The sequence below is a fragment of the Martelella sp. HB161492 genome (genome assembly GCF_013184775.1).
In the GTDB taxonomy this organism is placed as follows: domain Bacteria; phylum Pseudomonadota; class Alphaproteobacteria; order Rhizobiales; family Rhizobiaceae; genus Martelella.
In genome coordinates this window covers 173,015-230,685 of sequence record NZ_JAATVV010000006.1, presented here as the reverse complement: position 1 = coordinate 230,685, position 57,671 = coordinate 173,015, and the positions used below count along the sequence as shown (strand labels likewise).

The following is a 57,671-nucleotide window of genomic DNA, read 5'->3' as shown; positions in this document are numbered from 1 at the left end:
CGATTCCTCAAGCACACCTTCATGGCCGTATCCTGCATTGTTGAACAATATGTCGACCATGCCGAATTCTGCCTCGGCCTTGGCGACAATCTCGGGGATCCGGTCGAACGCGGTAACGTCGCACAGAACGGTCCTGACCTGCGGAAGACGCGTCTGAAGTGAGGCCCTGGACGCTTCCGAGCGAACAGTGCCGATAACCGTGTGCCCGGCTTCCACGGCGGCTTGCGCGGTGGCAAAGCCGAACCCCGAATTGGCGCCGGTGATGAAGAAGATTTTGCTTTTCATGGTTCAATCCTGACTTGCTTGCTTGTCTGGATTGACAGATAGTATGCATGAAATGCCGCAGATAGGTTGGATTATATGAATTTGTTGCCTAATCCTATGATGGAGCGTGTAGTGTCGGCTTCGTTGCTGGAACTGGCCGGACATCTCGCCCCCCAGCCGGGCTACAATGCCACCGGCCTGCCTTGTTTGCGGTTGCTGCGATCGGAAGCGGTTCTGGAAGACGTGCCGGTGCTCTATCGGCCTGGTGCGGTTTTCGTTCTGCAGGGATCCAAGCAGGGGCTTCTGGAAAAGACGGTCTATCGCTATGATCCGCAGCATTATCTTGCGGTCTCGGTTCCTGTTCCGTTTCGCATGACATCCAATGCCAGTCCGCAGGTGCCGCTGCTGGCGATCTATCTGGATTTCGATCTGCGCCTTGCCGCCGAAATCGCGGCGGAACTCGATGTGCATCGCAGCGCGCGCCCGATACAGGCGAAAAGCCTTGTTTCGAGCCCTATGGAGCCGGCGATCGCAGAGGTGCTGCTGCGTATCTTGCGGGCGCTCTGCTCGCCGGAAGAACTATCCATTCTTGGAGATGGACTGGTGCGCGAATTGCATTACCGCATTCTTGTCGGCCCGCAGGGACGCGCGCTTTCGGCAGCGCTGCTGCAAAATGGTGCCGCAGGCAAGATCATAAAGAGCCTCGCGCGAATCCGCGATGATTATAGCAAACCAGTGTCGGTGAGCGGGCTGGCAGTCGAGGCCGGCATGAGTGTTCCTTCCTACCACGCCCATTTCAAAGCGCTGACAGGCAGCACACCAATCCAGTACATCAAGGCCACGAGGCTCCACGAAGCCCGGCTCATGATCGCGCGGGGGCATGCGCCCATTTCCGCGATTGCCGCCGCGGTCGGATATGTCAGCGCCGCACAGTTCAGCCGCGACTTCAAGCGCCATTTCCGGCGCAGCGCAACGGAGGAGGTCAAATGGATGCATGAGCATCTGGGCGAGATTTTCTGATGCGCAGGGCAGGGCGGTTGTGCCGGAGCGCCGGAGAGCGTGTGCCGCACGGAGCACGGCACACAGATGTCTTGTCAGGGGGTGACGATATTGAACCAGAAGTTGAAGCTGTCGAGCGAGGATACGACGTCTTTCAACTTGGCCTGATCCCCATCGATCTTGATATCGCCTTTTTCAACCGCACCATCGACCGTCACGGTCTGGAGCAGGATGTTGTTGAGCGTCTCGCGTGACAGCGTGACGGTCACATCTGGATTGTCGGCGGCGGCATCCTCGGTGTGATTAAGGACGCCATTTTCCAGTTCAACGAGGTACTTCTGGCCCTGGTCGAAGTCGAAATTGATGACCACATGGGCATCGCCGACCTTTTCGCTGTTCAGGCGGACGCCCAGATAATCGAAAAGCAGATCCAGTGACATGGCACGGACAGTATCGGGGCTGGCCGTGTCCGGTGTCGGAAGCTTCTGAACGCCATCGCGGAGTTCCTGGGCGCCCGTCAGATAGAAATTGCGCCAGGGACCGGATTCTGCCTGATAGCCAAGCTGTTCCAATGCATCGGCTTCCAGATTGCGAGCATCCTGATTTTCAGGATCGGCGAACACGACATGATAGAGTACCTGAGCGACCCAACGATATTCGCCCTTGTCATAGGAGGCCTTGGCCTTCTCGATGACGGCATCGGCGCCTCCCATATAGTCAACGTAGTTCTTGCTTGCCGCGACCGGCGGCAATGCGTGCAGCGTGGCGGGATTGCCATCGAACCAGCCGAGATAAAGCACATAGGTTGCCGCCACATCATGATAGACCGAGCCGTAATAGCCGCGGTTGGCCCAGACATTGGCGAGGCTGTCCGGCAGTTTGAAAGCCTCGGCGATCTCCCGCATTGTCATGCCCTGATTGACCATGCGAAGCGTTTCATCGTTGATGTAGCGATACAGATCGCGCTGGCTCTTCAGCAGGGCTGTCACATTCTCATTGCCCCATGTCGGCCAGTGGTGCTGGGCGAACAGGACTTCGACCTTGTCTCCCCACAACACAAGGGCTTCATTGAGATATTTGGACCAGGGCAATGGCTCGCGGATCTTTGCCCCGCGCAGAGAATAGGTGTTGTGCAGGGTATGGGTCGCATCTTCGGCCGATTCCATCGCCTTCATCTCTTCGATGAACCACATCATTTCCGAAGGGGCCTCGGAGCCGGGTGCCATGAGGAAGTCATATGTCAACCCGTCGATCACTTCCTTCTGTCCGGTCTTGGTGATGATGTCTGTCGGAGCAATCAGCGTCACGGTACCGGCCGACGTCGTGGTCCCAAGCCCAGCCCCCACCTGACCTTTGGGATCGGACTTGAGGAGGTTGCCGTACATATAGCTGGCGCGACGGCTCATGGCGGTGCCTGCCATGACATTTTCGGCAACCGCGGCTTCGAGGAAGCCATCCGGCGCGTAGATTTTGGTCTTGCCTGAGGTCACATCATCTTCACTGATCACGCCGCGCACACCGCCATAGTGATCAACATGGCTATGGGTATAGATAACGGCCTTGACCGGTTTCTGGCCCCGGTTCTTGTAGTAGAGATCCATGCCGACCTTCGCCGTTTCGGCCGAAACGAGCGGATCGATGACGGTGATGCCTTCATCCCCTTCAACGATTGTCATGTTGGAGAGATCAAGGTTACGGATCTGGTAGAGGCCATCCGTGACCTCGAAGAGGCCCGATATATTGATGAGCTGAGACTGTCGCCAAAGGCTCGGATTGACGGTGTCGGGTGCTGCATCCCCTTCCTTGATGAAGCCGTACTGATCAGGGTTCCAGATCGGATTGCCGCTCTCACCGGTGATCATTGCGGTGGGAAGCGGAGCGATGAAGCCCTTATGGGCGGCATCGAAATCGGATGTGTCATCGAATGGAAGCTCAGTCAGCAGCGCGGAATTTGCCGCCTTGGTGACATCGGTCGCGTCCTTCCTGGCATCCTCCTGTGCCAGTGCCGGGAGTGCCAGGCTTGCCGCCGTGACGCCGATCAGAGCCAGAGCGCAGTGCGTCCTTTTGGGCGCAGCAGGACGCTCTGTCTTATTGAATCTGTGCATCGTTCTTTTCGAAAATCGATTCCGATTTTCGAGCCGGTGCGCCAGCCTGGGGGCTCGAGTAAATAGCATTGTTTCCCTCCTTCGCTATTTCTCTGTTGAAGCTTTTGTCGCAAACGAAATAAATTCTGTTGGGATCGGCACGCTGAAAAAATCCATGCCGAATTGATCGCCAATCACGTTTGCATATTCATGCATCGTGTCGATTTAATATTATGTATTATGGAATTTGTATTTTGGTTTTAGCGTACAACAAGTTGTGAATATTGTCATTCATGATAGCGTTAACGGATTTTAAATTAATCGCTACTTTTGTCATATTTCCGTTGTAAAGGCTGAGGCGGATCGAGATCATGTGCCGTCGGAAAGCTCTCTTCATTCCTGGGCGCTGAAGTCCGACGGCCACCTTTCCCCTTCGTGGTCATCGCCAGATTGGTGCGCCGCGACGTGCAACTGTTCCTTCAGCCGGCGGTTACCTTCTGCAGTTTCTGATTTCCCTGCTAACGTAGTGATACGCGTAATATCAACGTTTTCATGCCGCCAGCGATCGGTATTGAGGGGCCGTATTGAGTAATTCAATTCATGCGTACAAATTCAGCCGATATCGCTCTTAGCAATCATCCATTTACATGGTAGCAATGAAAGCGATTGCCGAACTCATCATTTGAGGGGATCTGAATGAAAACTTCGGCCGCAGACGTTTTACCTGCATCTGTTAGGGCAGCGCTGGATATTGTCTCGCGTCAGGGATGGTATTCTGAATGCACGGAGCCGGCGCGGATGCTGATCAGCTCCATAGCACGGCTGCGCCGCTATTCCGCCGGCGAGGCGATCTATCAGGTCGGAGATTTGCCGGATGGTGTTTATGGCCTTGTTGAAGGGGGGATCGACGTGTCTATCCCACGTGCGGACGGGCTGGATTTCACCTTTCATCGTGCTGAGGCCGGATTTTGGATCGGGGACCTTGCGCTTATGACAAATGCACGGCGGCTGGTTTCAGTCTATGCGGCAGGCGACGTCTCGATGCTGCATTTGCGCGCGTCGGAGCTGCGAAGGCTTCTGAAGACATATCCCGATCTGATCCAGGAATTCTACCGGCTGACCTATCAGAATTTTGCGACCACCTTCTTGCTGCTGTCCAATCTCGCGATGGGCTCTTCCGAGGGGCGTGTCGCACTGCGGCTGTTGCTGCAGCTCGAACAGGCTCCTGATCCGGGCGGGACCGTCAATATCTCGCAGTCCAAGCTGGCGGAACTGGTTGCCCTGTCGGAACCGACCTTGCAGCGGGCGCTCCGCAGGCTCAGAGATATGGGCTGCATCGAGCAGCGATATAATGAAATCAGGGTGAAAGATCGCGTCGCCTTGCTTGCCGTGTGCGGCGAAAGCGAAGCGCGGGGCGTGCGTATCAGACAGAACAAGAAGGATGGTGCAAGCGAACCCATCTGAGTGAAGCATCTCGGCGAAAATGCCTCTCTTCGTTCCTCCGGCCAGCCGCTCCGCAGCCGCAATGCCCGCCCATTCGCCGCCGCCGGGCGCTGTTGCGTCAAATCCGCACGCGCCCGGTGCGCTTGTCAGTCGCTTCCAGATCGGCCTCAGGCAATCGGCAGGACCTGCGCCTGTTGCGGCGTCCCATGACCCCTGCCGGCGTCATGCGGTGGTAAAGGCACGCACGAACTCCGAGGCGGGTCTTGCACGGATATCGGCCGGGCGGCCGATCTGCTCGATCCGCCCCATCGACATGACCACCAGGAGATCGGCGAGTTCCATGGCCTCTTCCTGATCATGGGTGACGAAAATGGTCGTCAGCCCGGTTGCGTCATGAATATCGCGAAGGCCCCGGCGCAGTTCCTTGCGCACCTTGGCATCAAGCGCACCGAAGGGTTCATCCAGCAACAGCATGCGCGGTTCGATGGCGAGCGCCCGGGCAAGGGCCACCCGCTGGCGCTGTCCGCCCGAAAGCTGTATCGGATAACGCGCGCCGATATCCGGCAGCTGGATCAATGCCAGCAACCGGTTCACCCGGCGCGCAATTTCGGCCTCGCCCGGTCTTTCCCGGCGCTTCCTTGCCCTCAGACCATAGGCGATGTTTTCAAAGACGGTCATGTGCCGGAACAGGGCATAGTGCTGAAACACGAAGCCAGCCCGGCGCATCTGCACGCTCAGTCCCGTCGCATCCTCTCCGTCAAACAGCACCCGCCCCGAGGTCTGGACCTCCAGACCGCCAAGAATTCTGAGCAGGGTTGTCTTGCCGGAGCCGGATGGCCCGAGCAGCGCCACAAGCGCACCGGAGGGGATTGAAAGCGACACCGGATGAAGCGCCCGGGTCGTGGCGAATTCCTTGGCAAGCTCATCAATCTCGATATTCATGAAAACCTCCTCAGGGCCGGCGCGTTGCGGCCAGCTCGCCGGCATAACGATGTTCAAGCATGGATTTCAGCGCCAGGGTGACGAGCGCCAGAAGCGCCAGAAGCGCCGAAAGCGAAAAGGCGGCGGCGGTGAGATACTCATTGTAGAGCATCTCGATCATGATCGGCATGGTTGCCGTCTCGCCGCGAATCTTTCCCGAAATCACCGCGACTGCACCAAATTCACCCATGGCGCGGGCGTTGGAAAGCAGCACGCCGTAGAGCAGTGCCCAGCGGATATTCGGCAGCGTCACCGTGCGCAGGACGCGCCAGCCGGACGCACCAAGTGTCAGGGCCGCCTCCTCTTCCGACGTCCCCTGCTCCTGCATGACCGGAATAAGCTCGCGGGCAATGAAGGGGAAGGTGACGAAAAGGGAGGCCAGAAGGATGCCGGGAAAGGCAAAGACGATCGCGATGTCATGATCATGAAGCCAGGCGCCGAACAGGCCGTGGCTGCCATAGACCAGAATGAGCGCCAGCCCCGCCACGACCGGAGAAACCGAGAAAGGCAGATCAATCAGCGTGATCAGCATGGATTTTCCGCGAAAGTCGAACTTGGCGATGGACCAGGCTGCCGCGAGGCCGAAGACGATGTTCAGGGGTATGGCGATGGCGGCAATCGTCAGCGTCAGCCGGATCGCGCTCAGCGCATCCGGTGTCATGATGGCGGCGACGGCAACAGCCAGGCCCTGGGACAGGGCCGAGGCAAAGATCACGGCAAGCGGTGCGAGGAGCATGATGATGACAAACAGCACCACGATGCAGATCAGCATGATGCGGGTGGCAGCTCTCTCGCCCGTCACCGGTCCCGACCCGACAGCGGCGTTGATATCAGCCATTGCCGATCCTCCGTCTGTTCCACACCTGCAGCGCATTGAGCGACAGGAGAATGGCGAAGGCGATGATCAGCATGGCAATGCCGATTGCGGTCGCCGCATCATAGTTGAACTCTTCCAGCCGGATGACGATCAGGAGCGGCGCGATCTCCGTCCGGTTGGGCAGGTTGCCGGCGATGAAGATGACCGATCCATATTCGCCGACAGAGCGCGCCATAGCGAGGGAAAAGCCCGTCAGAAGTGCCGGCATCAACACCGGCAAGACCACGCGCCGCAGCGTATAGGCCCGGCTGGCACCGAGTGTTGCGCTCGCCTCTTCCCATTCCCTGTCGATCTCCTCGATCATCGGCTGCACGCTTCTGACAACAAAAGGCAGCCCGACAAAGACGAGTGCAATCCAGATCCCGACTTCGGTATAGGCGATGCGGATGCCGAGCCGGCCAGCCACCGCCCCGAACACGCCGGTCGGGGCATAAAGACTTGTCAGGGCAATGCCGGCGACGGCCGTCGGCAGGGCAAATGGCAGATCGACCGCGGCATCAATCAGGCGCCGCCCCCAGAACCGGTAGCGAACCAGAACCCAGGCCAGAGCGAGGCCGAAAACCAGATTGAAGAGCGAGGCGATCAGCGCGGCGCGAAAGGACAGGGTCAGCGCCGACCAGACCCGCTTTGTGTTGATCATCGACCAGAGATCGGCAGGACCGATCATCACGCCGCGTCCCAGAAGGGCCGAGAGCGGCAGGAGCACGATGACGGACAGAAAGCTCAGCGTGATGGCGAGGCTGAGCGTGAAGCCGGGCAGCGGCGATGGCGTTCGAAACGGGATCGAGCGCATCACTAGCCCCCATAGATCTGGTCGAATACACCACCATCGGCGAAAAAGACCGGCTGCACTGCGTCCCAGCCGCCGAAATCATCAATGGATACGCGTTCGACATCGGGGAACCGGGCCACGTCTTCTGCAGCCGCCGCAGACACATCCCAGGCGCGGTAGTAGTTCTTGAGCGCCAGCGCCTGCGCCTCGGGACTGTAGAGATGCTGCAGATAGGCCTCTGCTGCCTCATGCTGGCTTTGCGAATGGATGTTGCCATCAACCAGCGCGACCGGCGGCTCGGCCAGGATCGAAAGGGAGGGAACCACAATCTCGAAGGCGTCGCCCCCCTGCTCCGCCTTCGCCAGGAAGGCCTCGTTTTCCCAGGCGATCAGCACATCGCCAATGCCGCGCTGGGCGAAGGTATTGGTGGCGCCGCGCGCACCGGTATCGAGCACGGGAACATTGGCGAAAAGCTTTTGCATATAGGCGCGGGCCTTGCCCTCGTCACCGTCATTCTGCCGCAGCGCAAAGGCCCATGCGGCCATGAAATTCCAGCGTGCGCCGCCCGAAGTCTTCGGGTTCGGCGTGATCACCTGAACATCGCTGCGAATGAGATCCGGCCAGTCGTGGATGTTCTTGGGATTGCCGGCCCGCACCAGAAACACGATGGTCGAGGTATAGGGCGCGGAATTATGCGGCAGGCGGGACTGCCAGTCTTCAGGGATCTTGCCGCTCTTTTCGGCGATTGCGGAAATATCGGCTGAAAGGGCAAGCGTGACGACCGTTGCATCCAATCCATCGATCACCGCCCGTGCCTGCCCGCCGGAGCCGCCATGGGACTGGCGAATGGTCACCGCCTCATGGCCCTGACCTTGCCACCACGCGCTGAAGAGTTCGTCATACTGACGATAGAATTCGCGCGTCGGGTCGTAAGAGACATTCAGAATTTCGTCCCCCGCTCTGGCAACGGGGACAAGGGCCAGAACGGCGCCGAAAAATGCCGCCGCGGCCGGCAGCATCCGTTTCCAGCGCTGCTTCCTTTCGGGCAGAGCGCCCGTCTTCCGCGCCGGCAGTTCTGCCCTGTCGCTCCGGTGCGGCGCCGGCGCTGGCGGCGCATTTTCGCAGGGCAGGTTGAGAACAAGAATATGCGTATCGACAATGACAGTCCGGTACATCGACATTTCCCCTAAATTCCGTTGAAGTGGCATAAGAGTTCAGTCATCGACGTTCAGCCCGCAGCAGCAGAGCTGCATCCCCTCTTCGCTGCAGGGCCGGCGTTCAGGAATTAATACGATTATTACGACAGAGTTAGTCGTGTTTAACAAGCGGAAAATTCAAAATTCCGTTTCGAGAATAAAATTCCTAATTCATCAATGATTTATCGGGCGAAAATCGCTCCAGGGCCTGGGCATCGGCCTGCAGATCGGCAAGCGTAAGGGACTCGATCATCAAGATATAGGCGGCATAAAAGCCGCCAAAAACGGCGCGCACGCGACAGGTCTCTTCATCATTGCAGTCCTCGCAGCGCTGATAGGCGTTGCGCGACAGGCAGGGCAACGGCGCCAGCGGCCCGTCGATCAGACGGAGAATGGCGGCCAGCGAGACCGTCTTTGGCTCCTTGATCAGCTCATAGCCGCCATGGCGGCCCCTTCGACTGCCGAGAAAACCGGCGCGCTTGAGATCGAGCAGGATATGCTCGAGAAACCGCTTCGGCGTTTCCGCACGCTCGGCGATTTCCTCGATGCGCAAGGCATCGCCCTTCCCGGCCTTCTCATCGGCCAGCACCATCAGGGCCTTCAAGGCATATTTTGTCTTGAGCGTGATCATCGTTCCTAACTGTCAAAAAAACACCATCCTGTCGACGGCAAACTTTCAGATCGTGGCGTGAAATGCCTGCGGTTTCAGGGTGATGCGGCGCGGCCGAACCGGCGCAGCCAGCGGTTTCAGGCCGCAAAGCCAGCAGAAGACAGATGTTCTCGCCAGACTGGGACATTGCATGAAACTGTCAGGATTATTGCAGGGCCGACAACGCTTGTCGAAACATCGCGTCGGGTTCAGCCTTCGGGATCGGCGGCAACGCGAAATCCGCAATTGGATGTTGAACTGTCAGCATCATTGCGATTGCGTGAATGAACCTGATACCGGTCGCAATAGCTTTCATGGCAGAGGAATGAGCCGCCGCGCTGGATCTTCTGATGACCATCTTCCGGCCCTGTCGGGTCGATCTCCGGCATCAGGCCCGGCGCGCTGCGTGGGCCATAGCTGTCATGAACCCATTCCCAGACATTGCCGGTCATATTGTACAGGCCGTAGGCGTTTGGGGCGTAGGCGCTGGCGGGTGCCGTTCCGACATAGCCATCTTCCGCGGTGTTGGTGATCGGGAATTCGCCCTGCCAGGTGTTCATCGCAAAGCCGCCTTCGGGCACCAGCGTGTTGCCCCAGGGGAATTTCCGGTTTTTCAGCCCGCCGCGCGCCGCGCGTTCCCACTCCGCCTCCCGCGGCAGGCGAAGGCCGGCCCAGGTGACATAGGCCAGGCAGTCATACCAGCTCAGATGAACGGCCGGATGATCATGACGGTCCCGCCAGTCCGTACCCGGTCCTTCGGGCTGACACCAAGACGCTCCCTCGACGCGCCGCCACCACGACAGTCCGGGCGGATGAACCGGATACCGGTTCCGGTCGGCCAGGAGCAGGTGAAAGACGTAGCTCCAGCCTTCCACTTCGGCAACGGTTTCATAGCCGGTCTCGGCGATGAAACGGGCATAGTCGGCATTGGTGACGGTCAGCGGCGACATCAGGAAAGAAGAAAGCTTGACCTTGCGGCGCGGCGCATCGAGATCGTCGGGAAAACGCGACTTCCGTGTGCCCATCTCGAAGATCCCGCCGGGAATGTCAATCAATCCGGCCCGCAGCGCGCTGCGGGTGTCGGGGCTGGCGTGCGGCACGTCGCGAGCGGCGGCGAGATAGGGATCGCCAGCCGGCGCTGGACCGGCACGGCTTGCGCCGCAACAGGCTTTCGACTTGCCGTCTTCCATGGCCCCTCCCCGGTCCTTCTCGCATGTCATCGTCGCATGGTCATAGCAGTTCGTCGGGCCCGCCGACAGAAAAACAAGTGCACGCCGGTATAATCGAATTTGATCAGTCTTCCCGGATATGATGCTGGTACCGGTCAAACAATGCCAGAAGCAGGCTGATGCCGCCCTATCCGGCCTGGCAGCCCATGGGCGGGCCGATCGAGTGATAAAATTGTTGCATAGAGCAGCAATGCCTTTCGAAATCTCATCCGCGATCTTTTCGCTATGTTGGGGCGTCTGGATGGGAGGCGTTTATGACACGGCCGAATATTGTGCTGATCACAACCGATCAGCAGCATTTCAACGCGCTTGGCGTGAAGGACCCGAAGCTTAAGACCCCCAATCTCGACCGGCTCTGCCGGGAGGGGCTGCGGTTCGAGCGGGCCTATTGTCCGGCGCCAGTCTGCACGCCATCGCGGGCCAGCATCATCACCGGACAATATCCCTCCCATCACGGTGCCTGGACCATTGGTGTGAAACTGCCCGAAGACGTGCCGACCGTCGGCGCTCACCTGATCGCCGCCGGCTATGCGACCGCGCTGATCGGCAAGGCGCATTTCCAGCCGCTTGCCACACGAGACGGCTCCGGATCGCTCGAATGCCAGCCGGTGTTGCGCGATCTTGATTTCTGGCGCGGTTTCAATCGCACCTGGTATGGCTTTGAACATGTCGAGCTTGCCCGCAACCATGCCGATGAAAGCCATGCAGGCCAGCATTATGCGATCTGGATGGAAGAGAAGGGACTGACCGACTGGCGCGACTATTTTCAGCCATTGCCGGGTGAGACCGCCGCAAAGGCGCCGCGCCTCGGGGCGAAGGGCGGCTATACCCGGCAGGACCGGTCCTGGGCGCTCCCGGCCGAGATGCATTACACGAGATGGACGGGTGAGCGCAGCATCGCCTATCTCGAGAGCCGGGCCGCGGCCGAAAAACCCTTTTTCCTGTGGGCCAGCTTCCACGATCCGCATCCCCCCTACACGGTCAGCGAGCCCTGGGCGTCGATGTACCGGCCGGAGGATATGGAGGTCGATCGGGTGACGCCGGGCGAGCATGAGAAGAACCCGCCGCATTTTCGCAAGACGCAGCAGCCGGAGCCTGATTTTTCAGACTGGCACGATCCCTATCAGGCCCATGGCTGCGAGAGCCATCTCTACCCGGTTGAAGAGCTGCAGAAGGACAAGGCGACCTATTTCGGCATGATGAGTTTTCTCGATGCCGAGATCGGCCGCATCCTCGACAGGCTGGACACGCTCGGCCTTTCTGAAAACACGCTCATCGTCTTCACCACGGATCACGGCCATTTCCTCGGCCAGCATGGCCTGGTCGCCAAGGGCCCCTTTCACTATGAAGACATGCTGCGCATTCCGATGATCGTGCGCATGCCCGGCCGGGTCGCCGCCGGCATGGTCTCAGAGGATCTGCAGAGCCTTGTCGATCTTGCACCCAGCTTCCTTGAGGCCGCCGGCATTGCCATTCCCGGTGAAATGCAGGGGGTTTCGCAATGGCAGAACTGGCAGGGCGGCCCGGCGGCCCGCGATTTCATTCTCTGCGAGAACCGCCATAATCCGGTCATGCCGCATGTCGAAACCTATGTCGGCAAGCGATACAAGATCACCGTCTATCGCGAAGGTGATTTTGGTGAATTGTTCGATCTTGAGGATGATCCCGGCGAAATCAACAATCTCTGGAATGCGCCGGGCGCTGAGGATCTGAAAGCCCGGATGCTGCAGGCGATGATCCAGGGGATCATGGCATCCGAACCGACCCGGATGCCGCGCATTGCCGGCGCCTGACCGCCCGATACACTATTCGCCCATCGCCTCGAAATATTCGCCGCAGAGCTGCATCAGCCCTTGCAGGGGCGGATAGTGGCTGATCGCCTTGCGATAGACGGCACCTGTCGCTGAATTGCGCCGGCCGATCTCGATCGGAACCGTCAGGATGGGCCGGCCAGGAATGCTGAGCGCTGCAGCATCCGGAAGGATACAGAGATAATCACCGTCCTGAAGCAGCCGGAAGATCGCCAGAAGGGAGCTGGAGCGCACCCGGATCTGCGGCAGTCTGCCAGTGCGCTCCATCACCGCATGCAGGGTTTCCGCCTCATAGATCGGATCGGCTGAATAGATGATCCAGGGATAGTCGTGCACAGCCTCGTAGTCGTTGGTGCCGAGCCGTTGGATCGGGTGATCGGCCCGCGCAACCAACCGGTCGCAGATCTTGGAAAAGGCATGGAATTCGAGGGTGGGATTTTCCCGTTCGGCCTGGTAGAGCCCGCCAAATGTGACATCGATATTGCCGTCGATCAGCTCCTGCGTGGCGCTGGCGGTGCTTGGCGCCATTTCCACCGTCAGATTGGGAAAGCGCTTGTGCAGCTTTGCAATGACCGATGGCAGGACCACGGAGGACCAGAGCGGCCCGGCATGGATCCGCAGCCGGCCTTCCGCACCCGGATCATTGCCGGCCAGCTCAGCTTCGGCCAGCTCCCAGTCACGCGAAAGCCTGGCGATCGTGGTCAGGAGCCTGGCGCCGAAAGGCGTGGGCCGGACACCGCGGGCATGGCGTTCGAGCAGCTTGCCGCCATAATGGTCCTCAAGCTGCGCCAGAGAGCGCGACAGCGCCGGCTGCGTGACGTTCAGAACCTCGGAGGCCTTGCGAACACTGCCCGCTTCGGCAATCGCGCGAAAGCGGAAAAGCAAGCTCATGCGATCCAGCATAGTAATAGAATTCCATTATCGCTCGGGTGAAGAATGGCATTTGTTTTTGATAACTTCAATTGATATCCATCAATTCGAAATCGATACCTGATCTGATTTCGGTCGCTATCTGCCGGAGGAGGCCTGCAGACAGCGGCATGCGGCCGGGCCCGCCGAGACGCATCCTCGCAGGACGCGTCATCAAGGATCCTCAGCCGCAGGGAACCAGCGGGGTCGGTTCTGAACTGGCCGGGAAACCGGTCAATTTGCGCCAAGGGAGGAGACTATGACGCAAAGTCCGATTTCATCACTGAAACGTCGGCAATTTCTTGCAGGAACGGCAGCATTGGGTGCATTTGCGCTGAGCGGTGCGGGCCGCGCTTTCGCCCAGCAGTTCGACATCCCCGCACCCATCGGCCCGATCACGGCTGACGGGCCGTTCCGCTGGCTCGACAGCGGCGATCAGAAAGCGACCTTCTACAAGGCATTCTTCCCCGAATATGCCAAGGCGCGCGGGATTGAGGTCGTTTATGACGGCCTGCCATGGAATGAGATCAACCAGGTTCTGCCGCTCGGCATCCGCAACAGCACCGCGCAGGATGTGTTCTGCCTGCCGCTCAACATGCCGCCGGCCTATGCGGTGACCGAAGGCTGGGTTCAGGCCTATGACGATCTCATTCCCGATATTGACAGCTTCAAGCAGGGCTTCCCGCCGGGCGCGTTCCTGGAAGGGCTCAATGTCTTCAATGGCAAGACCTATGGCCTGCCCTATACCTCGGCCCGGGTCAGCTCGGCCTTCACGCTCTACAACCGGAAATTCCTGACCGATGCCGGCTATGATCCAGAAGCCAAGCCGCTGACATGGGACGATTTCCGTGATGCCGCCAAGAAGGTGACCGACATGAATGCCGGTCGTGCCTTCGGCTTCATCATCGGCGGCAATCAGGTCAACCGCTGGTGGGATACGGTGCGCACGCTTGCCCAGACCAACGGGCTGGCCTGCGGGGATACATCGATCGGCAATGGCATTGATTTCCGCAGCGGCGAGGTTGTTTTCGATGCCGATGAGATTGTTGGCGCCATCGAGCTTCTCCTGGCGCTGAAGGCGGATGGCTCGATATTCCCGGGGGTGATGAGCCTCAACGCGCCGCAGGCTCGGGCAATGATGCCGCAGGGCGCTGCCGGCATGATCCTGCAGGGGCCGTGGAACATCCCGCAATGGGAACGCGAAAATCCTGATTTCGATTTCGGTATCGCACCGACTCCGGGTCAGGGCGGCTTCACCATTGTCGGCTCGCTGGCATCCGCCTCAAACACAATGTTCATCAATTCCAAATCGAAGAACGCGTCCGTGGCGGCAGATCTCTTCCATTATCTGGGAACCGAGGAAGGCCAGACCGCCTGGGGCAATGTGGTCGGTTCATCCGATCCGCCGGTCTTCCCGCAAGCCGTCGCGAATTCGACCATGTCGGACCGCTCCAAGGCGACGCTGCAGATGTTTGAAAAGACGATCCGTATCTCGCCCAACCCCTTTGCGCGCAATCCGGATCTGGCCGAGGTCGCCAAGGTCTATCAGGAGCCCGTGCCCAATGCGCCGCAGACTATTCAGGGCCTGTTCACCGGCCAGTCGAGCGATGTCAAGGGCGCGCTGACCAAGCTGGTATCGGCGACCAATATGGCGCTCGATGCCGCTTTCAAGACAGCGAAGGACAATGGCGCAAATGTCTCTCGCGACGATCTCGTCTTCGCGAACTGGGATCCGACGAAGGATTATGTCGCGTCGGATTATGAAGCGCTGTGAGGCATTTTCGGTAGAAAAGGACCCGCCGGTCGGGGCGGGTCCGCTTTCAGGAACAATACTCAATGACCGATTTACCCGCGCCCGCCGCCAGCCTGCCGCGCCGTCTTGGCGCATGGATATGGGACAGCCGAACGGATTATCTGTTCCTGATCCCGGGCATGTTGATATTCGGGGCCTTCATCCTCTATCCGATCTTTGCGTCGGAATATTTCTCGCTGCTGAACTGGTCGGGCTTTGATGCCAATGCCAGGTTCGTCGGTCTTGCCAATTATGCCGAGCTGCTGCAGGACCGGTTTTTCTGGAATGCCTTCGGGCGCTCCTTCCTGTTCACGCTCAGCACCGTACCGGCGCAGATGGTCATATCGCTGATCATCGCAATCATCCTGAACAACAGGCTTCTGAAGCTTTCGGCGCTGTTTCGAACGATGATCTTCCTGCCGGTGGTCACCCCGGTTGCGGTGATCGGCATCGTCATGACGATCATGCTGTCGCCCTTCAACGGGCCGATCAACATGGCGCTGCTCAATTTCAGGATCTTTGCGCGGCCGCTCGATTTTCTCGGCGATCCCAACCTGGTCTTGTGGACGCTGGCGGCGATCTATGTCTGGAAATGGGTCGGGGTCACCATGGTCTACTGGCTGGCGGCACTGCAGACGGTTCCGGCCGAACTTTACGAGGCCTGTAAGCTGGACGGCGTCAAGGGATGGCAGGTGACGCTTTATGTCGTCATGCCAATGATCATGCCCTTTGCCATCGTCATTGCGCTGATTTCCGCGATCAGCGCCCTCAATGTCTTCCCGCTGATCCAGTCCATGACCCAGGGCGGCCCCTATTTCGCATCCGAGGTGATGGAGGTCTATATCTTCCGCTTTGCCTTCGCCACGGCCGGCGCCGTGCCGCGGCTTGGCTATGCCAGCGCCGCCGGCGTCTTCTTCGGCCTGGCGATCATGTCGCTCACCATTCTTCAGATCGTCGCCCTGCGCCATCTGCGCAACAGGGAGAGCGCCAATGCCGCATGATGCCAGGCTCACAATCCGCCAGCCGGGGCTTTCGCCGCGCATGCGCCGGGTGATTGTCTCGGTCATTCTCGCCGCCATATGCGTCTTCTGGATCTATCCGCTTTTGTGGATGGTGTCCGCCTCGCTGAAAGACAATGCCGCGATCTTTGCCAATGAGGGGCTGATCCCGGCCAGGCCGACCATCGCCAATTATCTGCGCGCCTGGAAAGAGGCCCATATCGGAGCCTATTTCTTCAATACCGTCTTCGTCACGGTCGGTTCGGTCATCATTGTCACGATCTCGTCCTCGATGATGGGCTATGTGCTCGGCCGCAGGCGCTTTCCCGGGCGCAGGCTGGTTTTCGCGCTGATCGCCTTCACGATTTTCGTGCCGCAGGGCTACACCATCATCCCGGTCTTCGACCTGTTGACGCGCCTTGGCATCGGCCAGTCGCTCTGGGGCGTGATGCTGGCCACCTGTGGCGGGTCCTTCGTCATCTTCGTCCTGCTCTTTGCCGGCTATTTCAGCCAGATCCCGAAGGAGCTCGAGGAGGCGGCGAAGATGGATGGCGTCAGCTTCGTCAAGACCTTCTGGTTCGTCATGCTGCCGCTGGCACGGCCGATCGTCGTGACCGTCATCGTCATGCAGACGCTTTATGCCTGGAATGATTTCCTGCTGCCGCTGGTGGTCACCCTGGCCAATCCGGCAATCCGCACGCTTTCGGTCGGCGTCTATGCCTTTCGCGGCGAAAACTTCATCGACTGGGGCGGCATGACGGCGGCCTCGACCATCTCCATCCTGCCGGTGGTGATCCTGTTTTTATTCCTGCAGCGCTACTTTATCGACGGCCTTGCCGGGGCGGTGAAGGGATGAGCGCGCAAAGATTTCGGAGTGACAAAGCATGACGGGCGTCAGTCTCAAGCAGATCAGAAAGGCCTATGGCACATTGGAGGTCATCCACGGGGTCGACATTGAAATCGAAAAGGGCGAATTCGTCGTTTTCGTCGGCCCCTCCGGCTGCGGCAAGTCGACCCTTCTGCGCATGATTGCCGGGCTTGAGGAGATCACTGGTGGTGACCTTCACATTCACGGCCAGCGGGTCAACAATGTCGATCCGTCCCATCGTGGCGTCGCCATGGTGTTCCAGACCTATGCGCTCTATCCGCATATGACGGTCGACCAGAATATGGGCTTCGGCCTCAGGATGAATGGCACACCGCGGGCAGAGGTGGCCAGGCGTGTTGCCGAAGCGGCACGGATCCTGCAGATCGAGGATCTGCTGGATCGCAAGCCGCGCCAGCTTTCCGGCGGTCAGCGCCAGCGTGTTGCCATCGGTCGCGCGATCGTGCGCCATCCGGAGGTGTTTCTGTTCGACGAACCGCTTTCCAATCTCGATGCCGAGCTTCGGGTCGCGACCCGGCTGGAACTGGCCAAGCTGCATCAGCAGCTCGCAGGTTCGACGATGATCTATGTGACCCATGATCAGGTCGAGGCGATGACGCTTGCCGACAAGATCGTCGTCTTGCGCAAGGGCCGGGTCGAGCAGATCGGCCGGCCGATGGCGCTCTACGAAAACCCGGCCAATCTGTTCGTCGCCGGCTTTATCGGCTCGCCAAAGATGAATTTCCTCGATCTCACCGATGACAATGCGGGCGGTTTCCGTTTCGCGGATGAAAGCCGCCTCCGGCTTGAAGGACCGGCTGCCGATCGCGTCGCCGTGTTGGGTGCCCGGGCAGACCAGATGAAGCTTGTGGCCGCCGGTTCGGGGCATTTCACCGGCACAGTCAGCGTGGTTGAACGTCTTGGCGACAGCGAATTCGTCTATGTCCGCACGGGCTGGGGCCAGGAGCTGGTGGTCAGGGTCGAGGGCGGCTCCGACATTCCGGTCGGGCTCGAGACCGGGATCGCCCTTTCCGGGCGGACCCATTTTTTCGACAGCGACGGGCAATCCCTTCCGGGCATTGCTGTCACCGCAGGCTGAACAGGCAAGCAAGGGGCTATCGCATGCGACCCAATATCATCTTCATCATGTCCGACGATCATGCCGCGCGTGCCATTTCGGCCTATGGCGGCGGACTCAACCATACGCCCAATCTCGACCGGCTCGCCGAGGAAGGCATGCGGCTCGATCGCTGCTATGTGACCAATTCAATCTGCACGCCGAGCCGGGCGGCAATCGTCACCGGCACCTATAATCACGTCAATCTCGTCACCACGCTCGATACCCATATCGACAACCGGCTGCCCAATGTCGCCAGACATCTGAAACAATCCGGCTATCAGACCGCCATTTTCGGCAAGTGGCATCTGGGCGAAGGCAAGATGCACGAGCCGACCGGCTTTGACGAATGGGCCGTGATCCCCGGCCAGGGCGTCTATTACGATCCGGTGTTCATCGATCGCGAGGGGCCGAAAGTCCATCCCGGCTATGTCACCGACATCACCACCGATCTGAGCATCGACTTCATCAAGGCGCGCGACCGCGACCGGCCCTTCTTTCTGATGTGCCATCACAAGGCCCCGCACCGCAATTTCGTCTGCGACCACAGGCATGAGACCATGTTTGAAGACGATCTGCCGCTGCCTGACAGCTTCAACGACAGCTACGACAACCGGGCGCTGGCGGCAAAGGAAGCGAAGATGCGTGTCCGGGCGGACATGACCTATGATGACCTCGGCCTGGTTCAGCCGGAGGGCGGCGCCGAAGTCGGCGAACTGATGTTCCCGCATCCCTACATCCAGAACCGCAAGGTGCCGGAGCTCGTCGCGGGCGAGACCATCACCCTTATCGATGTGAAGACGGGCGAGAACTACACCTTTACCGATCCGAAGGCCCTCGCCGAATTCAAATATCAGCGCTACATGAAGCGTTATCTGCGCACCGTTCAGTCGATCGACGACAATGTCGGGCGGCTGCTCGATTATCTCGACGCGGCCGGGCTCAGCGACAACACCATCGTGATCTACACCTCCGACCAGGGTTTTTTCCTTGGCGAACATGGCTGGTTCGACAAGCGTTTCATGTATGAGGAATCGCTGCAAATGCCCTTTCTCGTGCGCTATCCGGCCGGCATAAAGCCGGGAAGTGTGACGAAGGATATCGCCATGAATGTCGATTTCGCTCCGACTTTCCTCGATTATGCCGGGCTCACCGTGCCCTCCTACATGCAGGGCACCAGCATGCGACCCGTATTTGAAGGGCGCGCCGGGCCGGACTGGCAGGATGTCGCCTATCACCGCTACTGGATGCACAAGGATGTGATCCACAATGCCTTTGCCCATTACGGCATCAGAAGCGAGCGCTATAAGCTGATCTACTGGTATAATGATCCGCTTGAACAGATCGGCGCGACTGCCGGCGACGAGCCGCCCGAATGGGAATTGTTCGACTGCGAGACCGATCCCTTCGAGCTCCATAATCGCGCCGCCGATCCCGCCTATCGCGATGTCTTCTCCATGATGCTGGCAAAGCTCGACGCGAAGATGGCCGAGATCGGCGATATTCCCGAACATGACAGCGCCACAGTGCTTTCAGCGCTGGCGCATGTTTCATCGCCTTGAGAACAGGTTGCGATTGCGCGGTCGCTCCGCGTGTCTTTCGTTCACAATGAAAGACAGGGGGGTGTTCGAAAGAACGCCCCTTTTGCCGCAAACATTGCTGCAAGGCGAGAAAAAGCCACGGCGCGATACAAAGGCGGCGAAATCATGCGCAAGGAGCATAGAATTTTCTCGTCCCGGGCGGCAAAATGGCGTTTGTATAGACGGGTGCGGACGATACGCGCGCCCGCAGACGATCATGACGTGCATATTGAGGTCACCCGCATTGGAACTTTCGAGATGAGCCCGCTCCCGCATAACGTTTCCGAGGATCGTCTGGAACGGCCGGGCATGAGTTCAACGGATATTTCCGATCACAATGTCCGCACTGTCATCGCCGCGCTCAGGCAGACCAATGCCATGTCGCGCCGTTCGCTGGCTTCCGGACTGGGGCTCACGGAAACAGCCATCTCCGCCATTGTTCGCCGCATGGAAGGTGCTGGCTATATCCGGCAGAATGCCGCCGTGAAGGGCGTGCGCGGTGCGACCTATTCCATCGCCGACACGGCCGCCGCCGGCATTGGCATCTGGCTGTCGCCCGACGGGGGAACGGCTTCGCTTGTCAGCCTGACCGGCCGGATCGTCAGGGAAGAACGCTTCGCCAGTCCGGACCGGCTTGGACAATGGCTTGACGAAACCGTGCGCAGCCATGGTTTCGGAACGCTTTGCGGCATCGCACTCGCCTGCGAGGAACCGCTTGAGGACAAGGCCGGCGCCCTCCTCGCCAGTCATGGCGGCGGCCTTGCGACACGGCTTCTGCGCAGCACCGAAGCGGTTTTGTGGCACCAGCGCCTGATCGCCGACCAGAGAACCGAGCGCGGCCTCGGCGTCATCATTATCGGCGACACGGTGCGTGCCGGAACCATGTTCTCCGACCGCTTCTTCCATGGCGCCCATGGGCGCGCCGGTGCGCTTGGCGGCATGCGCCCTGCGCTTGATGCGCCGACGCTGAATGATGTTGCCGGTCGAAAGTCCTATCTGCAGCACATGAAAAACAACGGTTCCGAGGACGAGTGGATCAACCGCGCCGCTTCACGGCTGCTTGACGCCATCATCGCCATGGCTGGTTTCGTCTCTCCGGCCGTGATTGCCGTCGGCGGTTTCCTGCCGGAAATGGTGACACAGCGTATTGTCGAGCGCGTCGTTGCCGACAAGGCGCTGCAGGCCAGCTACTTCATCGCGACCAAGTGGACACCGGAAATCCAGCATCTCTGCGACACCGATGCCAGGATCGCGCGTGGCGCAGCCATGGTCCCCCTCCGAGACGCGCTGCTGCCGCTTCCAGAACCCGGAATGATGGCGGTTTGACCCGTCAGGGCGACACGGTGTTGGCCAGCGGCGTCTGGTAACGCTGCGCTGCCTCGGCGGAAGGCAGCGCCATGCGGTGGGCAAGCGGTATCGCCGCTGCGCCCAGCGCCACCGCATCGGCAGAACCAACCGCCCGGTGAAGCGACGGCGCATCGGCTCCGCGGCGGATGATCTCGTCATGGACACGCACGATCAATTCATCGATCAGGCGCGATGGCAGACGTCCGCCGATGATGATGCCGTCCGGGTCGACGATCATGCCGACATTGATGATCGCCTCGGCCAGTTTCACCGAAAACTTGTGCAGCCAGTCGGAAAGGATCTCCTTTCCGTCCCTGTTCAGCGTCAGAAGATCCGCAGGCTTTGCAATTGCGATCCCCTGCCGGGCCAGCCTGTCCTCCAGCAGAAACAGCGAGAACATGTCGCCGAGCGGCCGGGTCTTGCCTGCAAGCGGCCCCTCGTCCATCACCACCGGCACCCAGCCGATCTCACCGCCAAGGCCGCTCGCTCCTTTGTGCAGCTTGCCCTCGACAACCAGACTGCCGCCGAGACAGGCATTGATGAGAACGAAGAAAAAAGTCGGCATCTCATTGCCGAGACCATATTCAAGCTCGCCCATGGCGGCTGCATTGCCGTCATTATCGATGAAGACCGGGAAATCAGTGAAAGCGGAAATTTCGGCACGCAGATTGACTGCGCTCCAGGCACGGTAGCGCTCCGGCAGGCCGAGAACCCGCACTTCCCCCAGCCAGTCGGGGATGGCAAGGCCGATGCCGGCCATGCGCTCCCTGACGATCGCGCCCCGCCGGACAAAGCGGCGCACCGCATCGCTCAGGCACGCCATCACCTCATCCGGCATCATGAAGCGCTGTTCGTGATGCTCTCGGGCCAGCATGTGTCCGAGGGCATTGACGGCAACGATGGTCAGATGGTCGCGGTCAACATTGACCCCGATGGAACAGAGCCCGTCAGGATTGATTTCCAGTTCGATCGCCGGCTGGCCGCGCAGCCCGTGCCGGCGGCGCGCCTCGACCACAAGGCCGTCATCCAGAAGCCGTTCGACGATGCGCGTCACCGCCTGCTTCGTCAGTCTCGATTTATCCGCCAGTTCCGTGCGCGAAATCGGGCCATGACGGTGAATGGCGCCGAGGATCATGGCACGGTTCTGGAGGGCGGCCTGGCCGCCATTGGCTCCCGACAATCTCATTTGCTGATCTGACCACGCTCCTCTGCCGCTGTGCTCTTTTCCCCTGTCCGGCGCAAGGTTGCAAGTCCTGCACCGGACAGCTTAAGGCGGTTACGCCCGGGTGATGATGAAGCTGCGCACGGAAAATGGCGTGAGCTGATCGGCTGCGACCGCCGCTTCGAACGGTTCCTCCATCAGCGTGACAGGCCCGGACATGCTGAACCCTTCCGGTGCGCTGATGGCAAAGGCGCCACGCCGCCCTGCCGGTTCATAGACCCGCAGCACCAGATCACCGGTGTGATCCTCGCGCGGCTTCAGTGCGGAGAGCGCTGCCGGAATGCCGCTGGCCGTCACCAGCCGGCGCTCGGACACGGCCTTGCCCGAAACAGGCGTCACCAGAGGCGGCTGGTTGAGAAGCTCCGCCTCTTCCCGCACCCGGGCCACATCCCAGCTGCCATCATGCGGCATGATCGCATAGGTGAACGCCTGATATCCTTCATCCGCAAGCGGATCCGGATAGATCGGCGCACGCAGCAGGGAGAGCCCCAGAACATTGCCCTTCGCGCTGTAGCCATATTTTGCATCGTTCAGCACAGCAACGCCAAACCCGTTTTCCGCCAGATCGACGAAACGATGGGCCGGAAATTCGAACGCCGCCTGCTGCCAGGAGGTATTGGCATGGGTTGGCCGCTCGATGACGCCATAAGCACATTCCCCGGTTGCCCGGCCGTGATGCACGGCTACCGGTGTCTCGGCGCGCAGCAGCACACGCCGGTCATGCCAGTCAAGCGCGGTATGGATATCCAGCCGCGGGCTGCCCGCGCAGAGCGAAAGCGTCTGCGTGATGGTGGAATGGCGCCATGTGCGGACAATGCGGATCGCCGCACGATGCGGGCCGCTCTCCACCAGCGTGATGTCCGAAATGCCACAGACCGGCTCGGCCTTTTCGGCATAATCATCATCGATATCCCAGGCGTCCCAGTTGCGCGGCTTGTCCATGGGATAGGCCATCAGACGGTTGCCCGGGCCCGCCAGCGCCTCGCGCCCGCTTGGCTTGTGGATCAGGCTCGCGATCGTGCCATCCTCGTCCAGCACAACACGGATCAGTTCATTTTCGAGCAGACGGTCGGTTGCTGTCAGCGCTCCGGCGGGCGCAAGATCGCTTTCGCCGACGACGCTGACCGAGAGCGGCGGCAGCAGCTTTGCCGAAGACACGGGACCTGACGCGCCGGAAAAGCGCAACGGCATCGGCGAAAGCGTCGGATTGACCGCCAGAAGAACTCCGCCCTCGCCGCTTTCCACCTGTCCGGCAATCGCCGCAAGCGCGGCATCGCGCCGCCCGGCGGCGGTCTCGATCACGCCCGAAAGCTCACGCTCGGCATCGTCATAGACCTCGGCGATACTCGATCCGGGCAGGATATCGTGAAATTCGTTTTTCAGCACGACATGCCACTGGTCCTCAAGCGAGGACGGAAAGGCACCGCCCATCAGATAGTTCAGCCCCTCGGCCGTCTCGGTGGTGATCAGGTCGCGCTCGGCCCTGCGGTGCAGGCGCTTGACCACGCTCTGGCTGGTCAGCGTGCCGCGATGCAGCTCCAGATAGATCTCGCCGCGCCAGACATTGAGCGGCCGGGCGGAGGCAAGCGCATGCGCATCCTCGAAAAAGTCGGAGACCAGTGCCCAGCGCGCTTCGGGCAGAACCGGGAACACGCGCAGCTGCTCCTCGCGCCGCACCATTTCCGGTGTCACGCCGCCGCCGCCGTCGCCGTGACCGACACTGAGCAGCGTTATGTCGTGACTGTCCTTCTGACGGAAATTGCGCCAGGTGTTGATGATGGAATCCGGACGGACGACACCATTATAGCCATCGACCGGATTGTCGAATGTGTGGGTGAGCACCCGGCTGCCATCCAGCCCTTCCCACCAGAACAGATCTGTCGGAAAACGGTTGGTTTCCGACCAGTTGACCTTGATGGTCAGAAAGCTCGTCATGCCGCCCTGATTCAGGATCTGCGGCAGCGCCGGCGTGAAACCGAAACAGTCCGGCAGCCAGCAGACCGTGTGGCGGAACCCGAACACGCGCTCGAAATAGCGCTGGCCGTACAGCACCTGGCGCGCCAGGCTCTCACCCGTCGGCATATTCGTATCCGGCTCGACCCACATGCCGCCAAGCACTTCCCACTGCCCGTCTTTCACCCGCTTCTTGATGTCTTCCAGCAATGCCGGATCGTCGCTTTCCAGCTGCTTGTAATAATGCGCCGTGGTCTGGTTGAAGGTCAGCGCTCCGGAGCGCTCCATCAGCCGCATGATGGTGTGGAAACTGCGACGGTTCTTGCGCCGCGTCTCGTCATAGGGCCAGAGCCAGGCAAGATCGATATGGGCATGCCCCGTCAGCGCCACCCGGCCCTGCGGGGGGAAGCGTTCGCGCAGACGCTTCAGGCCATCGATCATCCAGTCATAGGTGTCGATCACGCTCTGCCGCTCGGTGTCGGAAAGGCCGGCTGGATCCGCCTTCATCTCCGGCAGCTGCCAGATATTCTGCTGCATCGGCGACGGCGCCATGCGGGCAATGTAATCGGCGGTGGCCGAAGGCCAGTCGAGGCGCCTGAAGGCCTCTTCTGCAAGTGAAAGAAGGTGTGGCACGGCGTCATGCCCGGCAATCACCGCGATGGTCTCGGCCACCTGCATCAGCAGAAGCCACAGATCATCAACGGCGCGATCGAGCCAGATGAGATCGGCATATTCGAGTTTCGGGGCATGAACCGGAACGCCGAAGGGCGCCCGCGCCACCGTTTCAGAAGAAACACTGAAACATGTGCCTGGTACCGGAAAGGCACGGTGATTGACATCAAGGCCGTAGCTTTTCGTCTCGCCCGCACCGGCCTGAAACGTGATCAGGCTCTCGCCGCCGAGATCGAGCAGGAGCTGCGTATCGGCAATGTCCCAGCCTTCGGGAACCCTGATATCCGCCTCGAACCGGCGGCGCCCCTCAGTCACGGGCCAGGCCTCACCGCGCGCGATCGCCACGCCGTCGCAGCGCCAGCCATCAACCCGATGGCTGGCCCGCGCGCGCCAGTATTCAAGCTCCTGAAGACGCACCCTGATCCGGTCAAGGCGCTGTTCGTGCGTTAATGACATGTACGTTTTCCGTATGGTTATCAGCCCTTGACGGCACCTGCCGTCATGGCGCTGAGAATGAGACGCTGAAGAAGAAGAAATGCGATGATGGCCGGAGCGACCGAAACCAGACAGGCAGCGGCGAGCACCTGCATGGAGCTGTCATTCTGCGTTCCGGCATATTGGAAGATGCCGACCGAGATCGGCGTCAGGGATTCCTTGGTGATGAGCAGAAACGGTACCAGAAACTGCGACCAGCCGGTGATCACTGCGATGATGAAGGCAGACGCGATACCCGGCGTCGAAAGCGGCAGGATCACCCGGAAGAACACGCCGAAATGCGTGGCCCCGTCAATCAGCGCCGCCTCGTCGAGACTGCGCGGAATGCCGTCCATGAAGCCCTTCAGGATCCAGGTCACCATCGGCACGACCAGCGCCGTATAGACCAGCGTCGCCACCGGCTGATTGTCGAGCAGACCGAGCCCGGCCAGATAGCGGTAAAGCGGAATCATGATCACCAGCGGCGAGATCATCTGAAAGGCGAGGATCGCCATCAGCCAGGGGTCCTTGCCGCGCATGGGCAGGCGCGAGAAGGCATAGGCTGCCGGCAGAGCGACGATCAGGCAGACAATGCCGCTCATCGTCGAAAGCTTCAGCGCATTCCACAGATACAGCGCGAATTTCGGCGAGGACAGGATGGTGATGAAATTGTCCAGCGTCGGATGATGCGGAATGAGCCGGCTGACGCCGAGATAGATTTCCTTGCGCGTTCGAAGCGCCAGCGACAACAGCCAGAACAGCGGCCAGGCAAAGAAGATGAAGCAGACGGCCATGAAGAGATAGCTGAAAGCATCACCGATACGGTTTTGCGTCGAGGCTTTCATCGCGCATCTCCCCTCGGCAGAAAGCGGGCATAGATCAGCGCCAGACCGAGACTGATCACCAGCATGAGGATGGACAGAACCGCACCGACCGAAAGGTCATAATTGCGGAAGATGACGTTGAATGTGTAGAGCGAGAGCACCTCTGTCGCCCGTCCCGGTCCGCCGCCGGTCAGCGAGATGATCGCATCGAAGACATTGAGCGTCTGAATGGTGATCAGGATCATGTTGACCAGGATGGCACCGCGCAATTGCGGCAGGGTGACATAGAAGAAACGCTGCACCGGCCGCGCGCCATCAATCGATGAGGCCTCGTAGAGAACCGGATTGATCGCCTTCAGCGCCGCATACATCACCACCATGGAAAAGGCGGTTCCGCGCCAGACATTCGACAGCACCGCCGACCAGATGGCGATATGCGGATCGGAGAGCCATTGCACCGGCCCGGCGCCGAAGAGCCGCAACAGGCTGTTGAGCCCGCCAAAGGGGGCCTCGTTGAACAGCATCTTCCAGATGATGCCGCCGGCAATACCGGGAACCACCCAGGCCACCAGCGCCGTCGTTCTGAGAATGGTTGTGCCGAACAGGCGCCGCTTTTCGCCCCGGACCACCACCAGCGCCACCATCAGCCCGAGCAACTGCTGGCCGATAACGCTCGCGGCGGTGAAGAGGAAGGTCACATAGAGGATCTGCGGCAGTTCGGGCCGCGACAGCGTGTCCAGGAAAGTCGAGAACGAATAATGCGTTGCCGGCTGTAGCAGCGTCGCATCGCCGAATGACAGGCGGAACACCTCGAAGACGGGATAAAGGTAGAACGCGCCAAGGATCAGCACCAGCGGCAGAAGCCAGGGTGCTACCTTAGCCCGTGCCGCCGCCGCACCCCGTCTCCGACGCGAAGGCGCCCCTGATTGCGTGACGTTTGAAAGATCGGACATGAAATGCTCCGCAGAAATTGCCGCCCGCCCGGAACCATGGCAGCGAAGTGTTGCGACCAGGTTTCAGGGCGGCACGGAAGCCATGCCAGGGTCGGCCCATAATGCCATGGGCCGACCCTGAGGATCAGAGCCGGTTATAGGCATCCATCGAGGCCTTGAACGCCTCGTCGACGGCCGCTTCCGTGTCCTGCGCCCCCGTCAGCACCTTGCCGAACATGATCTGGATCTGGTTGGAGATCTCCGGATAAACCGGGACGCCCGGCCGTGCATGGCCGACCTTCAGCGCCTCGGCAAAGGCCTCGTTTTCGGGTGATGAGAAGACTTCATACTTAGAATAGAGATCAGCCCTTGTGGGCAGCTGCTCCTGGATCTCGTTGGCAGGCCCCATATAGACCTCGCGGGCGAAATCAGCGCACATCTCGACCTTCGCCGGATCATCGCTGAAGGACGCGAGGGTCCAGCCGCCGGTACCCGTCGCCCGCTGATCTGCGGTCGGGCCGGGAAGCGGCGAGAATGTCCAGTTGGCGAAGTCCTCCGGATCGAGCGTGTCGCGCAGCTGCTTGAGCTGCCAGTTTCCGCCGACGAAAAGGGCTGACGTGCCAGCGGCCGCCGCCGCATTGAAATCGTCGTAGTTGCCGATGCTGGCAACGCGCTTGGGGGCTGCCCCGCTTTCGACGAGATCACGGTAATAATTCACCGCATCGATGAATTTCTGCCGGTCGTCGCCCGCCGCGAAGATTGGCTTGCCACTGTCATCGACAAGATGTCCACCCTGGGCCCAGAAATTTGCCAGCCAGTCGAAGGTCGTGCCTTCATAGCGCGAGCCGTTGAAGAGGATCCCTTCCATGCCCTGCTTGGTCGACTCCAGAGCCGCCTGCTTGGTGTCGGCCCAGGTCTGCGGCGCATCGGCAATGATTGCCTTGTTGCGATAGAGGACGCGCAGGTCCGTCGACCACCACCAGGCATAGATCTGCCCGTCCTTGCCGGTAATCCCGTCACGCACATAGGGGAACAGCTGATCGATTTCCGCCTGGCTGAAATAGGGCGAGAAGGACTTCAGCACGCCCGCATTCTTGAACTGTCCAAGCGCAAAGGAATCGACCGCTGCGCAATCCGGCGCATTGCCGGACTGGGCCTGTTCAAGCATGCGCGCCTGTTCCTGATTGGTATCGCTCGACTGCATCTGCAGTTCGAGCTTCCAGCCCGGATGATTGGCGATGAAGGCGCGATAAAGATCCGAATAGGCTGCGGCAAGCGTCGGATCATTGTTGCGCGGGCCATCCGTGGTCATGCGAAAGGTCAGTGTATTGGGCGCGTCGGCCGGTCCGACCGTATCACCTGTGATAATATCGCCAGCAACCGCCATACCAGCATTGCCGGCAAGCGCAGTCGCTATCAGCAGCCCCAGACCAAGTCTGTGCTTCATGATGAATTCCTCCCTTTTTCCTCCAACGATATGAGCGCACCAAAATTGCGGGTGACTTCACATTCGTCACGATTTAGATTAAATCACCTTTGTTTGGTGTCAAGCAGCTTTCTGGGAGGAAAACATGGCGCGGGTCGATATCAGCGATCTGAAAAAGAGCTTCGGCGCTCTCGAGGTCATCCACGGCGCATCATTTTGCATCGAGGATGGCGAGTTCGTTATCCTGATCGGCCCGTCCGGTTGCGGAAAATCGACCATGCTGCGCATGATCGCGGGCCTTGAGGAAATTTCGGCAGGCGATGTCAGCATCGATGGCGAGATCGTCAATGATCTTGCCCCGCGCGATCGCGACATCGCGATGGTGTTTCAGGACTATGCGCTCTATCCGCATATGGATGTTGCGGCCAATATGGGCTTTTCACTGAAACTGAACGGCATCGACAGGGCGACGATTGACGAGCGCGTGCACACGGCCGCTTCAATCCTCAACCTGGAACATCTCCTGGATCGAAAACCCGCGGCTCTTTCCGGTGGCCAGCGCCAGCGTGTTGCCATGGGGCGTTCCATCGTTCGCGCACCCAAGGTGTTTCTGTTCGACGAGCCGCTCTCCAACCTCGACGCCAAGCTGCGCGTGCAGATGCGCTCGGAGATACGCGAGCTGCAGCAGCGGCTGAAGACCACGACCATCTATGTCACCCACGACCAGACGGAAGCCATGACCATGGCCGACAAGGTTGTCGTGCTGAATGGCGGCCGCGTCGAGCAGATCGGCCATCCGCTCGAGCTTTACCGCCACCCGGCCAATCTTTTCGTCGCCACCTTTATCGGCTCACCGCAGATGAACATCATTGCCGGTCCGCCAGCCGCCCGCTTCGGTGCGGCAACCATTGGCGTCAGACCCGAACATGTCCTGATCTCGACGGATGGAGACGGGTGGAAGGGGCGGATCATCTCGGCCGAATTTCTGGGCAGTGACACCTTCCTGAAGGTCGATGCCGGAGACATCGGCGAGATCAACATCCGCACCGACGGCGATGCCGAGATCGCCCTGCAGCAACCCGTCATCATCACGCCGAGGCCTGACAGGCTGCATCGCTTCGATGAACAGGGCAGACGCATAGCGTCAAACTAGATCCATCGGCGACGGGAAAAGCCGCGCGGATCCCGGCAAAAGAAAGCAGCCCGGCCACGACACCGGACTGCTCCTTCCGACTTGAACTCCGACAACAAGGGAGAGGTGAACGAGGTTCAACCCGGCGGTTCTGCCGAAGGGAAATGGAGCCGGCAGAATGGCACGAAGGGAGGCCGGAGCATCAGGTGATGCTCCGGACCGTTGCCATGGCGCTCTGGCCTAACGGGATCCGGTTCCGGTTTTCTGCCCGTTTCCCTCATCCTGAATGTCCAGATTGGCGTTCTGCGACAGCAGCACCGCCTGGACGTCCCGATAGTCGAGTTCACGCGGCTTTTTGCCCTGCGAGACCGCAACGGCGGCGGCCGCTCCCGAGGCCTGGCCGATGGCAAAGGCCGTCCCCTGCACACGCAGTGAACCATGCGCCGCGTGCGAGGCCGAGATATTCCGGCCGGTCATCAGCAGGCCGTCCATGGTTTTCGGAATCAGGCAGCCAAGCGGAATGTCATAGGGGCCTTTCGGCTTGATCCAGGTGCCGCCACCGGCGTGATAGCCCTTGCCGCCCTTCGGATCATGGATATCGACGGGGAAGAAGCCGCGTGCCACCACATCACGGAACCGCCGGCCTTCCACCACATCCTCCTGGGTCAGCACATAGGTGCCGAGAATATGCCGGCTTTCGCGCACGCCGACCTGAATGCCGGTCGAGGACATATAGGCATGCTCGAAACCGGGGACATATTTTTTCATGAAGGCTGCCAGCGACATGACCTGACGCCGGGCCTCGATCTCGGCCCTGGTGAACTCGTCTGCATCGGTCCCCTTGAGCATGCCGATACGGGTCGAGTTGAAGACGATGACATCGGGCCGCATCGTGCTCTGGAACAGAACGGTGTCACGCCCGACGCGATAGTCGCCCGCAGCCTTGGCCTTCTCGACGAAGCTCATCAGGCCCTGGGCGACGAAATAACGCTGATTGATCTCCGGCGGCAGCGGTGTTGCGGAATAGAGTCTGGAGGCCCATTCGAAATCATCGGGATTTTTCTCGACATAGTCGAAGATGGCATCGACATCGACATTGGCCATCTCGAAAAACATCGTCATCGGCTGGCCCAGTTCGTCGCCCGGCCGGCCCCAGGAAAATTCGGCTCCGGCGGCGGCGGCGACATCGCCGTCCCCGGTGGCATCCACGGTCACCGTGCCAAGGATGCTTTCAAAGCCTGATTTGTTGCAGACCTCGATGCCCCTGACCGCGCCATCTTCGACGATTGCCCCACCAATGGCGCTGTGAAGCAGAAGCTTGACGCCGGCCTCTTCCAGCATGTCGAGCGCGACGGATTTGTAAACCTCGCGGTCGAAATAAGCCATGTAGGAGCCGGAGCCGTATTCGGGAACGCATTTGAGATGGCCGGTGCTGCCGCCCTCGCGGCTCAGCCGCTGGACCAGTTCCTGGGGAATGCCCATGGTGATCTGCTGGTCCTCATAATGGAAGGGCGAGAAGGGACCGACGGAGGCCGCTGTCGCCATGCCGCCGAGGAAGCCATAGCGTTCGACAAGCGTGGTTTTCGCGCCGGCCCGGGCCGCCGCGAGAGCGGCGATCAGGCCGGAGGGGCCACCACCGGCAACCACGACGTCGGACTGGCTGTGTAGTTTGAAACGCATCATTATTCTCCTGTTCGGGCAAAGCTTCGCCATCGGTGCGCAATTGAGGATTTTGCACCTTGAAAGCCTTGCTGTTTCTGGTTGTCAGGACCTGTCTGAATTGGGTCAGTCAGACAGGTCCGGTTGGAAGATGGCTAGTATTGATGTGCCTTGTTGTACGTGGCGACGGCCTCGTCGAGTGCTGCCTTCGGATCTATCCCCTGAACGATGGTCTGCTGCAGGGCCTTTGCAATGGTTTCAGACAGCTGCGGAAAATCGACAGGCGTCGGTTCGAAACGTCCGTAATCATGGACATATTGCTTCCATTGCTGCAGCTCGGCATTGGCGGCGAGTTCGGGCAGGTCATAGCTGGACTGCCGGCTGGGCAGGACATTGGCCCTGGCAAAGCCAAGCTGCGCCTGGTTGTTGAGATAGTAATCGATGAAGGCGACTGCTCCTTCCTGGTTCTTTGCGTCGGCGCCAAGCGCCAGCGTCTGGCTGGCGAGCCGTGCCGGCGATGGGGCATCGGCGGAAAAGCCGGGGATCGGGGCTGTCTGCAGCCTGTCGCCCGTCGCATCAGAATTGCGCCCGCCCGAAACGCGGAAGCTGCCCATGATCGTCATGCCGACGGTGCCTGCACGATAGGCGGTGAACATGTCTTCCAGCCCCATCGAAATCGCACTTTTGTTCATCGCGCCATACCGGGTGACCAGATCGCGCATGAAGGTCAGGGTCTTCACCCCGGCATCACTGTTGAAGATCGCTTTGCCGGTGTCGTCGAACACATCGCCGCCCGCGCCCCAGAGGATCGGAATGAAAGCCTCGGTCACGCCGACGCCATTGGCCGCGCTGCCGGCACCAATGCCGAAGCCCATCAGACCATCGGTGCTGATGGCCTGCCCATCCCTGGCCATCTCATCGAGGGTTTTCGGCACGGCAAGTCCCTTGGCCGCAAGCAGGTCATCGCGATACCACAGCAGCCAGGTGCGCGTATCCCACGGCACAGCCATCAGCTCGCCCTTCAGCACGAAGAATTTCAGGTCCGTGACAAAATCATCGGGCAGCATGTCGCGATAGGGCGTCAGCGGCTGCAGCGTGCCGGCATCGACATGCATTGCCAGATTGTCGGAATAGACATTCAGGACATCGGGCCCCTGCCCTGCCGCGGTGGCCTGAATGACCTGTGAATCGTAGCGGGCAAAGGGAATGGAATCCACCTTCACCTCATAGGTATCCTGGGACGTGTTGAACCCGTCGACGATCTGCTTCAGCACCGCCGAGCGCGGATCCGTTCCCTCGGTCGACAGGAAGGTCCAGAAAGAGATCGTTGTCTTGTCCTTGGCAAGCGCCGGGGCTTGCCCCGACAGGACAAATGTTGCGGCAAGCGCGGTTCCAAGCATTAACACTTTGAATTGCATCCTTATTTCCTCCCGTGGATGGCAATTATGATTGATTGTTCGTTTTGGCATGAAGGCAAAGCTCAGCCCTTGACGGCGCCCGCCATCAACCCTTCCACCAGGAAGCGCTGCAACAGCAGGAAGGCGACGAGGATCGGAACGATCGCCATGACGGTCGCCGCCATCAGCGGGCCCCAGTCGATGCCGATATTCGAGATGAAGCTGTAAAGACCAACCGGAAGCGGGCGGTGGGCGTCATCGAGGGTGAGCGTGAAACCGATCAGGAAATCGTTCCAGACAAACACCATGTTGAGGATGCCGCCCGCCAGAAGACCGGGCCGGGCCATGGGAAGGGCAATCAGGTAGAAGGCCCGCAGCCGGCTGGCACCATCAACAAGGGCCGCTTCCTCGAGCTCGACCGGGACCTTTTCAAAGAACCCCTTCAGCAGCCACAGAAGCAGCGGGATTTCCCAGGCCGTATAGACCAGCACCATGGCGAAATAGGTGTTGTAGAGCCCGGTATGGATGGCGAGATTATAGAGCGGAACCAGAATGGCGATGCCCGGGATCATCGACGTTGCCAATATGCCGATCATCAGCGCTGTCTTGCCGGCGAAATCGAACCGGGCAAGCCCGTAGGCGGCGTGGGTGGCAATCACCAGCGCCAGCACGGATGACGTGCCGGTGACGATAATGCTGTTGAGGAAGAAACGCGGGAAGGCGCTCTGCGTCCACACCGAAACGAAGTGCTGGAAGGTCACCGGGTCCGGCCACCAGGACGGCGGATAGCTCAGCACCTGGCTTGTCGGCTTCAGTGCGGTGACGACACCCCAGAGAATGGGGACCAGTGCGAAGGCACAGGCAAGCAGGGCAAAGCCTATCAGCAGAAGCTGTCCCCGCAAGGTTGAAAACCCGTTAGGCATCCTTGCCTCCTCTCAGAATACGGACATAGACCAGCGATACCAGCAGGTTGATCAGAGTGATGATCAGACCGAGTGCCGCGCCGCTGCCGATGTTCCATTGTTCGAAGCTGATTTTCAGGACCTTCAGCGCGAGTGTTTCCGTGCCGCCGAGCGGACCGCCGCCGGTCAGCACGTAGATGAGGGTCACCATGTTGAAATAAAGAAGCGTCAGCTGGATCATGACCACCAGCATGGTCGGCTTGATCAGCGGCAGCGTCACCAGACGGAACACGTCGAGACGTGATGCGCCGTCCATTCGCGCGGCCTCGACCAGATCCTTTGAGATCGTCTGGATCGCCGCCAGCAACAGAAGTGTAGCCTGCGGATAGCTGGCCCAGACATTGATGACGATAAGCGTCGCCATGCCCTGGCGCGGCAGGGCCAGCAATGTCGGGCGGAAGCCGGTCGTCGCGTCGATGATGAAGGGAAGCGGGCCGAAATCCGGGTTCACCAGCCACATCCACAAAAGGGCGACAATCGTCTGGGAAAGGATCCATGGAAGCACGACAATCGTGCGGACAAGCCCCTTGAACGGCAGCGGCGCGTTGAGCAGCAGGGCAACACCAAGGGCCAGCGGAATGACCAGAACCAGCGAACCGAAGGTGTAGATCGCTGAATTGAGCGCGGCGTGCCAGATGCTGCTGTCGGACAAGAGCTGACGATATTGCTCAAGGCCGACAAATTCGACACGATTGGCGTAGCGCGTGCGAAAGGTGCTGGTGATCGCCGCGTTGAAAACCGGATAGATCGAGACCGCAGCGACCAGGGCGACGGCCGGGGCGACGAAGCCGATCAGAAACCAGTTGATCTGTGATTTCTGCGGCGGCTCCGGCGCAGATGACAGGGATGCCATCGGTTGTTCGGCGACCGTTTTCATCGCTGGGCCTCCAGCGCCATGGCGGCGCGTGACAGGGCCTTGCCGCTTGCCTCATCGAAAAGATAAAGCTGATCGGGATCGGCGGCGAGTGTGATCTCGGAGCCTTCGCAGCCGACAAGACGGTCACGCAGGACGCAGACGATGTCGTCATCACCCAGCCGTGCGGTGACAAGGCTTTCGGATCCGGTTGGCTCCACGACCTTCACGCGCGCCCGGATCCCGTGCTGCGCGAGTGCCAGATGTTCCGGTCTGACACCAAGCACGATACGACGCCCTGCACACAGGCGCGCCTGTTCTTCGTGAAGCGGATAGGTCGCACCGGAATCGCTGACAAACAGGCCCGGCCTTTCATGCGGGCAGGTGCCGGTGATCTGGTTCATCGACGGAGAACCGATGAAACCGGCAACGAAGCGGTTGGCCGGATGGTCATAGAGTTCAAGCGGCGCCCCCACCTGCTCCACATGGCCGCCATTCAGAACCACGATCTTGTCGGCCATCGACATGGCCTCGATCTGGTCATGGGTCACATAGATTGTGGTGGTCTTCATCTGCTGGTGCAGTGCCTTGATTTCAGCGCGCATCTTCACACGCAGCTTGGCATCGAGGTTGGAAAGGGGTTCATCAAACAGGAAGACCTGCGGATTGCGCACGATCGCCCGTCCCATCGCGACCCGCTGCCTCTGCCCGCCCGAAAGGGCGGACGGCCGGCGCTCCAGCAGATGTTCGAGGCCGAGCGTCGCGGCTGCAATCCTGACCCGGCGATCGATTTCCGCCTTCGGGGCCCGGCTGAGCCGCAGCGAAAATCCCATATTCTCTGCGACCGTCAGATGCGGATAAAGCGCGTAGCTCTGGAAGACCATGGCGATGTCGCGCGCCTTGGGCTGCAGGTCATTGACGACCTTGCCGCCGATGGAAATGGTGCCGCCTGATATGGTTTCCAGCCCTGCAATCATCCGCAAAAGCGTCGATTTTCCGCATCCCGATGGTCCTACCAGGGCGACAAATTCTCCATCCTCGATGTCGATGCTGATGTCCCTCAGGACATTGAGAGCACCGAAATCCTTGCGGAGTTTCTTGATCTGCATTGAAGCCATTCAGCAATCCTCCCGTGAGCTTCGCACGCCTGGCACCTTTTAGAAAAAGGCCTCCTGTGCCGGCGTTTGTGCAGATAGTAGATACAAATTGCGAGGCATCCTTGTATTCAACGGTCATCACCTTGTATATTTATGCCAGTTTCATGGAATTTGCCGCCGCCAGAAGCGGTGCCAGATTGTCCTGGAGCGCCGAGCGTCTTCCTGGATGCACAAGGACGCTCCAACGAATTGAATCGGCGCATCGTTCTTTTCGAAAATCGAAATCGATTTTCCAGCCGATGCTCTAGCGGCAGGAAGTGAGGCCATGTCGATATCGGAGAACCGAACGTGCAGGATAGGCTTTGTCGTCGTTCCTGACTTCAGTCTCATCACGCTTGCGAGCGGCATCGAGCCGTTCCGCTTGGCCAACATCGCGGCAGGCAGGAAGGTCTTTGACTACCGGACCCTGGCCGTTTTCGACCGTCAGGTCCTGTCGAATGACGGCGTGCAGATGCTGGCGGAAGACGAGATCAGCACGCTTGACTTCGATATTGTCTTTCTGATCGCCAGCCTTGATGCGGCTGATTTCGACAGCGCAAAGCTTTCAGCCTGGCTGCGGCGGCTCGACCGGGCCGGTGCGATGATCGCGCCGGTTGGCGCTGGCACGATGATTGCCGCGCGTCTTGGTCTGATGGACGGCTATCAAAGTGTCACGCACTGGCGGCTCTACGACCGGTTTCAGGAACAGTTTCCGCGCGTGCACCTGCAACGCGGCGTGTTCTGCATTGACGGGCGACGGGCCTCGGGCGCCGGCGGCGCATCGACCACGGATCTGGCGCTTCAGGTGGTTGCCAATCTGGTGGAACCCCGCATCGCCGTCGAGGTGGCGGAGGTGGTCATGGTCTCGAAAATCCGCAGCGGCTCGGATACGCAGCGCCTTCCCACCCGTTGGCGCTTCGGCATCCGCGACGACCGGGTCGCCCGGGCGATCGAGCTCATGGAAGCCTATATTGAAAACCCGCTGCCGCTGGAGACCATTGCGGAAAGGCTCGGCCTGTCACTCCGGCAGCTGGATCGGGCCTTTGGCCGGGCGCTGGGAAGGACGCCGAAGCAGCAATATGTGCTGATCCGGCTGCAAAGCGCCCAGCGGCTCCTGCTCGAGACATCAGAACCGATCTATCGCATCGCCATTCGATCGGGCTTTTTCGATTCGGCCCATTTCTCGTCAAGTTTCAAATCGGCGTTCGGCATTCCACCGACCGAGATGCGAAAGCGGACCGCGCCGTAGCCCTGCGCCGTGGTTCGGGAAAACCGGGCAGACGGTCAAAAAGGCATTCCGCTCTTCAGTTCGGCATGGTGGCGTAAACAGGAGTGCCAATGACGCCAAGCGCCGCCGCCATCCGCTATGTGCCGATGGTGGCGGGGCTTCGTGTATCCTGTGCGCCGGCTCGACCGGTTGATCGGCCGGGTGCTGTCGTGGAAGCCCCCGTTCAGGCCGGAAACCACTTATGAAAAACCCTCAGCCTGTTCAGGCAGAATGATCCATCTCACCCATCATGTTCTGTTCAGCCTTGTCTATGCATTCATTCAGTTTATCAACGCTACCCTGAATGAGACTCATCAAGTCGATGTGGTTCTGAACAAGTGAATCATAAGTACGGTAGATTTCGCGGGAATGCGCCTTGAGCCCGTCATCGATGGCGAGATTTTCAAGCGCCGTTGCATCGTCACGGCGCATTTCGCGCTGGCGAGCCTGCAGGTCGAACGCGTCAGTATGAGCCTCATACGTTTTGGGGTGCAAAGGCAGCACCGTCTGTGATTTCCCAAGTTCATTCAGCGCGGTATCGACCGAGGTGAAGGAAGGCAGTGCCGGCGCGCCGAAACGCGAGTACTCGTGACCGATGTCTCGGGGAAGAAGATTGGCAACGGAATGAATGGTGCCATTAAGTTCAAGGACTATTTCGCACAAAGATTTGCAGGATTCGTTGTAAGCCTCACTCAGCTTAATCAGGTCGCTTCTTGTGTCGTTCAACGGCGTCACCTGATCTTTATACGTCGTTGCTTCTGCTTGCTTGAGCTTGGGTAAACGCGCATCGACCCAGTTGCTTCTGAGTTCGCAGGCCCGAAAAGTCTGGTGGGCGCGTGCCAGCCTGACAGTTTCGATTGGCGGTTGGCTGGTGCGCAAATCATCAGCGGACCTGAAATGAGATCGGTTGTTCTGAAGCGAAGAAAACATCATTGATTTTTCCTTACATTTGAAACAGGCCGAACGTAATTTTCTTTCGTCTTATATAAAATTAACTTTAGTCGATATGCGGCATTTGCCGGCTCGATACCCGCGCCCCCTTGCCTATGTCAAAACAATGCCCTTCCTCTCCGCTTTCGGCCTGGAGACGCACCGCGTCCTGCCTGCGTCGCCTATCAGACAATGAGAATTTTTTATAAGTTCATCTAGAGCTAGCTCTCAGCCGATAAACACCGCAGAGGAGAGCAGGATGGTGAATTCGGTTGGCAGTGGGCAGGGTCCGGCGAAGGCGCCTGCAGAAGCGCCACCATCATCGACCGCGGCGCCGTTTGCAGGCAGCGCTTCGTCATCGGTCGGCCAGGCGCGGGCTAGCCGCAAGCGAGCCCGTTGCGAAGATGATCAGGACAAGACATTTGACGCGGGTGCAGGACCTAAAATTGGACGTTTTAGCCCACAGGATTTGGCTCGTCTCGAGCCGCTGGACCGATTGGTGCGGAAATTGGTCGAGAATATTGGTGACGCCACGCAACCGTCCGACAACGTCATACAAAGCTGCAGACATTTCTCAGCCCACTACTGCGAGCTGCCCGAGGGCTTTCGGTTGCAACGGCTTGAGCAGTGCCTAAAAAACCTGTTCGGATTGCCGGAAAGCGACGGCACGGACGAGATGTCGAAGAGCCGATGCATATCTGCCGCCTTCCGGTCTCTGTGCTATGCGGTCAGCATTTCGTCGGACTGGAAGGCAGAAGGTGAAGACAAGACCAACAACCGAGGCGACCGGATCGAAGGTATTATGCTGTGCGCCAAGGCCCTGTGCAACCCGGCTGTGTCCGAGCAGCAATCAACCTTCATGGAACTCTGCGGCTACCGTGCCTTCGATGATCTGAAGGATGCGACGATGCGTCTGGACGACGAGAGCCAGCCGCTGTTGGTCGGGCAGCTTGTTGAATATCTTAATAAAGTTCCTGCATCGCAGACGTCTGCGGCCCGCAATGCGCTTGAGCAGGCCTTTTCCAACACCCGCTTTGCCGATGATTTTTTCGATCTGACCTTGCTGCAGAACGAAAAGGATCACGGCGGTTCAGCTACGCCCGGGACATCGTCTTCAACAGCCTTAATGCAGGCGCCGCGACAGGATGGCCTGGCGGGGCTTCTCGCATCTCTGCCATTCTCGGACCCGCGCAATTACAGGATGGACAAGGGCTGAACGCTGACGGTCCGGCAGCGTTCTGATCAAGCAAAATCGGACGGTTTTCAGGTTGAACATGGATTCCGGCGATGCCGATATCGGCTATCCGCATTCGCCGCCAACGATCGAATGACATGCGGTCTGGCGTTGTCTTCACGTGGCGGCGCTGTCCGTTCCGTGTCTGCAATTATCATTTTGGAACACAAGAACACTCTATCTCTCGTCCGGTCGAAGCTGTCCCGTCTTCAACCGCCGCGGCGCATGCACCGAAACCAACAGCATCAGAACAATCCGCTTCTGCGGTTTTCGCCCAGACTATCCGGCGACCAGCCAGCACCGAACTGAGCAAAGATCAGTTGGCCAGTCTCGACGGTTTGGCTGCCAGGCTCTCCTGCTCCGTTCCCCAGGAACGGCAGAGATCCTTTGAAACGGCGGTCTTTCTCGCCGAGCCGTCCGCAAAGGCGAAGATCATGCGCCTTGCTGAAACGGTGGGTAAAAATCTTGGCAGCAATGACCCTGGCGTCCGCGCTGATTCATGTCTTCTGCTGTTCAAGTGGCACTACATCTGCGGTACCGCTATCCCCTTTATGGGTGTACCGGGGGTTTCCGAAGCACTCGTCAGCGTGCTGGACGATCGCGAACTCGGGACACTTCCCCTTGAAACGCTGGAGGCGCTGACGGAGGTCGCCGCGAACAGGTCTCGGCTGATGGCTGTACCGCGGCTTCCAGAGATTTTGTCTGACATTCTCCATGACGCAGCCCCGCAACACAGGCAACTGGCAGCAGATTGTTTGGAAAAGCTGGCGCGGGACCGGGATGGCAAGCAGCAGCTCGCCGAAACGCCTTACGTTCTCACAACATTGCGCGACGTTCTCGACGAAAACGACGCGGCTCTTGCCAGTTCAGTCCTCGATATAATTTCAAATTTGATCGGGGAGTGGGGCAGAATGGCAAATTTAAGCGAGACGCCGGGGCTAGCCAAGTCGATTGCCGCCAAACTTTCACTGGATCTGGACGATGGACTTCGTTCCCGCGCAGCCTACATCATGAGAGAATTGGCAGAATGCGGCGGCAGTGGCGCGCGCCTGGCGCGGGAAGACGGCATAGTCGAGACACTATTCGAATGCATCAAGGACAACCGAAGTTCGAATCCAGATGGCCAGAATGCATTGGACAATGCGATACAAGCCTTAACTCTGCTTGTCATGAACCCCGCCTGTGAGCAAAGGATGATGGCGCTTCCAGAATTTCCGCAGACCCTGGCCGACTGTATCAATAACGGCAATGTTGAGTCGATAGCGCACGCGCTGGATCTGATCAGCATAGTCGCAGGTCAGCCTCAAAATCGCCCTCGCCTGCTGGAAATGGACGGCATAGTCACCGCAGTCTTCGACAAGCTTCACGATGACAATCCAAACATCTTAAGCAAAGCGATCACGTTAATCCGCCAGCTGGCAGAATCTGAGGAAGACACGGAAAAATTGGTTGGCATGCCGGGATTTCTCGAGGGATTGCGGGACAATCTCCTCGATCATGGCAATGGCAATCCCAAAGAAGACAAAAATCGTTGTGACGCCATGATTTTATTGCTGAAGCTAGCGATATATCGGGCAAATCAGCGACCGATCATGAATGTGCCGGGACTTGCTGAAGCCCTGCGCGACAGTCTTGGTGACAGAAACAGCGACTTTTCGTTGACGGCCTGCCAAATATTGGGGATCCTGTCGTATGATAGGGACAATTGTGTTGCCTTGCTGCAAGTGCCAGGGATGTTCAATTCCCTGATGCGCAACCTCAGTAAACCAGAGTTCGAAGTGGGACAGTCAGACAACAGACCGCGCCCTACGAACACGCTGTTCGACACGATAATCGTATTTCGAAACCTGTTGAAACATTCCGGAAGCGCGGAAAAGATTCTCGATGGTGCGCGAAATTATGCGCCGAGACTGCGCCACGCCCTGAGCAGGGCCACGCGGAGCGGAGCGGAGGACGTGCGGCCATTAGCCATCAATACACTTGCTCGCCTCGATGCATTGAGCGGACCCGCAACAACACCGGATTGACGATGACGCGTCGGCTGATGAAGCGGCCGCTGCATTTCCGACATTGCCATCATTGTGGCGCTGTCAGCTTCGAAAGACGAGACGTTCCTTCGTCTGCCTGTTCAGGGCGCCCGCGTGATCGGGGCAGATGTCTTGTAACAGAGCCATTTCCCGCGATATCTTTGCCGCATTGCGCAAAGCGGGATTGATCTCTTCGGGGATGCCGGTCTGTTGCAATGGGCTGCCGATGTGCCGCAGCCCGGGGGCGGAGAGACAGCAAGGTGACGCATGCAACGACAGAAGCTGCCCTGGGGGCCGTGATCGAGAATATCGGCACGGCGCATTTCATAGAAGCGATGATCGACTATCTGCGGCAGCTGGCCGATTTCGGGGGGTGCTTCCTCGTGATGATCGAGGACAGCCGGCGCATTCATCACGTCTATGACAATGTCCGTAACGACCGGCGCATTCCGGTCATTGATCGTTATTTCGACGGTGCCTACCTGCTCGATCCGTTCTTTGTCTACTGCCAGGCGTTCTCGCCAACCGATGTTTTGCGGCTCGACGATGTCGCGCCCGACCGATTTCACCAGTCGACCTATTTCGAAACCTATTACAGCACGTTGCGGCTCAGCGATGAGCTGGCGATCTTTATCGACCTTGGTCAGCGGCGAAACCTGTTCTGGTCGCTCGGCCGCATGCTGGACGAACCGGTTTTCGACGCTGCAAACGTCGCGATCCTCAAACGCAACATGCCGGTTCTCAGGGCGCTCTGCCTCCGGCATTTCAGCCGGCAGCCGATATCGCCTTTCCCGTCACAGTCCGAAGCACCCGATATCGACGGCGCCATGACCGAATTTGCCGCCAATCTCACTGGCCGGGAACGGGAAATCGCTGCCCTTATTCTCAAGGGCCATTCCACCGGTTCGATTGCGCTCACGACCGGAATCACCGCCGGGACAGTGAAGATTCACCGCAAGAATCTCTACCGCAAACTGGGCATTTCCTCACAGGGCGAGCTCTATCACCTCTTTCTTCACAAGACGGCAAGGCTTATCCGCGGTGCCTGAACCAGTCTCTTTCGCCGTTTCTATCCCCTTGGGGATATTTACGGGCATCAGGCCGCGCGCCTAACCTTACTTCAGCATCGACCATCCGTTCAAGGATGGCGGGGAACGCGGGAACGGCCTTTTGCACGACAACGCACGCAAAGTCTCAGATCACGGCAAGGCCGGACCGGTTATTGCGGCCCGGGCATTGTTCAAGTCTTTCGGCGATTTCACCGCGCTGAAAGGGGTCGATATCGCCATTCGTGAGAATGAATTCTTCACCCTGCTCGGTCCCTCCGGCTGCGGCAAGACAACCCTGCTGCGCCTGATCGCCGGCTTTGAAATGCCCGATGACGGTCTCTTGTACCTCGATGGCGCGGAAATCTCCGGCCTGGCGCCGAACCGGCGACCGGTCAACACCGTGTTCCAGAACTATGCCCTGTTTCCGCATATGAGTGTTGCCGAAAATATCGGCTTCGGGCTTTCGATGCTTGGCCGCCCACGCAGCGAGATTGCCGATACGGTGACGAGGATGCTGAAGCTGGTGAAGATGGAGCATCTGGCGGGGCGCAGGCCCGCGGCGCTTTCGGGCGGTCAGCAGCAGCGCATTGCCTTGGCCCGGGCGCTGGCACCATCGCCGAAAGTGCTGTTGCTTGACGAGCCACTGTCCGCGCTTGACTACAAGCTGCGCAAGGAAATGCAAAGCGAGCTGAAGAAACTGCAGGAAGAAACCGGGATAACCTTCATTTTCGTCACCCATGACCAGGAAGAGGCGCTCGCCATGTCGGATCGCATCGCCGTCATGAATGCCGGAAAAATCCTGCAAACCGGCACGCCGGCCGAGATCTACGACGCGCCAGCTGACCGCTTCGTTGCCGATTTCATCGGTGAGAGCAACTTCCTCGACGCCACGGTCATCAGCACGAACGGACACCAGGCGATGCTGCGCATCAAAGGTGGCGGGCTCGTGAGCCTGTCCGTTTTCGGCGGGGTACAGCCTGGCAATCGGCTGACACTTGCAATCCGGCCCGAGCATGTCGTTTTGCGATCCGATCCAACGGAGGGCTCTTGGCCCGGCACGGTAAAGGATGTGACCTATTTCGGCGCCGGCTCGAATGTCACGGTCGGCCTCGACGGCGGTACGGTCATTACCGCCCGCCTGACAGGGCGACCGCCGGAAAATGGTGTGCCGGTGTTCGTCGGCCTGCCGGCCGATCACCTTCGGCACGTGCAGGATTAGGCCAGCCCAATGGAAAACGCACCGCTCCCCGTCACCACAGGAAGGCCACAGCGCCGCGAGGCGACAGGCCGCCGATGGCTGCTTCTTGCCCCGACCCTGACAATCATCGGTGTTGTCGGTCTGCTGCCGCTATCGATTGCCGTCATCTATTCCTGTCTTGCGCCGGGCAGCTATGGCGGTGTGGAATGGCGATTTTCCGGCGCAGCCTATGTCCAGTTCCTGTTTGAGCGGGACCTGTTCGACGACACACTGCGGTTCAACACAGCCTATCTGGCCATTTTTGCCCGTTCCATCGGCCTGGCGCTCATCGCCACGATCGGGGCACTGGCTTTCGGTTATCCGACCGCCTATTTCATCGCCACCCGACCCGAACGCCAGCGCAATGTGTGGCTGTTCCTGATTACGCTGCCCTTCTGGACCAACCTCCTGATCCGAACCTATGCGGTGCTGCTGATCCTCAGGGATGAGGGGCTGATCAATATCGCGCTCATGCGCACCGGTCTGATCGAAAGGCCGCTCGGTCTGCTTTATACCGACGGCGCCGTATTCGTCGGGCTGATCTACAGTTTCCTGCCCTTCATGGTCCTGCCGGTCTATGCCTCGCTGGAGAAGCTGGATTTTCGTATCGTCGAGGCGGCCTATGATCTTTATGCCAGCCGATTCCAGGTTCTCAGACGCATCATCCTGCCGCTCAGTCGCCCGGGGATCATCGCCGGCTGCACGCTGGTCTTTGTCCCCGCGCTCGGGGCCTATCTGACGCCGGAATTGCTCGGCGGCGGCAAGAAGCTGATGATCGGCAACCTGATCGCGCTGCAATTCGGCAGCGCCCGCAACTGGCCCTTTGGGGCCGCCGCGGCACTGATCCTGATGGCGCTTGTCATGCTGGCGCTGACACTGTCGGCGATGATCGCGCGCCGGGGGGCGGTTTCACGATGAGAGATCGCCCGCTTTTAGCACCAATGCTGCGCCGGCGTTTCGATCTTCGCCATCAGCCGGGTTTCTCGGCGATCGCCGCGTTCTGCATCGCCTTTCTCTACCTGCCCGTTATCATTCTCGTGCTGTTTTCGTTCAACGAAAACCGCTCGGTGGTCCGCTGGACCGGGTTCAGCCTGAAGTGGTATGCGCAGGCATTTCAAAACGAGGGCATACGCGATGCCGCTCTCGTCTCACTCACCGTTGCGCTTGTTGCAACCGCTGTCGCCACGACAGTAGCCACCATGGCAGCCCTGGCCGTCACCCGCAGGCAGGCCCTGCGCCATCAATGGCTGGTTCTGGCGGTGATCAATCAGCCGCTGGTCATTCCCGAAATTGTCACCGCCGTCGCGACGCTTTCCTTTTTCGCGATCATTCGCAGGTTCACCGGCATTCACGGCATCGGCTATCTGATTGCGGCCCACACCGTCTTTTGCATTCCCTTCGCCTTCATGACGATCCGGGCGCGGCTTGAGGACATGTCGCTGTCGCTCGAACAGGCTGCCGCCGATCTCTATGCCTCACCGTTTCAGGTGTTCCGCCGGATCACGCTGCCACTGATGATGCCGGGGATCATTTCGGGCGCAATGCTTGCCTTCGTTGTTTCGCTGGATGACGTGATCATCACCCTGATGGTGGCCGGGCCGGGCGAAACGACGCTGCCGCTTTACATTCTCGGCCAGATCCGCCGCGGGGTCACCCCGGAAATCAATGCCGTTTCAACCATTCTTCTCGTCTTGTCCGTGCTGCTGGTCGCGCTTCTGTCTCTGCTGACCCGCAGGCGCCGCTGAATTCATGTCCACCAGGGGAAAAAGGGGAACCAGAATGAAAACGCATATCCTTGCACTGAGCGCGGCCATGCTGGCCGCAAGTACCGCAACGGCCTTCGCGGAGGGAAAGCTCAACATCTACAACTGGGGCAATTACACCAGCCCGGAACTGATCGAAAAATTCGAAAAGACCTACGGGATCGACGTGACCATTGACGGTTACGATTCCAACGAGACCTTGCTCGCCAAGGTCCAGGAAGGCGGAACCGGTTATGACGTAGTCATGCCTGGGGATTACATGGTCAAGATCATGATCGAGCAGGGTCTTCTGGCGAAGATCGAGCCGGACCAGATGGAGAATTTCAACAACATGGTCCCGGAATGGGTCAATGTCTGGTGGGACGAGGGCCGTCACTATTCGGTTCCGTGGCAATGGGGCACGACCTCCTTTACCGTCGACGGCGAGGTCTATAAGGGCGATGTCAACACGCTTTCCCTGATGTTCGATCCGCCGCCGGAACTGGTCGGTCGCATCAACATGCTCAACGACATGAATGACGTGATCAATGCCGGGCTGCGCTACCTCGATTATCCGCGCTGCAACGACAATCCTGACCAGTTGCGGACGCTGACCGAGATGCTGGTCAAGGCGAAGGAAGGCTGGCGGACGATGGACTACGCCACGATCGAGAAGCTGACCTCAGGCGATGTCGATCTGTCGCAAAGTTGGAACGGGGCGGCCATGCGCGCGCGCAAACAGCGTCCGACGCTGGTCTATGCCTATCCGAAGGAAGGTTTCACCGGCTTCATGGACAATGTTGCCGTGCTGAAGGATGCGCCGAACATGGACAATGCCAAACTGTTCATCAACTTCATCATGGCGCCGGAAAACGCGGCGCTGATTTCCAATTTCGCCGGCTATGCCAATGGTATTGCCGGCAGTGAGAAATTCATGAATCCGGACATGATCGACGCGCCGGAGATCGTCATGCCGGAAGATGCGCCAACACCGGAATTCGTGCCGCCATGCTCCAAACAGGTGGTCGACTATTACAACAAGATCTGGACCCGGCTGAAACAATAATCGACCTGTGGCCGGCGGCAGCGGCCGGCCGGCCACATTTCCCGCATCGATCGTTCGCATTCCGTTTTATCCGAGGTAGGCATGACCGGCTTTATCCGACCGCGCGATTATCGCGAACTCGGCATTATGTGTGGCTTTCCACCGCCGCCGGAAAAGTGTCCGACGCTGAACAACTGGGATCTGCCGCCGTTCAATCGCTGGTCCTTCCAGAATATGCGCAGCCTCTTTCCAACCGTGGATGTCCGCCGTGGCACAGGCGTCGTGCCGGTTTCGGGCAAGAACGATCCGGCCGTTCTTGATCTGCGATTTGCGACACCAGAAGGCAAAGACAAGAGCGTCCGGCAATCGCTGCTGCAAACCTATACCGACGGATTTCTGATCCGCATCGGCGGAGACACGCTGCTGGAATTCTACGGCAATGCGATGACGCCTTACACACCGCATCTGGCGCAGTCGGTCTCGAAATCGCTGATCGGCACTTTGGCCGGGATCCTCGTCGGCGAAGGTTTGCTGGCGCTTGATGCCCCGCTTGTCCGTTACGTCCCGGAACTTGCGGGTTGCGGTTATGGCACGGCCAGGCTTGCCGATCTTCTCGACATGCGCTCAGGCGTGCGTTTCAGCGAGGATTACGGTCATCCGGCCTCCGACATGACCCGGCTGGATGTCGCCAGCGGCTGGCGACCGGCGACCGGCGAGCGGTGCACCATCCGTGATCTCATCCTCACCCTGCCGCAGGAACGGCCCCATGGTGGCGCCTTTTCCTATCGTTCGATTGAAACCGATGTCCTGGCCTGGGTGATCGAACGCGCCGCAGACCGTTCGCTGGCAGACCTCCTGTCGGAAAGGATTTGGAGGCGGATCGGGGCGGAGAACGACGCCTTCTTCACGGTCGACAGCGCCGGAACCGTGCTTGCCGACGGCGGCTTCTGCGCCACCTTGCGCGACTTTGCCCGCTTCGGCGAGATGATGCTCAACAATGGCCGTGTCGGCGATGACCAGGTGGTTCCCCCGGACTGGATCACGGCCATACGGCACGGCGATCCGCACGCCTTCGGCGCGCCTTACACCGATTTGTCGCCGGATGGCTGCTATTCACGCCAATGGTGGGTTCATGATGCACGCCGCGGCGACTATATGGCCCGCGGCGTGTTTGGCCAGCTCATCTATATTGATCCGGCCCGGGGCCTGCTCGCCGTCAAGCTTTCGAGCTGGCCGGACTATCTGATGCCCGGTTTTGTTCCCGAAACACTGGCGCTGATCAACGCGCTTGCAGCAGCAGGCGCCTGAGCGGCGCTCCCTTCTTGGCGCTATTCGGTCGTCTCCAGCAATGCGGCGACCTCTTCAGGGGCGTGGGTTTCAAAGAAGCGCAGCACAATGCGGTCAAGGGTAGCGTCATCAAAGGCAAAAGGTGCCTGATAGTGGTCGCTCACCGGAATGCCGGCATCCCGGCCGGTATCCAGCCCCCAGAACGATAGGTGAAGCGAAACCAGAGGAATCTTCCCCTCGCCCAGTCGCTTCCGGTCTGCAAAGAGAATCACACTTGCGCTCTGATCGTCCGCCACATGCAGAACCGCAGAGCATTGCCGGAACGGCCGGTCCGGCCTGGCGGAGATCCGCACGCGCTGGTCGACGCGCACATGTTCGAAATGAAGCGCACCATCGAGAAGATAGAAGCTGTAGCCGCCGTGACGGTCTCCGCTTGAAAGCAATACGCCGCCCTTGTCATCGGGACCGATCTCGCGACTAAATTGCGCGGTCATTTCCATCGACCGTTCCGTGGCAGTCACCATGCTGATTTGCGGTACGTGGCCCTTGCCGGGAAACAGGGTGATCTCTTCAGACGACATCAGCCCGTTCGGCTGTCTGAACTGCAGGATATCGACGATCGTGCGGTCATCGAGCGGCCAGACATCATTCCTGGATGCTTCCTGCTCCCAGGCGGCCTGCAACGCCGCCAGCCTCTCGGGTTCTTCTCCGGCCAGATCATGTGCCTCGGAAAAATCGGAGCGGGTGTCGTAGAGGCTCCAGCGGTCGGCCTCATAGTCATCGCCCTTTTCATGCGATGCGATCGCCTTCCAGCCATCGGCATAGATCGCCCGGCGTCCGAACATTTCCCAGTATTGCAGATCTCGTGTCGCTGTGCTTTCCCTGTCGTTGAAGGTCGGGCTGAAGCTCCTGCCGTCGAAATCGAGATCATCCGTATCACCTGAGAGCCCGAGCAGCGTTGGCGCGATATCGATGACATGCAGGAACTGGTCACGCACCTCGCCCGTCTGCGTGATGCCCTTCGGCCAGCTGACCACCATCGGCGAGCGCACGCCGCCGAGCTCGACAAATTGCTTGTATCGGCGGAACGGCGTGTTGCCGGCCATGGCCCATCCCTGCGGATAGTGCGCGGGACCGTTCGGACCGCCAATGCTGTCGAGCTTTTCCAGCATGTCAGCAACCGTTTCGGGCCGGCCCGAATAGGGCGCATTGGTATCGACCGCGCCATCGGCGCCGCCCTCGCGACTGGCGCCATTGTCGGACATCACGATGATGATGGTATCGTCGCGTAGCCCAAGCCGCTCCAGCTCGCTGACAACCCGGCCAAGATGCGAGTCCGCATGCTCAAGGAAGCCAGCATAGGCCGCCTGCAGGCGGGTATAGACCGTCTTCTGATCGTCGCTCAGACTATCCCACGCCGGCACCTCGGGATTGCGGGCGGCAAGCTCGGTGTTTTCCGGAACGATGCCGAGCGCCTTCTGGCGGGCAAGCCGGTCGGCGCGTGTCCTGTCCCAGCCCTTTTCAAAAACTGGAACGTAAGGGTCGATATAGCGCCGCTCGACCTGGATCGGGGCATGCGTGGCGCCGAAGGCAAGGTTGAGATAGAAGGGCGCGTCCTTCCTGAAACTGACATGGTCGCGCAGATACTGGATCGCCCGGTCGCAGAGATCCTCGGTCAGGTGATAGCCTGGCTTCAGATCGGGGTCCTGTGCATGATTGTCCTGGCAGATTTCCGGTGCGTAATGATCCGTGCATCCGCCGAGAAAGCCATAGTAGCGGTCAAAGCCGCGGTTGACCGGCCAGTTGGTGAACGGCCCGGCCGGTGTCATCTCATGGGCAGGCGTCAGGTGCCACTTGCCGGTCATATAGGTTCCATAGCCGCGTTCGCGCAAAAGCGTCGCCAGCAGCGGCGTATCCTCGGGAATGCAACCGCGACCGTTGGGAAAGCCGGTATCGGTATCGGCCAGGCAACGCATGCCGACCCGGTGATGGTTCCGTCCCGTCATCAGCGCGGCGCGGGTGGGTGAGCAGAGCGGCGTGACATGGAAGTTTGAATAACGCAGACCTTCCTCAGCCAGCCCATCGATCGTCGGCGTCCTGATTTCGGATCCGAAACAGCCGAAGTCAGACCAGCCGGTGTCATCAAGAATGACGGTGACGACGTTGGGATGCCTTTCCTGCCGGGTGTTTTCCGGCCACCACGGCTCTGATTTGTCGAATGTCCGGGCGAGTTTGCCCCTGAATTTGCTTGTCATGCAGGTCTCCGCAATGCATTTCTTGAAACCACAGACAATCGTCATCGGCCCTGTGTTCATCATTTCGGCAGACACCGGCTCAGGGCCAATTCAATCACGACCGCAAACAATTCCATTTGGTTATGGCTTTATGCTTGCCATGCCTTCGGTTCCAGGCTTTGCTGAAGCGCCATCTCCAGCCCTTGGAAGGAATTGCCCATGCCGCTTGAAGTGCCGAACCTGACGTTGCTGCGCCATTTCGTCGCCGTGGCTGAGGACCGCGGCATCACCAAAGCGGCCCGGCGCCTGAGAATTTCGCAGCCTGCCTTGTCGAAAAACATCCGAAAACTCGAGCAGCTGCTGGGCGTTCAGCTGTTTGAGCGCCATTCCGGCGGCGCAGAGCTGACCGAGGCCGGTCAGAGGTTTTTCCGCCATGCCCAGACCATCGGCGTCGAATATCAGCATGCGCTGCAGGAAATGCAGAACCTCCTGTCCGAGCATGCCGCGACCATTCGCATGGGGACCGGACCGGTCTGGACCTCGACGGTGATCCCCGAGGCATTGCCGCGGTACCACAAACGCTTTCCAAATCACCGGCTGCTGATCCAGACCGGTGCGGTTGATCAGATGATCGAGGATCTAAGGGTCGGTCGCATTGATATTTTCGCAGGTGCCCTGATCCGGCAGAACCAGCTTCCGGGCTTTGTCCGCCGGCCACTGGCAACGGCCGACCTCGCCATCATGTGTTCCCCCGATCATCCACTGATGAAATTGGAGCGGCCAGCCAGGCCTGAAGAGATCGCGCGCTATCCGTTTGTCTCATTCGTTGCGACCCGCGATGTCATCCAGATCCTCAGCGATGCAATGAAATCACTCGGCGCGCCGCCGCCGCGCTTTCTGGTCGAGACCAGTTCCATCTATGCCAGCGTCGAGCTCGCCAGAACCGGTGAGTACCTGTTTTTCGAATCGGCCATGATTGCCAGAAACCGGATCGGCCAAGGTCTCGTGCAACTGCCCTCGACATTGCCCGCCCGCAATTTCGATATGGGGTTCGTCTACCGCGCCGGCCTGGACAGTGTTTCATCTTACAGGGGCATTCTGAAAGCCATGGAGGATGTGCTTGCCGAACATGTTGCAACCATGACGCCGCCAGCATGAAGGACCTTTCTCCATAGCCAAGAATAATGGCCTCAGCTAAAAAAGATATGGGGGACACAGGCGGCCTTTCTCTAAGCTGATCTTAACAAGGCAGCTTCAAAAGGCGCCAAAACAAGGGGAACTGAACATGCTCAATCGTCGCGATCTGATGGCGGCGGCGGCTCTGCTGTCGCTTGCCGCACTGCCAACCGCCGCCAGCGCTCAGGACAAGGCCGTGCGGCTCCAGCTCGCCTGGCTGCCGAATGCGAGCAATGCAGGTGAATTCGTCGCCCTCAGCAAGGGATATTTCGCGGACGAAGGTCTGAAGGTCGAAATCCTGCCGGGCGGGCCGAGCACCAATTCCGTTCAGGAGGTCCTTGGCGGCGTGGCAGAAATAGCCGAAGCCTATGCACCGCAGATCATGTATGCCGCGGACAAGGGACTGCCGGTCAAATCCTTTGCCGCCACATTCCAGGTTGCCCCGCTGACCTTCTATTCTCTGGCCGAAAGCAATATCACGAGCATTGAAGACTGGAAGGGCAAGCGGATCGGCGCCGCCCAGAGCGCCCTGCCGCAGATTAACGCCATCCTGCACCATCACGGCATGTCGACGGATGATATCACCTTTGTCCAGGCCCAGCTGCCCGCCCTTCTGCAGGGACAGGTGGACGCGGTCGCGCAATGGCCAACAAATGTCGCCGCGCTCGCGCCCCTCACCAGCCGGCCCGGCGGCTATAATACCCAGAGCGTCTGGGACAACGGCCTGCAATTCCAGTCCAACTACCTGATCGTCACAACGGCGACGCTCAAGAGCGATCCTCAGATGCTGGCAGCCTTCCTTGCGGCCCTCGACAAGGGCTGGAACTATGCCGCCGATCATCCCGAGGAAGCCATCGACATCGTCACCACGATGGTCGACGGACTCAATGCGGATCAGGAACTTGCATCGCTGAAGGCAACGCTTGATGGCGGGTACATCTATAACGACGACACGCAGCAATTCGGCTTCGGCAATGTCAGTGCTAAGCGCTGGCAAGAGACACTCGACCTTTATGCCGCAATCGGAGAGATTGGTAGCCAGATCACGGCGGATGACGTTTTCGATCCGACCATTCTTAATGCCGCCGGGCGAACCAAGAGATAAGCAATGCCTCGGACCGCAACGCCACAAAGCCTGTCCCCATCCCCCGCAAAGCTGGCAATAGAGATCAGCGATCTTTCCGTCAGTTTCGGCGAGAAAGAAAAGACGGTCAGGGCCATTGACCGTATTTCTCTGGATATCAGGGAAGGCGAATTCCTGACACTGATCGGCCATTCAGGCTGCGGCAAGTCCACGCTGCTGCGCGCAATTGCCGATATCATCCAGCCGTCCGAGGGGCGCGTGCGGGTTCTGGGCGATCATCCGTCGGTTGCCCGCAAGGCCCGCGACTTCAGCATGGTGTTCCAGCAGCCAGCCCTGATGCCCTGGGCCACCGTGCTGGAAAATGTCACCCTGCCCTTCAGGGTCGGCGGCGGCAGAAATGCCGGCAGGCATGCCATGGAGCCGATGGAAGCCCTGCGGCTGGTGGAGCTCGAGGCATTCCGCGATGCCAGGCCAGCGGAACTTTCAGGCGGCATGCGCCAGCGTGTGTCGATTGCACGTGCTCTGGTCACCAGGCCGCGCATCCTGCTGATGGACGAACCGTTCAGTGCGCTCGACGAGCTTGTCCGGGACATGCTGAACATCGAATTGCGCAAGATCTGGAAACAGAGCGGCGTGACGATCGTCTTCGTCACCCACTCGTTGCAGGAGGCGGCGTTTCTCTCGGAACGCGTTGTCGCCATGGGCCGGCGGCCATCACGCATTGCCGGCATCGTCGATATCGACCTCGGCGCTGAACGCGACCTCAAGCTGAAAGATGAGCCCGCACTGGTTGGCTATGTTGCCAGACTGCGCGCATTGCTGGATGAAGGCTGAAGATCATGCAAGACGTTGACACCAATGCAGTCACCGGGGCCATGGAGATGAAAACCGCAGCCTTCTCGCTTGCATTCCTGAAACCCTATCGCTCCGTCTTCATGGGTGCGCTCGGTTTCGCGCTGTTGCTCGGACTGTGGCAGCTGGCGATCGATCTGTTTTCGATCCCGATCTATCTTGTGCCCGCGCCAAGTGACGTGGCGACCGCGGTTTTCCAGTCATACCGTCTGCTGGCTGCAAATGCGGTTCCGACCGTGAGCGAGGCCTTTCTCGGATTTGTGCTTGGCAATGTCATTGCAATCCTTGTTGCCGCCGCCTTCGTCTATGCCCGAATAATCGAGGAAATGTTCTATCCCGTCGCCATTCTGATCAAGACAATCCCGATCGTTGCAATCGCGCCGGTGCTGAAGATCATGCTCGGAAACGGTCTCGAGCCAAAGGTCGTTGTGGCTGCGCTGATCTGTTTCTTTCCGACGCTGGTCAATGCCGTGCGCGGTTTCCGGGCCGTCGATCCGCAGCTGCTTGAACTGATGCATGTTCTGTCAGCCTCGAAAGGCGAGACGTTTCTGCGCGTGCGCATCCAGAGCGCCCTGCCCTATATTTTCTCAGCGCTGAAGATTTCGGTGACGATGTGCGTGCTTGGCGCCATTGTCGGCGAATGGATCGGCGCCAATCACGGCATTGGCTACCTGCTCATCCAGAGCATGTATGAGTTCGATACGCCCCGTCTGTTTGCCAGCATCCTGACAGCCTCGGCAATTGCAATCGTCGGTTTCGCGCTGGTTTCGATTGCCGAAAAGTGGAGCATCCGCTGGGATCCGGGCCTCACCGCCTGACGGCGCCGGCTCGGGCCGGGAGGGCCGGCCCTCTTCAAGAGCGGTTATCAGTATTTCGAAAGACGTATCAACCAGAAAACGTGATCCGTTGAGCTGCAAATCAAAAATCGCAGCAAGGATTCGCCAATGAAAGCGCCGATCGGAGAACCATCCACGAGAGCGCCAGGAGCTCACGCATCCGTTGCCGACATGCAGCTCCCACGCGTTGAGATGACACTGCGGGGTCAGCAGGCGCAAAGCGCTCGGCTACGCGCTCCACAACCCGATGGCGGGCCCGGCGCGAAACGGCAGGGTCTGGATGATGCGGCCGGGGCAGAGCAGAGCATGCCTCTGCCGGAAGAGGCTAATGGCACAGCCGGAAACGCGCCGTCGTCCTATCCGTCGCTACAGATCCTGTTATCGGACAGGCCCGAGCTGTTTCTGAAACCCGGGCGGCTTGATTTCGAGGATATCAGAAACCTCTGGTGCCTCAATACGGAATCCAAATTGCGCTATGGTCGAAGCCTGCTCGCCCAGGCGGCACCCATGTACAGACGGGAGATCGCAGCGAATTGGGAGGCTGTCACCGGCGATGCGCAGGAATTCATGCGCTTTTTCGAGGAGATCAATGCCCTCGAGGCCCCGACAGATGATATGCGGTCACGCGTCCTCCATGGCCTCGCCCACTGGCTTCCGAAACTTGGACACGAAAAGATGAGCGTTGCCGGGCTCTTCGGTAGTCGCGATATCGGACTGCCAAAAGCGCTAAAGCTGGAGCTGCTGGGCACTGTCGATCTCGCCAGTCTGCGCGATGCGGACAAGCAGGCAGTGCTTGGCATGGCGGTACAGGGCATCCGGGAAATGCTCCAGATGCATCCCGATCTCAGGCTGCACCCCGCAGTTAACGCGACACTCAACCGGCTGTGCCAGCAGATTGGCTCTGTTCCGGGCGAAGAGACCATCATTGCCGATGGTATACATGGCCTGTGCTCTCTGATGGCTTCCGCTTATTCCGATCCGGAAAATGATGATATCCCGCTCGCTCTGTACTCTGAGCTCATGGATGCCTGGCTCCAGGTGAACACTCAACAACCGGCAGCGCAGGTGCCCACTTTTGCCGCGATGCTGGCAGACATTCGCCGCTGGCCTGAAGACAAGCGCGCCAAGATCTATAATAAAGGTGTTGTCTGGGGGATCAGTGAAAACGAAGGCGGCTTCGAGGATGAAGCAAGAATGCTCCTGCGCGACATTCACGCCATGCAGAATGAGGCCGCATGGAAAGAGGCTGCCGCCAGCTTTGTCACCATGATCGTCGAAAGGAACACAGCCGATGACTTTGCCGATGAGAACATGATGCGCAGTCTCGTGCGCATCTTCGCCGAGGAAAGCCTCAAGACGGCCCCCGAACAAAGCGAGCGCGCATTCTCCGTCTTGCTGGATGAGCTTGACAGTCGAACGCAGGTCGACCTGGACGACTGTGACGAAATGGAAGATTACGTCCGCGATTTTGACGATTCTGAAGACGCTGGCAACGATCCGGAGCCGTTCATCTTCAGACCTGTTCTGTCTGACATGCTGACAGACCTCGTCACGGCAGTGGAGGAGGCTCCCGTCAGCGCTGCAACCCTGAACCGGATCGCCGACTTTTTACCTGTCACTGATAAAGGCGTCGACAAGCTTCTCTCGAGAAACGCCTTTGATGGCCTTGTCAGTGCTGCCGGCCGGCGGGCCAGTGGTGGTGGCGACGCTGATGTGACAGCCTTGTTTCACAAGCTGTTTTCCATGGTTCCGGCACGCGAGCGGGCATTCCCGGCAAGTTTCGAGCGCCTGTTTGACAGCATCATGGGGCATATCGGCCGGACCCCATCTGCGCAGCAGCAGGCACTGCTTCAGGTGCTGGATCGCGCCCTTGCGACGGCACGGCAGAAGATTGCAGCGCAGCTGCAGGCGACTGACAAGCAGACATAGGCGGACCGTCGGCCTTTGTCCGGACGCTGACCGCTATTGCGTCAAAGAAGTCTGAAACGTACCGGTATCGAGGAAACGGTTGAGCTGGTCGATATAGGGCTGCAGCTGGAACCCCTTTTCCTTCAGCCAGTCGGCATTATAGTAGGTGTCATGATAACGCGCACCGCTGTCGCAAATCAGCGTCACCAGCGAGCCCTTGCGCTTTTCCCGCTTCATCTGGGCGGCAATCTCGCACAGGCAATAGAAGTTGGTGCCGGTTGAGCCGCCGACCTGACGGAAAATCCGATCGGAGAGCACATACATTGCGGCCAGCGATGCCGCGTCGGGAATACGCATCATGTGATCGATGACCGTGGGCAGGAATGAAGGCTCGACCCGCGGGCGGCCAATGCCCTCGATCCGGGATCCCTTGTCGCTGACCAGTGTCCGGTCCCCGCTCCTGTAGCTGTCGAAAAACACCGAATTTTCGACATCGGCAACGCATAGTCGCGTGGAGAGACTGCGGTAACGGATATAGCGCCCGATCGTCGCCGATGTTCCGCCCGTACCCGCACTCATGACCACCCATTCGGGGGTCGGGTCCGGCTCTTTCTCCATCTGGGCAAAAATGCTTTCGGCCACATTGTTGTTGCCGCGCCAGTCCGTCGCCCGTTCGGCATTGGTAAACTGGTCTAGGTAATGGCCGTGGGTTTCGTCGGCGATCTGCTGCGCCGCCTGGTAGACCTGATCGGAGCGATCGACGAAATGGCAGCGACCGCCGAAACGTTTGATGGCTTCGATCTTCTGCGGCGACGTCGTCTTCGGCATGACCGCGATGAAGGGCAGACCGAGAATCCTGGCGAAATAGGCCTCCGAAACGGCTGTCGAACCCGATGATGCCTCGACCAGCGTCGTACCTTGAAGAATATAGCCGTTGCAGATGCCGTAGAGAATGAGCGAGCGCGCAAGCCTGTGCTTCAGGCTGCCGGTCGGATGCGTGCTCTCGTCCTTGAGATAGATGGAAATGTCCTGAAGCCCCGGAAACACGGGCTTGATCAGATGCGTATCGGCCGAGCGCCTTGCATCCCCCTGCAAAAGCCCGATCGCCTGGCGTGCCCAGCTGCGCTCCGCGCAGTCGGGCAGATCAAGAGACAGGATATCGTTCGAGGGCATGGTCATTTCATCATTCCTTCACCTTGAATTTTGCGCACGGGCCCTGCGCCGCCACCTGCGTCCGCATCAAACACCCCGGGAATGGCTCGGGGCGATCTTCGATGCATAACACAGGCACGGATTCTATCTTTGCCTATTCTAGCGCATCGGCTCGAAAATCGGAATCGATTTTCGAAAAGAACGATGCGTAGATTCAATAAGATAGCGCCTCATTCTGCGTCCAAAAGGATGCACTGCGCTCCAGCGTAAAAGTGGGATATTTCATCACAGCAACATCATTGCGTCCCCGACCGGTCCGAGCCGGTCCGGCAGCTTGCAGACGCCGTTTTCAGGCTGGTTGTCGTGGATGGGGCTCACCAACGCGCTGTTTCTGGAGATTGTCGGCGGGCTTTTAGGTGATGATCGGTTTCGGCAGACCGGGGCCGGCGCCGCATGTTCTGCGGCGCCATGGGCGACATTTACCAGCGGCTCAGGCCGAGCAGCTTTTCACCGAGCGGCGTCAGCCTGGCCGTCTCGCCATTGTGCCTTTCCCATTCGCGTGGATCGCCGGGAAAGGCATCGCGCTGCGGGTGATCGCGTTCCGTCCAGAGCCGGATCCGCTCCTGCCGCTCCGCCTCGTCGTCAAATGCCGCCGGATGCATGGAGACATATTGCGCCATCCGCACCCGGTTGTCGGAATGGTTGGGGCGAACGCCGTGCGCCAGCAGCGCGTTGAAGATCATCAGATCGCCGGGTTCCATGTCGATGTTGACGACGGACATGCCGGTCATGTCAGGATGCATGGGGTCGCGGTCTTCCGGCTGGGTCTTCACCCAATCATCGAAATGCTCGAAGAGATAGGGCACGCACTGGAAGCCGCCGACATCGCCATCCTGCTTCTGCAGGCTGAGAACGCCCTGCACGCCGATCGGCAATGGCCGGATCGAGGTGTCCACATCCCAGTGGATGAAACCGTTGGGATTGCCCTTCACCTTCTTCGGCGGGTTGAGGTTGGCGCGGTCGATGGTGACCCACAGATCCTCCCGGTCCCAGATG

The 57,671-nt window shown here is 59.6% G+C and carries 46 protein-coding genes and 1 pseudogene (2 of these 47 running past the window's edge); 24 read left to right on the top strand and 23 right to left on the bottom strand.

Annotated elements, in window-relative coordinates:
- On the bottom strand, positions 1 to 285 hold the beginning of the coding sequence (locus HCK86_RS11990) for an oxidoreductase (protein WP_176084706.1). 543 nt of this gene lie to the left of the window's left edge; only the first 285 of its 828 coding nucleotides appear in the window; its start codon is at positions 283 to 285; the stop codon falls past the left edge of the window.
- Positions 286 to 360: 75 nt separating this feature from the next.
- Between HCK86_RS11990 and HCK86_RS11985 the strand changes: the two genes are divergently transcribed.
- The gene (locus tag HCK86_RS11985; RefSeq protein ID WP_176084705.1) at positions 361 to 1,284 is read left to right on the top strand and encodes an AraC family transcriptional regulator; all 924 of its coding nucleotides are present in this window, start codon (positions 361 to 363) and stop codon (positions 1,282 to 1,284) included.
- A 74-nt stretch (positions 1,285 to 1,358) separates the two neighbouring features.
- Here the strand turns inward: HCK86_RS11985 and HCK86_RS11980 are convergent, their stop codons facing one another.
- Positions 1,359 to 3,368: an alkyl sulfatase dimerization domain-containing protein gene (locus HCK86_RS11980; RefSeq protein WP_176084704.1), complete on the bottom strand. Its 2,010-nt coding sequence runs from the start codon at positions 3,366 to 3,368 to the stop codon at positions 1,359 to 1,361.
- Positions 3,369 to 4,145: 777 nt separating this feature from the next.
- Between HCK86_RS11980 and HCK86_RS11975 the strand changes: the two genes are divergently transcribed.
- Positions 4,146 to 4,811, top strand: a complete 666-nt coding sequence (locus HCK86_RS11975) for a Crp/Fnr family transcriptional regulator (protein WP_176084703.1) — start codon at positions 4,146 to 4,148, stop codon at positions 4,809 to 4,811.
- Positions 4,812 to 5,033: 222 nt separating this feature from the next.
- Here HCK86_RS11975 and HCK86_RS11970 read toward each other — a convergent pair.
- From HCK86_RS11970 to HCK86_RS11945, 6 genes and pseudogenes are all read right to left on the bottom strand, one after another.
- Positions 5,034 to 5,777 (bottom strand): annotated as a pseudogene (locus tag HCK86_RS11970) (ATP-binding cassette domain-containing protein); the annotation flags it as partial.
- The gene (cysW, locus tag HCK86_RS11965; protein WP_176084701.1) at positions 5,743 to 6,609 is read right to left on the bottom strand and encodes a sulfate ABC transporter permease subunit CysW; all 867 of its coding nucleotides are present in this window, start codon (positions 6,607 to 6,609) and stop codon (positions 5,743 to 5,745) included. The pseudogene HCK86_RS11970 and the gene cysW, both read right to left, overlap by 35 nt.
- Positions 6,602 to 7,441: a sulfate ABC transporter permease subunit CysT gene (gene cysT / locus HCK86_RS11960; RefSeq protein ID WP_176084700.1), complete on the bottom strand. Its 840-nt coding sequence runs from the start codon at positions 7,439 to 7,441 to the stop codon at positions 6,602 to 6,604. Before cysT ends, cysW begins: the two co-directional genes overlap by 8 nt.
- 2 nt (positions 7,442 to 7,443) lie before the next feature.
- On the bottom strand, positions 7,444 to 8,439 hold the full coding sequence (locus HCK86_RS11955; protein WP_176084836.1) for a sulfate ABC transporter substrate-binding protein: 996 nt from the start codon (positions 8,437 to 8,439) through the stop codon (positions 7,444 to 7,446).
- Between the two features lie 343 nt (positions 8,440 to 8,782).
- Entirely contained in the window at positions 8,783 to 9,247 is a 465-nt protein-coding gene (locus tag HCK86_RS11950) for an Rrf2 family transcriptional regulator (protein WP_176084699.1), read from the bottom strand.
- A 227-nt stretch (positions 9,248 to 9,474) separates the two neighbouring features.
- Entirely contained in the window at positions 9,475 to 10,455 is a 981-nt protein-coding gene (locus tag HCK86_RS11945) for a formylglycine-generating enzyme family protein (protein ID WP_176084698.1), read from the bottom strand.
- A gap of 293 nt (positions 10,456 to 10,748) precedes the next feature.
- Here HCK86_RS11945 and HCK86_RS11940 point away from each other — a divergent pair, with 293 nt between their 5' ends.
- Positions 10,749 to 12,287: a sulfatase-like hydrolase/transferase gene (locus HCK86_RS11940; RefSeq protein WP_176084697.1), complete on the top strand. Its 1,539-nt coding sequence runs from the start codon at positions 10,749 to 10,751 to the stop codon at positions 12,285 to 12,287.
- Between the two features lie 12 nt (positions 12,288 to 12,299).
- Here the strand turns inward: HCK86_RS11940 and HCK86_RS11935 are convergent, their stop codons facing one another.
- Entirely contained in the window at positions 12,300 to 13,196 is an 897-nt protein-coding gene (locus HCK86_RS11935) for a LysR family transcriptional regulator (protein WP_176084696.1), read from the bottom strand.
- Positions 13,197 to 13,533: 337 nt separating this feature from the next.
- On the opposite strand from HCK86_RS11935, the gene HCK86_RS11930 reads away from it, so the two are divergent.
- From HCK86_RS11930 to HCK86_RS11905, 6 genes are all read left to right on the top strand, one after another.
- Positions 13,534 to 14,988 carry an extracellular solute-binding protein gene (locus HCK86_RS11930; protein WP_246739564.1) on the top strand — a complete coding sequence of 485 codons (1,455 nt, stop codon included), beginning with the start codon at positions 13,534 to 13,536 and terminating at the stop codon, positions 14,986 to 14,988.
- A gap of 62 nt (positions 14,989 to 15,050) precedes the next feature.
- Positions 15,051 to 16,007, top strand: a complete 957-nt coding sequence (locus HCK86_RS11925) for a sugar ABC transporter permease (RefSeq protein WP_176084694.1) — start codon at positions 15,051 to 15,053, stop codon at positions 16,005 to 16,007.
- Entirely contained in the window at positions 15,997 to 16,860 is an 864-nt protein-coding gene (locus tag HCK86_RS11920) for a carbohydrate ABC transporter permease (RefSeq protein WP_176084693.1), read from the top strand. Before HCK86_RS11925 ends, HCK86_RS11920 begins: the two co-directional genes overlap by 11 nt.
- Positions 16,861 to 16,888: 28 nt before the next feature.
- Entirely contained in the window at positions 16,889 to 17,968 is a 1,080-nt protein-coding gene (gene ugpC, locus HCK86_RS11915; protein WP_176084692.1) for a sn-glycerol-3-phosphate ABC transporter ATP-binding protein UgpC, read from the top strand.
- Positions 17,969 to 17,991: 23 nt separating this feature from the next.
- Complete coding sequence (locus HCK86_RS11910) at positions 17,992 to 19,548, top strand: sulfatase (protein ID WP_176084691.1); 1,557 nt, start codon at positions 17,992 to 17,994, stop codon at positions 19,546 to 19,548.
- A 276-nt stretch (positions 19,549 to 19,824) separates the two neighbouring features.
- Positions 19,825 to 20,892 (top strand): winged helix-turn-helix transcriptional regulator, encoded by a 1,068-nt coding sequence (locus HCK86_RS11905; RefSeq protein WP_176084690.1) that lies wholly within the window; start codon positions 19,825 to 19,827, stop codon positions 20,890 to 20,892.
- Between the two features lie 4 nt (positions 20,893 to 20,896).
- On the opposite strand, the gene HCK86_RS11900 is transcribed toward HCK86_RS11905, so the two are convergent.
- From HCK86_RS11900 to HCK86_RS11880, 5 genes are all read right to left on the bottom strand, one after another.
- Positions 20,897 to 22,099, bottom strand: a complete 1,203-nt coding sequence (locus tag HCK86_RS11900; RefSeq protein WP_176084689.1) for an ROK family transcriptional regulator — start codon at positions 22,097 to 22,099, stop codon at positions 20,897 to 20,899.
- 90 nt (positions 22,100 to 22,189) lie between these two features.
- A complete protein-coding gene (locus HCK86_RS11895) occupies positions 22,190 to 25,216 on the bottom strand; it encodes an alpha-mannosidase (RefSeq protein WP_176084688.1) in 3,027 nt (1,008 codons plus the stop codon).
- A gap of 20 nt (positions 25,217 to 25,236) precedes the next feature.
- A complete protein-coding gene (locus tag HCK86_RS11890) occupies positions 25,237 to 26,079 on the bottom strand; it encodes a carbohydrate ABC transporter permease (protein ID WP_176084687.1) in 843 nt (280 codons plus the stop codon).
- Positions 26,076 to 27,011: a sugar ABC transporter permease gene (locus HCK86_RS11885; RefSeq protein ID WP_176084686.1), complete on the bottom strand. Its 936-nt coding sequence runs from the start codon at positions 27,009 to 27,011 to the stop codon at positions 26,076 to 26,078. The genes HCK86_RS11890 and HCK86_RS11885 overlap by 4 nt, the downstream gene beginning before the upstream one ends.
- 124 nt (positions 27,012 to 27,135) lie before the next feature.
- Positions 27,136 to 28,437, bottom strand: coding sequence for an ABC transporter substrate-binding protein (locus HCK86_RS11880; RefSeq protein ID WP_176084685.1), 1,302 nt, complete (start codon positions 28,435 to 28,437; stop codon positions 27,136 to 27,138).
- A gap of 124 nt (positions 28,438 to 28,561) precedes the next feature.
- Between HCK86_RS11880 and ugpC (HCK86_RS11875) the strand changes: the two genes are divergently transcribed.
- Entirely contained in the window at positions 28,562 to 29,569 is a 1,008-nt protein-coding gene (gene ugpC, locus HCK86_RS11875; RefSeq protein ID WP_176084684.1) for a sn-glycerol-3-phosphate ABC transporter ATP-binding protein UgpC, read from the top strand.
- Positions 29,570 to 29,788: 219 nt separating this feature from the next.
- Here ugpC (HCK86_RS11875) and HCK86_RS11870 read toward each other — a convergent pair whose 3' ends face one another.
- The 5 genes from HCK86_RS11870 to ugpC (HCK86_RS11850) form a co-directional block, all read right to left on the bottom strand.
- Positions 29,789 to 31,228 carry an FAD-dependent oxidoreductase gene (locus tag HCK86_RS11870; RefSeq protein WP_176084683.1) on the bottom strand — a complete coding sequence of 480 codons (1,440 nt, stop codon included), beginning with the start codon at positions 31,226 to 31,228 and terminating at the stop codon, positions 29,789 to 29,791.
- 134 nt (positions 31,229 to 31,362) lie between these two features.
- Positions 31,363 to 32,625, bottom strand: coding sequence for a sugar ABC transporter substrate-binding protein (locus HCK86_RS11865; protein WP_176084682.1), 1,263 nt, complete (start codon positions 32,623 to 32,625; stop codon positions 31,363 to 31,365).
- Positions 32,626 to 32,687: 62 nt separating this feature from the next.
- Positions 32,688 to 33,527, bottom strand: coding sequence for a carbohydrate ABC transporter permease (locus HCK86_RS11860; RefSeq protein WP_176084681.1), 840 nt, complete (start codon positions 33,525 to 33,527; stop codon positions 32,688 to 32,690).
- Positions 33,520 to 34,443: a sugar ABC transporter permease gene (locus HCK86_RS11855; RefSeq protein ID WP_176084680.1), complete on the bottom strand. Its 924-nt coding sequence runs from the start codon at positions 34,441 to 34,443 to the stop codon at positions 33,520 to 33,522. Before HCK86_RS11855 ends, HCK86_RS11860 begins: the two co-directional genes overlap by 8 nt.
- On the bottom strand, positions 34,440 to 35,537 hold the full coding sequence (gene ugpC / locus HCK86_RS11850) for a sn-glycerol-3-phosphate ABC transporter ATP-binding protein UgpC (RefSeq protein WP_176084679.1): 1,098 nt from the start codon (positions 35,535 to 35,537) through the stop codon (positions 34,440 to 34,442). The genes HCK86_RS11855 and ugpC (HCK86_RS11850) overlap by 4 nt, the downstream gene beginning before the upstream one ends.
- Positions 35,538 to 35,841: 304 nt before the next feature.
- On the opposite strand from ugpC (HCK86_RS11850), the gene HCK86_RS11845 reads away from it, so the two are divergent.
- The gene (locus HCK86_RS11845) at positions 35,842 to 36,804 is read left to right on the top strand and encodes a helix-turn-helix domain-containing protein (protein ID WP_176084678.1); all 963 of its coding nucleotides are present in this window, start codon (positions 35,842 to 35,844) and stop codon (positions 36,802 to 36,804) included.
- 240 nt (positions 36,805 to 37,044) lie between these two features.
- Here HCK86_RS11845 and HCK86_RS11840 read toward each other — a convergent pair whose 3' ends face one another.
- Positions 37,045 to 37,755, bottom strand: a complete 711-nt coding sequence (locus HCK86_RS11840) for a hypothetical protein (RefSeq protein WP_176084677.1) — start codon at positions 37,753 to 37,755, stop codon at positions 37,045 to 37,047.
- 256 nt (positions 37,756 to 38,011) lie between these two features.
- On the opposite strand from HCK86_RS11840, the gene HCK86_RS11835 reads away from it, so the two are divergent.
- The 8 genes from HCK86_RS11835 (at position 38,012) to HCK86_RS11800 (ending at position 47,394) form a co-directional block, all read left to right on the top strand.
- Positions 38,012 to 38,968 carry a hypothetical protein gene (locus HCK86_RS11835; protein ID WP_176084676.1) on the top strand — a complete coding sequence of 319 codons (957 nt, stop codon included), beginning with the start codon at positions 38,012 to 38,014 and terminating at the stop codon, positions 38,966 to 38,968.
- Between the two features lie 71 nt (positions 38,969 to 39,039).
- Positions 39,040 to 41,013 carry a hypothetical protein gene (locus tag HCK86_RS11830; protein ID WP_176084675.1) on the top strand — a complete coding sequence of 658 codons (1,974 nt, stop codon included), beginning with the start codon at positions 39,040 to 39,042 and terminating at the stop codon, positions 41,011 to 41,013.
- A 260-nt stretch (positions 41,014 to 41,273) separates the two neighbouring features.
- On the top strand, positions 41,274 to 42,062 hold the full coding sequence (locus tag HCK86_RS24300) for a helix-turn-helix transcriptional regulator (protein ID WP_176084674.1): 789 nt from the start codon (positions 41,274 to 41,276) through the stop codon (positions 42,060 to 42,062).
- Positions 42,063 to 42,234: 172 nt separating this feature from the next.
- Positions 42,235 to 43,281 carry an ABC transporter ATP-binding protein gene (locus tag HCK86_RS11820; RefSeq protein WP_176084835.1) on the top strand — a complete coding sequence of 349 codons (1,047 nt, stop codon included), beginning with the start codon at positions 42,235 to 42,237 and terminating at the stop codon, positions 43,279 to 43,281.
- Positions 43,282 to 43,290: 9 nt separating this feature from the next.
- Entirely contained in the window at positions 43,291 to 44,217 is a 927-nt protein-coding gene (locus HCK86_RS11815; protein WP_176084673.1) for an ABC transporter permease, read from the top strand.
- A gap of 26 nt (positions 44,218 to 44,243) precedes the next feature.
- Positions 44,244 to 45,044, top strand: a complete 801-nt coding sequence (locus tag HCK86_RS11810; protein ID WP_176084834.1) for an ABC transporter permease — start codon at positions 44,244 to 44,246, stop codon at positions 45,042 to 45,044.
- A 34-nt stretch (positions 45,045 to 45,078) separates the two neighbouring features.
- Positions 45,079 to 46,107, top strand: a complete 1,029-nt coding sequence (locus HCK86_RS11805; protein WP_176084672.1) for an extracellular solute-binding protein — start codon at positions 45,079 to 45,081, stop codon at positions 46,105 to 46,107.
- Between the two features lie 81 nt (positions 46,108 to 46,188).
- Entirely contained in the window at positions 46,189 to 47,394 is a 1,206-nt protein-coding gene (locus HCK86_RS11800) for a serine hydrolase (RefSeq protein WP_176084671.1), read from the top strand.
- Positions 47,395 to 47,414: 20 nt separating this feature from the next.
- Here HCK86_RS11800 and HCK86_RS11795 read toward each other — a convergent pair whose 3' ends face one another.
- Complete coding sequence (locus tag HCK86_RS11795) at positions 47,415 to 49,628, bottom strand: arylsulfatase (protein WP_176084670.1); 2,214 nt, start codon at positions 49,626 to 49,628, stop codon at positions 47,415 to 47,417.
- Between the two features lie 198 nt (positions 49,629 to 49,826).
- Between HCK86_RS11795 and HCK86_RS11790 the strand changes: the two genes are divergently transcribed.
- The 5 genes from HCK86_RS11790 to HCK86_RS11770 all read left to right on the top strand — a co-directional run bounded on the left by HCK86_RS11790 (position 49,827) and on the right by HCK86_RS11770 (position 55,484).
- A complete protein-coding gene (locus HCK86_RS11790; protein WP_176084669.1) occupies positions 49,827 to 50,765 on the top strand; it encodes a LysR family transcriptional regulator in 939 nt (312 codons plus the stop codon).
- Between the two features lie 127 nt (positions 50,766 to 50,892).
- Positions 50,893 to 51,888, top strand: coding sequence for an ABC transporter substrate-binding protein (locus HCK86_RS11785; RefSeq protein ID WP_176084668.1), 996 nt, complete (start codon positions 50,893 to 50,895; stop codon positions 51,886 to 51,888).
- A 3-nt stretch (positions 51,889 to 51,891) separates the two neighbouring features.
- Positions 51,892 to 52,701: an ABC transporter ATP-binding protein gene (locus HCK86_RS11780; RefSeq protein ID WP_176084667.1), complete on the top strand. Its 810-nt coding sequence runs from the start codon at positions 51,892 to 51,894 to the stop codon at positions 52,699 to 52,701.
- 5 nt (positions 52,702 to 52,706) lie between these two features.
- Positions 52,707 to 53,537, top strand: coding sequence for an ABC transporter permease (locus HCK86_RS11775; protein ID WP_246739563.1), 831 nt, complete (start codon positions 52,707 to 52,709; stop codon positions 53,535 to 53,537).
- Positions 53,538 to 53,861: 324 nt separating this feature from the next.
- Positions 53,862 to 55,484 carry a hypothetical protein gene (locus HCK86_RS11770; RefSeq protein WP_176084666.1) on the top strand — a complete coding sequence of 541 codons (1,623 nt, stop codon included), beginning with the start codon at positions 53,862 to 53,864 and terminating at the stop codon, positions 55,482 to 55,484.
- Between the two features lie 33 nt (positions 55,485 to 55,517).
- On the opposite strand, the gene HCK86_RS11765 is transcribed toward HCK86_RS11770, so the two are convergent.
- Both HCK86_RS11765 and HCK86_RS11760 read right to left on the bottom strand, forming a co-directional pair.
- Positions 55,518 to 56,642, bottom strand: a complete 1,125-nt coding sequence (locus tag HCK86_RS11765; protein WP_281409601.1) for a PLP-dependent cysteine synthase family protein — start codon at positions 56,640 to 56,642, stop codon at positions 55,518 to 55,520.
- Positions 56,643 to 57,094: 452 nt separating this feature from the next.
- On the bottom strand, positions 57,095 to 57,671 hold the 3' portion of the coding sequence (locus tag HCK86_RS11760; protein ID WP_176084665.1) for a phytanoyl-CoA dioxygenase family protein. It continues 362 nt past the right edge of the window; 577 of the gene's 939 nt are visible here — the last part of the coding sequence; its start codon lies off the right edge, out of view; it ends in the stop codon at positions 57,095 to 57,097.

Excerpts from the sequence above, each read along its gene's own strand:
- HCK86_RS11945 (WP_176084698.1), bottom strand. The coding sequence starts at position 10,455 with ATGGAAGACGGCAAGTCGAAAGCCTGTTGCGGCGCAAGCCGTGCCGGT.
- HCK86_RS11785 (WP_176084668.1), top strand. The coding sequence starts at position 50,893 with ATGCTCAATCGTCGCGATCTGATGGCGGCGGCGGCTCTGCTGTCGCTT.
- ugpC (WP_176084679.1), bottom strand. The coding sequence starts at position 35,537 with ATGGCTTCAATGCAGATCAAGAAACTCCGCAAGGATTTCGGTGCTCTC.
- HCK86_RS11860 (WP_176084681.1), bottom strand. The coding sequence starts at position 33,527 with ATGCCTAACGGGTTTTCAACCTTGCGGGGACAGCTTCTGCTGATAGGC.
- HCK86_RS11795 (WP_176084670.1), bottom strand. The coding sequence starts at position 49,628 with ATGACAAGCAAATTCAGGGGCAAACTCGCCCGGACATTCGACAAATCA.
- HCK86_RS11955 (WP_176084836.1), bottom strand. The coding sequence starts at position 8,439 with ATGCTGCCGGCCGCGGCGGCATTTTTCGGCGCCGTTCTGGCCCTTGTC.
- HCK86_RS11870 (WP_176084683.1), bottom strand. The coding sequence starts at position 31,228 with ATGCGTTTCAAACTACACAGCCAGTCCGACGTCGTGGTTGCCGGTGGT.
- HCK86_RS11775 (WP_246739563.1), top strand. The coding sequence starts at position 52,707 with ATGCAAGACGTTGACACCAATGCAGTCACCGGGGCCATGGAGATGAAA.
- HCK86_RS11835 (WP_176084676.1), top strand. The coding sequence starts at position 38,012 with ATGGTGAATTCGGTTGGCAGTGGGCAGGGTCCGGCGAAGGCGCCTGCA.
- HCK86_RS11880 (WP_176084685.1), bottom strand. The coding sequence starts at position 28,437 with ATGAAGCACAGACTTGGTCTGGGGCTGCTGATAGCGACTGCGCTTGCC.
- HCK86_RS11865 (WP_176084682.1), bottom strand. The coding sequence starts at position 32,625 with ATGCAATTCAAAGTGTTAATGCTTGGAACCGCGCTTGCCGCAACATTT.
- HCK86_RS11890 (WP_176084687.1), bottom strand. The coding sequence starts at position 26,079 with ATGAAAGCCTCGACGCAAAACCGTATCGGTGATGCTTTCAGCTATCTC.
- HCK86_RS11950 (WP_176084699.1), bottom strand. The coding sequence starts at position 9,247 with ATGATCACGCTCAAGACAAAATATGCCTTGAAGGCCCTGATGGTGCTG.
- HCK86_RS11975 (WP_176084703.1), top strand. The coding sequence starts at position 4,146 with ATGCTGATCAGCTCCATAGCACGGCTGCGCCGCTATTCCGCCGGCGAG.
- HCK86_RS11845 (WP_176084678.1), top strand. The coding sequence starts at position 35,842 with ATGTCGATATCGGAGAACCGAACGTGCAGGATAGGCTTTGTCGTCGTT.
- HCK86_RS11815 (WP_176084673.1), top strand. The coding sequence starts at position 43,291 with ATGGAAAACGCACCGCTCCCCGTCACCACAGGAAGGCCACAGCGCCGC.
- HCK86_RS11840 (WP_176084677.1), bottom strand. The coding sequence starts at position 37,755 with ATGATGTTTTCTTCGCTTCAGAACAACCGATCTCATTTCAGGTCCGCT.
- HCK86_RS11770 (WP_176084666.1), top strand. The coding sequence starts at position 53,862 with ATGCCTCTGCCGGAAGAGGCTAATGGCACAGCCGGAAACGCGCCGTCG.
- HCK86_RS11855 (WP_176084680.1), bottom strand. The coding sequence starts at position 34,443 with ATGAAAACGGTCGCCGAACAACCGATGGCATCCCTGTCATCTGCGCCG.
- cysW (WP_176084701.1), bottom strand. The coding sequence starts at position 6,609 with ATGGCTGATATCAACGCCGCTGTCGGGTCGGGACCGGTGACGGGCGAG.
- HCK86_RS11800 (WP_176084671.1), top strand. The coding sequence starts at position 46,189 with ATGACCGGCTTTATCCGACCGCGCGATTATCGCGAACTCGGCATTATG.
- HCK86_RS11935 (WP_176084696.1), bottom strand. The coding sequence starts at position 13,196 with ATGAGCTTGCTTTTCCGCTTTCGCGCGATTGCCGAAGCGGGCAGTGTT.
- HCK86_RS11765 (WP_281409601.1), bottom strand. The coding sequence starts at position 56,642 with ATGACCATGCCCTCGAACGATATCCTGTCTCTTGATCTGCCCGACTGC.
- ugpC (WP_176084684.1), top strand. The coding sequence starts at position 28,562 with ATGGCGCGGGTCGATATCAGCGATCTGAAAAAGAGCTTCGGCGCTCTC.
- HCK86_RS11885 (WP_176084686.1), bottom strand. The coding sequence starts at position 27,011 with ATGTCCGATCTTTCAAACGTCACGCAATCAGGGGCGCCTTCGCGTCGG.
- HCK86_RS11910 (WP_176084691.1), top strand. The coding sequence starts at position 17,992 with ATGCGACCCAATATCATCTTCATCATGTCCGACGATCATGCCGCGCGT.
- HCK86_RS11985 (WP_176084705.1), top strand. The coding sequence starts at position 361 with ATGAATTTGTTGCCTAATCCTATGATGGAGCGTGTAGTGTCGGCTTCG.
- ugpC (WP_176084692.1), top strand. The coding sequence starts at position 16,889 with ATGACGGGCGTCAGTCTCAAGCAGATCAGAAAGGCCTATGGCACATTG.
- HCK86_RS11790 (WP_176084669.1), top strand. The coding sequence starts at position 49,827 with ATGCCGCTTGAAGTGCCGAACCTGACGTTGCTGCGCCATTTCGTCGCC.
- HCK86_RS11780 (WP_176084667.1), top strand. The coding sequence starts at position 51,892 with ATGCCTCGGACCGCAACGCCACAAAGCCTGTCCCCATCCCCCGCAAAG.
- HCK86_RS11805 (WP_176084672.1), top strand. The coding sequence starts at position 45,079 with ATGAAAACGCATATCCTTGCACTGAGCGCGGCCATGCTGGCCGCAAGT.
- HCK86_RS11920 (WP_176084693.1), top strand. The coding sequence starts at position 15,997 with ATGCCGCATGATGCCAGGCTCACAATCCGCCAGCCGGGGCTTTCGCCG.
- HCK86_RS11830 (WP_176084675.1), top strand. The coding sequence starts at position 39,040 with ATGCCGATATCGGCTATCCGCATTCGCCGCCAACGATCGAATGACATG.
- cysT (WP_176084700.1), bottom strand. The coding sequence starts at position 7,441 with ATGCGCTCGATCCCGTTTCGAACGCCATCGCCGCTGCCCGGCTTCACG.
- HCK86_RS11900 (WP_176084689.1), bottom strand. The coding sequence starts at position 22,099 with ATGAGATTGTCGGGAGCCAATGGCGGCCAGGCCGCCCTCCAGAACCGT.
- HCK86_RS11925 (WP_176084694.1), top strand. The coding sequence starts at position 15,051 with ATGACCGATTTACCCGCGCCCGCCGCCAGCCTGCCGCGCCGTCTTGGC.
- HCK86_RS11980 (WP_176084704.1), bottom strand. The coding sequence starts at position 3,368 with ATGCACAGATTCAATAAGACAGAGCGTCCTGCTGCGCCCAAAAGGACG.
- HCK86_RS11895 (WP_176084688.1), bottom strand. The coding sequence starts at position 25,216 with ATGTCATTAACGCACGAACAGCGCCTTGACCGGATCAGGGTGCGTCTT.
- HCK86_RS11905 (WP_176084690.1), top strand. The coding sequence starts at position 19,825 with ATGAGCCCGCTCCCGCATAACGTTTCCGAGGATCGTCTGGAACGGCCG.
- HCK86_RS11940 (WP_176084697.1), top strand. The coding sequence starts at position 10,749 with ATGACACGGCCGAATATTGTGCTGATCACAACCGATCAGCAGCATTTC.